This is a genomic window from Pseudarthrobacter sp. CC4 (assembly GCF_048957775.1).
Classification (GTDB): domain Bacteria; phylum Actinomycetota; class Actinomycetes; order Actinomycetales; family Micrococcaceae; genus Arthrobacter.
The window spans coordinates 1-56614 of sequence record NZ_JARCCZ010000028.1 but is presented as its reverse complement, the minus strand read 5'-3'; the positions used below and the strand labels follow the sequence as shown (position 1 = coordinate 56614).

Here is a 56614-nt window from a genome sequence, read left to right as displayed (position 1 = left end):
TGATCCTGAACAGGACACCCACGTTGCTGGCGCCGTCGATCCTGGCTGCTTCCTCAAGTTCCCGGGGAAGCCCGCGCAGGTAGGTCACCATGACCCAGGTGGAGAACGGCATGGCGAACGTCAGGTAGGTGACAAAGAGTCCCCACTGGGTTCCGATGACCTGGATTCCCAAGTAGGTGGCGGCCGAAGAGAACAGGACGAACACGGGCAGCACCATCAGGGTTCCCGGCACAGACTGCAGTGCAAGGAGGCCGCGCAGGATGGTGAGGCGGCCCCGGAAGCTGTAGCGGACCAGGACGAACGCGGTTGAGACGGACAACGCTGCCGAAACAACGGCTGTTGCGCCTGCCACGAGGACGCTGTTGGCAAGTCCGGTAGCCAGTCCCACGCTGGTCCAGATCTTCGAGTAGTTCTCCAGGGTGAAGCTTGACGGCCAGAACTCTCCGTTGGCCACGCCGATGTCCGAGTTAACGGACGCAAGGAAGATGTAGAAAACGGGGATCAGGACGAGGGCACCGAGGAACACGAGAATGATGGTGAGCAAAGGCCCCGGGAGCAGCCGCAGGACTTCGTGCTGTTTCTTCGATCCCGGACGTGGAATGTCCGCGGTGGCCTGACTCCGCCGGGTGGCAGTGGAGATGCTCATTTCTTGGCTCCAGGTGACTCGGCGTCGTCGAGCTTGACGGCGCGCAGGTAGACAAACAGCGGAATGGCGATCAGGACCAGGGAAACGAAAGCCATGGCAGCGCTCAGCCCGAAACGGAAGCTTTGGAAGCTGGTGACGTACGTAAGGATCGGGAGCACTTCCACGTCGGCCGGGGCCGGAACTCCAAAGAGGACATAGGGAAGCGTGAAGTTGTTGATGTGGTGCAGCATGCCGATCAGGAAAGCGAGGGAGAGCGGCCCCTTGAGGTAGGGGAAAATGACGTAGCGCAGTTTGTTCCACCACAGTGCGCCGTCCAGGGCTGAGGCCTCATGGACCTCATGGTCCACGGACTGCAGCCCGGAGAGTGCGAGCAGGTAGATGAAGGGCCAGGAGGCCCAAATCTGGACCAGGACCAGCGTCCAGAAGGTCTGCGGCCCGTTCAGCCACAGGCCGGCCTCGATGCCGACAGTCCCCAAGGCCTTGTCCACGATGCCGTCCGGCTGGAACATGGTGCGCCAGACGGTCGCCACCACGAACGACGGAAGCACGTAGGGGATCAGGAAGATGGACCGGATCACGGCCCGCCCCTTGAACGCGTTCTGTGTGGCGACGGCGGCAGCTATGCCCAGCGGAAGGGTCACGACCATTGCCAGCAGCGAGTAGCTGACGCTCAGCCAGGTGGCGTGGAGGAGGGGTGAAGACGTCAGTGCTTCGACGAAGTTTTCGACGCCGATGAAGGGCGAACTGATCCACTTGCGGAGTGTGTACTGGTCCAGGTTGAGGGTGGACATGAAGATGCCCAGCAACAGCGGCACGACGATGATGATGATCATCAGTACCCCGCCCGGGATCAGCATCCACAGTGGGCGGTTTCGTTCGCTGAGGCCTTTGCGGCGCGGGCTCTTCTGCCCGCCCGGCTCTGCGCCGGCGGTGTCAGCGGCTGAGCGGGCCGCCCGGCTTGCGGCGGACTCCGCCGCAAGCCGGACTTCGTTGGATGCGTCAGTTGACATCACAATTTATCCTTTGGAGGCCCGGTCCAGGGAGGCCTGGCCCTTGCTCTGGGAGTCCTTGATCCGTGCTTCAAGGGCAGAACTGTCCACCTTGCCGGCGGCAAGGTCAGGGACGGACTGGACCGTGACGTTCAGCAGGCCCAGCTGGATGTCGCCCCAGGCTCCGGTGAACGGCGTCGCCTTGGACTTCGCGGCTGCGTCGGTGATGGGCTTGAGCTTCGCATTTCCGCCCAGCTCCTCCAGGGCCTCGGCGTTGGCCGGCAGGTCGCCGAAGATCTTCTGGTAGTTCAGCTGTTCCTCTTTTGAGGTGATGAGTTTGATGTACGCGAAGGCCAGGTCCTTCTGCTTCGAGTAGTCCGCTACCACGAGGTTGTCGCCGGACAGGATGCTCGCTGCGTCCTCGTTCTTGGAGCTGGACTCGCCCGGAGGCGTTGTGGGCATCAGTGCGTACTCGTACTTGCCCGCAACGGCCGACTTCTCAAGGGTGGGAAGGGAGCTTGAGGTGGTCATCATCAGGTAACCGGCCTTGCCGCTGGCAAAGGCCGCGACTGCGTTGCTGTTGCTCCAACCCACGGAAGCCGGGTCAACGATCTTGTCCTCTGTCAGCCAGCCGAAGTAGGTTTCGTAGGCCTTCTTGACGGTGGGGTCGTCGAGCTTGAGCTTGTTGCCGTCCACGATCGGGTTGCCGGCCTGGACGGACATCGCCCAGATGAACTTCCAGGGGTCGTAATTGTCCTTGTAGCCGGTGGCCAGGCCGTAGGTGCCGTCCTTGGTCATCTTCTTCGCCTGCTCCGCAAGCTCATCCCACGAAGTGGCCGGCTTTTCGATTCCGGCGGCGGCCAGCAGTTCCTTGTTGTACGCCATCACGAAGGGGCGGCTGACGAACGGAATGCCGGCCTGGTGCTCCTCGTCCGGCCCGGAGATCCCCAGGGCAGCCTTGTTGAACCGTTCCTTGCCTCCCACCTTCTTCCAGTCGTCGTCGGACAGGGTGACAAATGCCTTGGTGGCGAAGGCAGTCGGCGTGAAGGTGGTGCCCAATCCGTAGATGTCCGGGCCCTGCCCCGATACCACTGAGGTCTGGATGCGGGTCAGTTCATCGTTGGCCGAGGCAAAGGTCTCGAACTTCACGTCGGCGCCGGTTTCAGCCTTGAATTTTGCCGCGATGTCGCTCTGCCACTGCTTCTGCTGTTCCGGGTATTGGCTCAAGACACCGACGAGGACGTTGAGGGTCTTGCCCGTTCCGTCCACCTTTCCGTCCGCGCTGGTGGACGAATCAGTAGTGCCGGAGCCGCCGCCGCAGCCGGTCAATGCCAATGCCGCAGCCGTAACGATAGCCGCGAGCCCGGAAGACGATTTAAACCTCATTGTTTTCTCCTCTTGGACACCCACATGGCCACAACGTCAAGTGGCGCACATCACTGCAGGCGATTCGAAACCCAGTCTAGGGAGCGGCAACACATGCGGCAAGCGGTTGCCAAAAGTTGCCAAAAGATGTTTCCATTGAGGTACGGCCACTCCACCGCGGATGAAGGACCGGGCGCCTTCTCGGCACGAAAGGATTGGGCCAATGACTGCAACAACGCCGGGAGCTCGCACGGAGGGGGCACTGGAGGGCCGCGCGGGCGCGGAAAAACTCCCAACAATCCGGGACGTCGCCCAACTCGCGGGGGTGGCCACATCAACGGTTTCGCGGGCCCTCTCCAAGCCGGACCGGGTCAACCGCCACACCAGGGAACGCATCGAAGCAGCGGCCGCTCAGCTGAACTACGTGCCCAGCTCACAGGCACAGGGACTCAGTTCAGGGCGCACCAACGCCGTCGCCGTCCTGGTGCCGGACATTACCAACCCGTTCTACTTCGACATCATCCGGGGCACCCAGCACCAGCTCAAGGCTGCGGGGTATACGCAGTTACTGGTAGATACCGAGGAGTCCAATGAAATGGAGCTTGAAGCGCTCCACAAAATGCGGCGGTCTGCTGACGGGTTCATCCTTGCAGCCTCCCGTTTGACTGATGCGCAACTGGCCGAGGTCTCCGAGACCCAGCCGCTGGTGACAATCAACCGGGCGTCCACCAGCGCTCCAACGGTTGTCATCGACACGCCCTCCGCGATCATCCAGGCCCTGGAGCACCTGGCGTCCCTGGGCCACCACCGCGTCTGCTACGTCAGCGGCCCGCCAACATCCTGGTCCAACCGGGCACGGTGGACAGTCTTTGAGGAGGAGTCATCCAAACGCGGCATGGAAACCCACCGCATTGGCCCCTACACGCCCAAAACAACCTCGGGCGCAGCCGCGGCAGACGCGGCCGTGCGCACCGGCGCCACGGCGTGCATCGTGTTCAATGACCTCCTTGCCATCGGAATGCTCCAACGGCTTCGCGAGCGCGGAATCCGCGTACCGGAGGACATCAGCATCGTCGGCTCGGATGACATCTTCGGCGCAGATTTTTGCAACCCCCCGCTGACCACCATTTCCAGTCCCATCGAGCAGGCCGGCCGGGTGGCTGTATCCATGCTGCTTTCCCAGCTGAATCCTGTTCCAGGCCGCTCGAGCCGGCAGCTTGCCGTGATGCCCACGCACCTCACGGTGCGGGCATCCACGGGGCCTGCTCGGGCTTGATCCCGGCTGCCTGCTACAGCCGGTCCGTCTTGTCCTCGCCCTTGTGGCCCGCTCCGCGCAGGTTTTCCTGCACCTTGCCGAAAAGGTCCTTGATGGTGGACTCAGCGTTCGTGATGACGTCCACGGGCACATAAACGTCGTGGGTAAGCGGCAGGTCGTATTCATCCTTCAGGTGCGTGCCGTTTCCGACCCCCGTCAGGGACAGGTAGACCATCGCCTCCGTGCGGGCGATTCCCGCGAGCTTTCCAAAGACGATGGTGAACTCGTTGGGCTGGAAGCTGATCGTCTGGCCGATGTGGCTGCGGCCAAGTTCACCAGCGGGAACAACCTTTTCTGACTGGCTTCCGGTGTAGTCCATGAACTTCTCCTCAACATCGCCAACAGTTACGCAGGCAGTCTAACCCGGCCCTGAAGAGGCGGTACATGGCCGCCGCTCAGGGCTGCACCTCCCCTGCCGCCACAGGCGCGGGCAGGCCCCGGATACAATTTGTACGACTGACTTCAGGCCGGAAGGGGACCATCCGTGGATGCGCTTCGTACCCGCGTCCCCTTCCACTTCCTCCGGTCTTCAGCCATGGCGACCGCCATCCTGACCCTTGCCGCCGGAGCACACCTGGCGGGCGGCGGCGCGTTGCCGGCCCCCACCGTCATGCTGGCAGTGCTGGCATTGACTGCACTCGGCAGCACCACAGCCACCCGCCTGCGGTTGGGTTTCCCCGCCGTCATGGCGCTCCTGGGTGCCGGGCAGCTGGCGCTGCATGAGGTCTTTGGTGCCTTCAGCATCCCCGCAGCCGCCGCCGAATCCGGCGCCAAGGCAGCTCACGGCAGCCACCTGGCCGGAACCGCTGCGCTGCCGCTGGACCACATCTCGGGGGCCGGGGCAGCGTCCGGCCCGCTGATGCTTGCGGCCCACATCCTGGCGACGCTGGGGTCCGCGCTCCTTCTCGCCAAGGGCGAGGACGCACTGTGGGCGCTTGCTGCCTGGCTTCGGCCCCTCGCGGCGCTCCCCCGGCCGGCAGCGTGCGACGGCGGCGCCGCGCCTTTGTTTCCTTTCGCACCTTTCGCCGTGCCGCTGCGTCCCTGGCGCAACCTTCGGCAGGACAGCCGGCGCGGCCCGCCTTCCGCCGTCGCGCTTTCCTCCTGACCCCGCCGGATCCTTCCGGCGCGAACCCCGAAAACCTACGCACCCCGGCCGTTCCGGCGTGCGCCAGAAAGGCAACCCATGAACACCCCATTCCTTCGCCGTGCCCTGAAAACTTCCGCCGCAACCGGAGGTGCTGCCATGCTCCTGCTGGCGGCCGCGGGCGGTGCCGCCGCACATGTCGGCGTAACGCCGGACAAGACCTCGGCCAACTCCTACGCCCTGCTCACCTTCGCGGTCCCCCACGGCTGCGACGGATCGGGTACCACCAAGGTGGCCATCACGCTCCCTGCGGAGCTGAATGATGCCCAGCCCACCGTCAACCCCAACTGGACGGCGGAGAAGGTGACCGAGCAGCTCGCCGAGCCCAGGAAGCTCGCCGACGGCTCCTCAATCACCAAGCGGACCAGCCAGGTGGTCTACACAGCCAAAACACCCCTGGAGCACCAGCTCCGGGACACTCTGGTCCTTTCCGTGAAACTCCCCGACGCGGCGGGAACAACGCTGTATTTCCCCACCCTCCAGACCTGCGAGGCGGGGCAGACCGACTGGTCCGAGATCGCGAAGGACGGCCAGGACCCGCACTCCCTGAAGGCTCCCGCGCCGTCGGTCACCATCACCGAGGCGGCCGGCGCCGGCGGCCCCGGGACGGAGCACGCCGCAGCAGTCGCCGACGGCGGCGCAGCGGCAGGTGCAGATGGCGGTGCCGACGCGCGCAGCTGGGCGGGCCTGGCGGCGGGAGTCGGCGGGCTGGTGCTGGGCGGCGCGGCGTTCGTCCGGAGCGCTGCACGGCGCAAGTAGTCCGCCTTGATGCCCGGATCATCACGATCCGGGCATCAAAATGCCGTGCGGCCTCGTGGCGTCGTTGACGCGGGCTCCTGCTGCGGCGAAGGTGGTGCCATGAGGTCTCAGCGAATTTTCCAGGGGTTGGTCATTTCCACGGCTGCCGCGTCGGCGGCATTGATGCTTAGTGCCTGCAGTCCGGGCCAGTCGCAGGCACAGACGACTCCGCCGGCAGGCAGCTCAGCCAGCCCGGACGCAACGTCCGCTGCTCCCACGACGTCGGCACCGCCGTCGTCGTCCGGCACGCCCACCGGCTCAGAGACCGCGGCGCCGGGGGCACCTGCCCGCTGCAAGGCGGCAGGGCTTACGGCTGCTACCGATGCGTCGGGGGGCGGGGCCGCCGGCAGTGTCTACATGAAGCTCAACCTCACCAACACCGGCGCAGAACCGTGCATCCTCCAGGGCTTTGCCGGCGTCTCCCTGGCAGCGGATGGCGCCGGTGCCCCCATCGGCGCGCCCGCCACCCGCGATGAAACCACCGCACCGGCCGACGTCCTCCTGGCACCCGGCCAGACCGGCTCCGCCGTGCTGCGCTACACCCAGGCCGGAAACTACCCGGACTGCGCCATGGTGGACGCCGCCGGCTACCGGATCTACCCGCCCGAGGACACCGAATCCCTGTTCCTGGCCCAGCCCACGCGCGCCTGCAGCAACGCCGAAATCACGCTGCTGACCATCGGGCCGTTCCAGCCGGCCTGACCTTCCCCCCGGAAACAGTCCAAGGAAAACTGCAGGCGGTCCGGCGAGTGCCGGGCCGCCTGCAGCTGTCTGTGCTGTGTTGCTGACATGCGTGGTTGCTGACATGCGTGGTTGCTGACGTGCGTGGTTGCTGACGTGCGTGGTGCTTACCTGGTGGCAGTGGTGGGGCGTCCCGCGCGGGCGGTACCCCGTGACAGGGCGACTCCCAGGCCAACCATGGCCACGCCAAGGACGAAGTGCAGCCAGTCGTCCGCGGTGTTCACCGGGACAAAGTTCGCAGCGGTGTCCTTGCCGATCAGCAGGCCGTAGATCCAGAGGACCAAGTAGATGGCACCGCCTCCCACCAGGTAATTCCTGGACTGCACGGCGCTGCGGGCCATCGCGATGCCGGCCGCGCCGAAGAGCACGTGGACAATGTTGTGCAGCACCGACACCTGGAAAATCCCCAGCAGCAGCGCTTCCGAACCATGTCCGGCGAAACCCAGGGCCTGGTAGTTGGTGGTGACGCCTGGAATGAACCCCAGGAGGCCCACTAAGAAGAAGACTGCACCCACCGCAAGGGCTGTCTTTTGAATGTTGGTCCGGTCCACCGCGCGACCGTCGGAACTCATGCTGGTCATGATCTCTCCTGTTTGCCGTTATGTTCACACCGTGGCTGCCGGGCTGCCGCCTGACCATAGACTTAAACCCCGACATCATAAGTATACTTAGTAAACAGATTGGGATTCATAACAGACCCATCACAAATGGCCCACCAGGACCTGGAGCAAAAGGCAGGCTGAGCAGGCATGACGTCGATTTGGTTGGATCGGGCGGACACTTTCACAACGGACCCGTTCGAACCCGGAAGCAGCTATGACACCGTGGTGGCAGGCGCCGGACTCACCGGCCTCGTCACGGCACTCCTCCTGGCCCGCTCGGGGCAGAAAGTGCTCGTCCTGGAGGCCAGGTACCCCGGCGCAGTCACCACAGGAAACACCACCGCCAAAGTGTCCCTGCTCCAGGGGACCTTCCTGTCACAGCTCGCCCGCCAGTACTCGCGGAAGCAGGTGCAGGCATATGTGGACGGCAACCGCGAAGGCCAGGCCTGGCTCCTGCGCTACCTCGACGAGAACGGAGTGCCGTACCAGCGGAGGGACGCCTACACCTACGCCGCGTCCCCCCAGGGCACGGAAAAGCTCCGCGAAGAGGTCAGTGCCGGCACCACCGCCGGGCTGGACATGGAATACGTGCGCGACGCCGGACTGCCGTTTGCCGTTCACGGCGCCGTGCGCCTGGCGGACCAGGCACAGATCAACCCGATGGAGGTGCTGGACGTCCTGGTGTCCGACCTTCGCAGCCGGGGCGGATCGGTCGTGGGCGGCGTGCGGCTCCGGGATGTCACGGGCGCCGGACCCGCCACGGTCCACACAGCCCAGGGCAACGTCACCGCCAACCAGGTGGTGCTGGCCACCGGCATCCCGGTGCTGGACCGCGGCCTGTACTTCGCCAAGCTCACACCCAGCCGCTCCTACGCGGCGGCGCTGCAGCTGCAGGAGGACCAGGCGCCTCCACCGGGAATGTACCTCTCAGTGGAACAACCCACCCATTCGCTGCGGGACTATGAGGCCGACGGCCGGCGGCTGCTGCTGGTGGGCGGGCACGGACACCATGTGGGCAGGGCCAGGTCCGAGAAACACCACCTGGGCAGCCTCCTCGACTGGGCCGTGCGGCATTACCCCGGCGCGGTTGCCACCCATACCTGGTCCGCGCAGGATTACCTGCCAACCAACCTCATGCCCTTCTTCGGCAAGTTCCCCCGCGGCAAAGGCCATATCTACTTCGGTACCGGCTACAACAAGTGGGGCATGACCAACGCGGTGGCCGCCGCCGTCGGAATTTCCGCTGACATCCTGGGCGGGAACGTGCCATGGGCGAACACCATCCACCACCGCGTTACCGCACCCTCCGGCGCCCTGTCCGCCGTCGCCCTAAATGCGGGAGTAGCAGCCAAGCTGGCCTCCGGCTGGGGACAGGTGGCTGCCCAGGGCCTGCGGAGGGACAAAAGCCAGCCTGCTGAGCCCGCGCCGGTGGTTCCGGCCGAAGGCGAGGGCAAGGTTTACCGCGAGGGACCCAAACCAGTGGCCGTGTCCACCGTTGCCGGCACCACGTGCAGGCTGTCCGCCGTCTGCACCCACCTCGGCGGGATCCTGCACTGGAATGACAGCGAGCTGACGTGGGACTGCCCACTGCACGGCTCCCGTTTCAGCAGCGACGGGAAGCTCCTGGAAGGGCCCGCCACCAAGGACCTTCCGGCCGCAGGAAAGGCTTGAGCCAGGCATCGGGGAGGCCTGCGGCAAGGCCGGAGCACGGCCGGCATCAGTGTCGGTGGCTTGGGGCATGATGGAGGCATGATCCAGGAACAGGGCCCCCAAACTGGAAACACCAATGGCGGGACTGCCGGCGGGAATGCCGGCGGGAATGCCGGCGGCGCCGCCGCCATGGCACAGTTCAGCCGGCCCACCAGGGACTGGTTCCTCGGCGCCTTCCCAGGGCCGACGCCCGCACAGGAGGGCGCGTGGCGGGCGATTTCCTCAGGTTCGCACGCCCTGGTGGTGGCTCCTACCGGTTCGGGTAAGACCCTTGCCGCTTTCCTCTGGGCGCTGGACCGGCTGCTCATCGCCTCCACCGAAGAAACGGAGGCTGCCGAGCGCCATGCCGCCGCATCCGGCGCTGCCGCTGCCACGGGCGAAAAGGCCCCCGCCAAAGGCAAGCGGATACGGGCCCCCAAGCGCAAGACCCGAGTCCTCTACATCTCGCCGCTGAAAGCCCTTGGCGTGGACGTCGAACGGAACCTCCGCTCGCCGCTGATCGGCATCACCCAGACCGCCAAGCGGCTCGGCCTGCCGGCACCGCTGACCACCGTGGGCGTGCGCTCGGGGGATACTACTGCCGCGGACCGCCGGACGCTGCTGACCAGCCCGCCGGACATCCTCATCACCACCCCGGAATCGCTGTTCCTGATGCTGACCTCCAGGGCACGGGAAACGCTGGCCGAAGTGGACACCATCATCATCGATGAAGTCCACGCGGTGGCCGGGACTAAACGCGGCGCCCACCTGGCCGTCTCACTCGAACGGCTGGATGCCTTGCTGCCCAAGCCGGCGCAGCGCATCGGCCTGTCCGCCACGGTGGAACCCAAGGAGCTCGTGGCGCAGTTCCTCGCAGGTTCGGCACCGGTGGAAATCGTGGCCCCGCCCGCCAAGAAGAACTGGGACCTCACAGTCTCGGTTCCCGTGGAGGACATGTCCGACCTCCAGGGCGCTGCCGGCGCTTTTGACTCGGGCCCGGCCTCCGGACTGCAGCCGCAGGCATCCATCTGGCCGCATGTGGAAGAGAAGATCGTGGACCTGGTGCTCGCCAACCAGTCCACGATCGTCTTTGCCAACTCCCGCCGGCTGTCCGAGCGGCTCACGGCACGGCTCAACGAGATTTACGCTGAGCGGCAGCTGGTGGCCGTGGGCGGCGGCTGGGATGATCCGGTCCCCCCACCGGCGGCGTCAGGGATTCCCGCCTCCACGGCCACGCCCGCGCACATGATGGCGCAGGCGGGAAGCTCGGCGGGCGCGGATCCGGTGCTGGCGCGCGCGCACCACGGCTCGGTTTCCAAGGACCAGCGTGCGCTCATTGAGGACGACCTGAAGTCCGGGCGGCTGCGGTGCGTGGTGGCCACCTCGTCCCTGGAACTGGGCATCGACATGGGTGCCGTGGACCTGGTGGTGCAGGTGGAATCGCCGCCGTCCGTTGCCAGCGGCCTGCAGCGGGTGGGCCGCGCCGGCCACCAGGTGGGCGAAGTCTCCCAGGGTGTCCTCTTCCCAAAGCACCGTGCCGACCTCGTCCACACAGCCATCACCGTGGAGCGGATGCTGGCCGGCAAGATCGAGCGCCTCAGCATCCCCGCCAATCCCCTGGACATCCTGGCCCAGCAGACCGTCGCTGCCGCCGCCCTTGGCAGCATCGACGTTGAGGAATGGTTCGCCACCGTGCGGCGCTCCGCCCCTTTCGCGTCCCTCCCCCGCTCCGCCTTCGAAGCCACCCTTGACCTGCTGGCCGGCCGCTACCCGTCGGACGAGTTCGCCGAGCTTCGTCCCAGGATCATCTGGGACCGCAACGCGGGCACCATCGAGGGCAGGCCGGGGGCTCAGCGCCTGGCCGTGACCTCCGGCGGAACCATCCCGGACCGTGGCCTCTTCGGCGTGTACATCATCGGCACCGAAGTGGAAGGTGCCGCATCCCCTTCTGCTGACGGCAAGCCGGCGCCCGCGCCAAAGGGAGGACGGCGCGTTGGAGAGCTGGACGAGGAAATGGTGTACGAGTCCCGGGTGGGGGACGTCTTTGCCCTGGGCGCGACGAGCTGGAAAATCGAGGACATCACGCACGACCGCGTGCTTGTCTCCCCGGCCTTTGGCCAGCCGGGCAAGCTTCCCTTCTGGAAGGGCGATTCCCTGGGCCGGCCTGTGGACCTGGGGCGCGCCCTCGGCGCGTTCGTCCGCGAACTGTCAGCCTCCGACGTCGGCCCTGCCACCGAGCGCTGCGAGGCAAGCGGCCTGGATGCCTTCGCGGCAAACAACCTGATCCAATACCTCAAAGAGCAGAAACTGGCCACCGAGGTTGTACCGAACGACACCACGCTGGTGGTGGAGCGGTTCCACGACGAGCTGGGCGACTGGCGGGTGATCCTGCACAGCCCCTTCGGCATGCCCGTGCACGCGCCCTGGGCCCTCGCCGTCGGGCAGCGGCTCCACCAGCGCTATGGGATGGACGGCTCCGCCATGGCCGCCGACGACGGGATCGTGCTTCGGGTGCCCATGATGGAGGATGAGCCGCCGGGAGCGGAGCTGTTCCTGTTCGACCCCGAGGAGCTGGAACAGATCGTCACCGCCGAGGTGGGCGGCAGCGCGCTCTTCGCGTCGCGGTTCCGGGAGTGTGCTGCCCGTGCCCTGTTGCTGCCGCGGCAGACTCCCGGCAAGCGGCAGCCACTGTGGCAGCAGCGGCAGCGCTCCGCGCAGCTGCTCGATGTTGCACGGAAGTACCCGACTTTCCCCATCGTGCTGGAAACCGTCCGTGAATGCCTGCAGGACGTTTACGACCTTCCCGCTTTGAAGGACATCGCGGCGTCGGTGGAGCGGCGCGAGCTGAGGATTGTCCAAACCACCACCTCCCAGCCCTCGCCGTTCGCCAAGTCCCTCCTGTTCGGGTACGTGGCACAGTTCCTCTACGAGGGCGACTCCCCGCTGGCTGAGCGCCGGGCTGCCGCACTCGCCCTCGACTCCACGCTCCTCAACGAGCTGCTGGGGCGGGTGGAACTGCGCGAACTGCTGGATCCCAAGGTCATCGAGGCCACCGAGCGCGAGCTCCAGCGGCTGGCCCAGGACCGGCGGGTGCGGGGAATGGAGGGCGCCGCCGACCTGCTGCGGCTCCTTGGCCCCCTGGCACCGGAGGAAGTAGCCGCCCGGCTGGAACCGGCCGCGGCGGTGGAATCTGCACCGGTGGTTGAGCCTGCCGGCGTGGTTGATCCTGCCGGCGTGGTTGAGCCTGCCGAAACCGGGCGCACCCACACGGAGCCCACCCACGCAGAGCCCACCAACACAGAGCCCACCAACACAGAGCCCACCAACACAGAGCCCACCAACACAGAGCCCACCAACACAGATCCCACCAACACCGCGCACGCCCAACCCGCAGAAGCCGCTGCCCACCTCACCGCCCTGCAGCGGGCCAACCGCGCCATCAAGGTAAACATCGGCGGCGTGGAACGGTTTGCCGCCGTTGAAGACGCCGCGCGGCTCCGCGACGCCATTGGCGTTCCGCTGCCCATGGGCGTCCCGCTCGCCTTCATCGAGCCCGTGGCGGACCCCCTCGGCGACCTTGTTTCGCGCTACGCCCGCACGCATGGACCCTTCACCGCCGCCGAGGCCGCAGCGCGGCTGGGCCTGGGTGTGGCAGTCGTCAGCACGGCCCTGAAGCGCCTGGCCGCGGACGGGCGCGTGGTGGAGGGCGAGTTCCGGCCGCATGCCGCACAGCCGGAAGCCCCCCGGGAGGGCGGGGTCGGCGGCGAAGCCGCTCCCGCCGATGGCGTGGAACCTGGTGTGGTGGACCCGGGCCCCCCGCCGGCAGGTGACCTGCCCTCGCCGCACCTGCCCCTCCATGCTGCCGTCAGCGAATGGTGCGACGCCGAGGTCCTGCGGAAGCTCCGCCGTCGTTCGCTGGCGGCCCTCCGCGCGGAAGTGGAACCAGTGGACGCGGCAGCCTACGGGCGCTTCCTCCCCGCCTGGCAGCATGTCCGCACGCCAGGCGGTGGCCGCGGCCAGCCCTCGCTGCGGGGCCTGGACGGCATCATCACGGCCGTTGACCAGCTCTCCGGAATTCCTGTTCCGGCATCCGCGTGGGAGCCGCTCATCCTCGCCAGCAGGGTGTCCAACTACCAGCCGGCCATGCTGGACGAGCTCATGGCCGCCGGGGAAATCCTTTGGTCCGGCGCAGGCGCCCTGCCCGGGAATGACGGCTGGATCAGCCTTCACCTCGCCGACTCCGCGGAACTGACCCTGAGCCCCGCAGTCGAGTACGAACCCGGTGATGCCCAGCAGCGGCTGCTGGACCACCTGCGGAACAACGGCGGCGGCTACTTCTTCCGGCAACTGACGGACGTCGCCGGCGGCATGGACTCCGTGCTCAGCGACCAGGAAGTGGTCGCGGCGCTCTGGGACCTGGCCTGGGCAGGCCGGATCACCGGGGACACCTTCGCCCCGGTCCGCGCCCTGATTGCCGGTGGACATACAGCGCATCGGCAGGTGGCACGGGCACCGCGGGCCAGGGCTCCGCGGCTCAGCAGGCTGGGCCGTTCCCACGGAAGCGGGCTCGTGGGCTCGCCGGGACTGGCGGGCGGGCGTTATGGCGCCTTGGCCGGGGCGGCCGCAACTCCCCCGATGGCTGCCGGCCGCTGGTCCGCCCTTCCGCAGCCGGAGCTGGACGCCACCATCCACGCCCGCGCCACTGCCGAACTCCTGCTGGACCGCTACGGGGTGGTCACCAGGGGATCCGTGATGGCGGAACAGATCCTGGGCGGCTTCGGCCTGATGTACAAAGTCCTGGCCAGGCTGGAGGAGGCAGGGCGCTGCCGCCGCGGCTACTTCATTGAGCACCTGGGCGCGGCCCAATTCGCCGTTCCGGCCACTGTTGACCGGCTGCGCTCGTACTCAGAGGACAGCCAGCTCGCCAAGCCCGAGCCGGTTGCCCTTGCCCTGGCCGCCACGGACCCGGCCAACCCGTACGGTGCAGCCCTCCCCTGGCCCGCCCTCCAGGACGACGCCGGCACCGGGCACCGTCCGGGGCGGAAAGCCGGCGCCCTGGTGGTGCTGGTGGATGGGGCGCTGGTCCTGTACGTGGAGAGGGGCGGGAAGACCCTGCTGGCTTTCAGCGGCGATGATGCCGTGCTGGCGGCGGCAGGCGCAGCCCTGGTGGGCGTGGTGACCCGCGGGGCCGTGGACAAACTCATCATGGAGAAGGTCAACGGCCACGGCATCCTGGACACCCCGGTGGCTGCAGCCCTCAGCTCCGCCGGCGCCTACTCCACCCCGAAGGGGCTGAGGATCCGTGCCTGAGGGCGACTCCGTCTGGCGTGCAGCCAACCAGCTGCACCAGGCACTGGCAGGGCAGACACTGCTTGGCTCCGATTTCCGCGTTCCGCGCTTCGCCACGCTGAACCTTGCCGGCTGGACCGTGGCCGAGGTAGTCGCGCGCGGCAAGCACCTGCTGATGCGCGTGGTGGGACCGGACGACAAGAGGCTCACCATCCATTCCCACCTGAAGATGGAAGGGACCTGGCAGGTCTACCCGCCCGGGGGGAAGTGGCGGAAACCAGGCTACACGGCCCGTTGCGTGCTGCGGACCGCGGCTGCGGACGCCGTCGGATTCTCGCTGGGCATCGTGGAAGTGGTGGCCACCGCAAGCGAGGATTCCATCGTGGGATTCCTGGGCCCGGACCTGCTGGGCCCGGACTGGGACCCGGACGAAGCAGAACGGCGGATCCGCTCCGCCCCGGACGTCCCCGTGGGCGTGGCCCTCCTGGACCAGAGGAACCTTGCCGGGATCGGCAACATCTACCGGTGCGAGGCGTGCTTCCTCTCCGGGGTGCACCCCGCCTCGCCGGTGTCCTCGGTGGCGGACCTGCGGACCCTCATGACCGACGCCAAGCAGCTCCTGGAAGTCAACCTGGGCCCCGGCCGCCGGGTCACCATCCTCAACGCCAGGGGCCTGCCGGTGGGCAGGATGGCGGGGCGGCCCGGCTACTGGGTGTACCGCAGGGAACACCAGGCCTGCCTCAAGTGCGGAACACCCATCCGGCGCGGGGTGCTGGGCAAGCTGAACGGCGACGAGGAACGGGACATCTACTTCTGCCCCACATGCCAGCCCCTGTTGGCCTAGGATTCCCCGCCCCCGCCTGCCGCCTCAGTTGGTGCTGGCAAGCGGCTCCGGGGCTGCGCTTCGGGAGTCGCCGCCGCTTCCAGCGTCGGCGTGTGCAGCGGTCACCATGAAGACCGGCAGCAGGAGCTGGACCAGGGGGCCGATGGCAAGGGCGTACACAACAGTCCCCACTCCCACGGAGCCACCAAGGAACCAGCCGACGGCGAGGACAACAATTTCGATCAGCGTGCGGGACACCCGGACAGACCAGCCAGTACGCCTCGCCAGCCCGGTCATCAGTCCGTCCCGTGCGCCGGGACCGAAACGGGCGCCGATGTAGCAGGCCGAAGCGATGCCGTTCAGCAGCACCGCGCCGGCAAGCAGGCCCACCTGTCCGCCCAGGTGGGAGAACGCGGGAATCAGGGCGAGACCGATGTCCGCGAACAAGCCAACCAGGACGGCGTTGCAGAGGGTTCCGAACCCCGGCCACTGCCGCAACGGAATCCACAGCAGCAGCACCAGGAAACTGACGATGATGACCACCACACCGATGCTGAGCCCGGTCCTGCCAGCGACACCCTGGTGAAAGACATCCCACGGGTCCAGGCCCAGCCCGGCGCGGATGAACATGGCGAGGGAGATGCCGTACATGGCAAGGCCGGTAAAGAGCTGAAGAAGTCTGCGGGTCAACATACACACGACCCTGTCAGAAAACTGGCCTTGATTTACATAGCCAGTCTGAAATACTGGCCTGATGTCATCCCTCACCGCCGCCGGCCTTGCCCGTCTCTTGGGCGAGTGGAACGTTGGTGCCGCGGCCGCTTACCGCGAGCTGGCCGACGTCGTACGCCTGCTGGTGCTCGACGGGCGGGTGGCCCTGGACACGGCCCTGCCCAGCGAGCGGGCGCTGTCCGACGTCCTGGGCGTCAGCCGGACCACGGTGACTGCCGCCTACGGCCTGCTCCGTGACCAGGGTTTCCTTACCGGCGGCCAAGGCAGCAGGAGCCGGACACGGATCCCGCCGGTGACCCCGGCAGGCACCACGGTATTCACAGGCCCGGCGCGCAAGGACCCGGCGCTCACCGCCCCCGGACTGGCTGCCCCGGAAGGACTGATCGACCTCGCCTATGCCTCCCTTCCCGCCAGCGGAGAGGTGGTGCACCGCGCGTTCGCGGCCGCCCTCACCGAACTCCCGGCTCTGCTCCCCGGCTTCGGCTACGACGCCATCGGCCTGCTCCCCCTGCGGGAGGCAGTGGCGGCGCGCTACACCGCGGCCGGAGCGCCCACAACCGCGGACCAGATCCTGGTGACGTCGGGCGCGCAGCATGCCCTCAACATCGTCCTTCGCGCCCTTGCCGGCCGGCAGGAACGGGTGCTGGTGGAGCACCCCAGCTACCCGAACGCCCTCGATGCCATCCGGGCGGCCGGGTGCCGCCCCGTTCCGGTGGCATTCTCCGGGGGCCGGCCGGGGTGGGACATGGACAGCATCCAGGCGGCACTGCAGCAGCAGCGGCCCAAGCTGGCGTACGTGGTTCCGGACTTCCACAATCCAACGGGCCAACTGATGCCGGACCTCCAGCGCCGCCGGCTGGTCCGCGCGGCCGCGGCCGCCGGCACCGTCCTGGTGGTGGATGAGACCCTCCGGGAGCTGAACCTTGACGGCGCCGGGACCACTCCCGTCGCGGCTTTCAGCCCGGCAGTGGTAACCATCGGCTCGCTCAGCAAATCCCATTGGGGCGGCCTCCGCACAGGCTGGATCCGGGCTACTCCGGACCTGGTCCAGCGCTTTGCGGCAGCGCGGACCTCGCTGGATCTGGGCGGACCCCTGATGGAGCAACTGGCCGCCGCCCACCTGGTCAGGGCCTTGGACGAGCCCCTGCCGGCCCGTCTAGCCGCGCTCCGGGACAGCCGGGCCGCGCTCCTGGAACTCCTCGCCGGCCACTTGCCCGAATGGGAGGTGGCGTACCCTGCCGGCGGCCTCTCGGCGTGGTGCAGGCTGCCGGCCCCCATCAGCACTGCGCTGACAGTCATAGCCCCCGACTTTGGAATCCGGCTGGCGGCAGGGCCGCGCTTCGGGGTTGGCGGCGCCTTCGAACGCTACCTCCGGGTGCCCTTTACCCTGCCGCCGGAGAAGCTGGAGACCGCAGTCCTGGCCCTGCGTTCAGCGCAGGACCGGCTGGATGCCGCCCCGCAGCTCCGGCGCACCCTCAGGAACGCCCCGGCCGTGGCCATTGCCTGACCCTCGGCTGTCGCCAGCGGTGCGCGTCCCGGCGGCAGCCCTACGCGTACACCTTCGCCAGGAAGTTGCCCCATGCCCTGGCGGTGGCTTCGGAATCCCCTGCACCGCTGAAATCATGGACGGTCATCCCGACGGGTGCGCCCCACGCGTTGCGGCCGAAGAAGCGGTACATGGCCTCGGATGTCCGCAGGCCAAGGAAGTGCTCATTGGAGAAGTCCACTTCCCCTGAAAGCCTCCCCACGCCGTCGAGCTCCACGTCCAGGCGTGAACCCTGCTCCGCGGACGCCAGGCCCAGCGCGCCGCGCAGCCGGGCAAAGCCGTCTGGTGACTGGGACGCCGCCGGCGCCTGGATGTCCGTGAATACCACGGGCCGGCCGTCGAAGTACTGCAGGTACTGGCCCAGGGTGTGGAGGTAAAACTCGGTGTGGCGGGAGGCGCCGTCGTACTGTTCGTCCCAGCTGTCCGCAAAGATCCCGCTGTGGACGTAGTGGAGGCGGGCGCCACCGCCGTCAAGCGGTTCCAGGACGTGCTCCAGCTGGTTGAACCAGCCGTCCGGCCCCTCCATCCTGGACACGAGGTGCGTCGGGTATTCCTTGACGGTCTTGACGTCCGGCCACTGGTCCGTGGGGAACATCCACGCGGGCGTTCCAGTGGTCACAGCCTCCCACACGCGCTCCGGCGTGCCCGGAAGCTCGGTGTCGCAGACGATTTCGAAGTTGCGGTTGTCAGTCATTGTCCTGCTCCTTGCCTGAGGGGGTTTCCGTTGTTTCCTTGAGCGGCTTGAGGACGGGATGAAGGGCCACCACGAGGCGGTGCCGCCGCCCGCGGGGGGCGTCGCCGTCGTGGTATTTGTCCACCAGTCGGGTGACTGCCACGCCGAGCTCCTCGGCGAAGGCTGCGCGGTCGGCCGCGGTGCGGAAGGTGACTTCGCCGTCCACCGCGAACGTGGCCAGCTCCTGGCGGGCCGCGGCCGCGCCGGCAATCAGCTTGCCCAGCTCCTGCACCATCCGGCCCGCAAGCGCCAGCAGCCAGAACGCCGAGAAATGACTGGAAAAGCGGCCCGGATCCGGTGAGATCGAGGCCAGCGCCTGGGGCGAGATCAGGTAGGACGAGGCCGTGGCCTGGACGACGCGCTCGGTCACGTTGCCCTTGCGCCGCTCCTCCACCAGCTCCACCAGCCCGTGCTTCTCCAGGGCCTTCAGGTGGTAGTTGACCTTCTGCCTCGGCAGCGCCAGCCTGACCGCGAGCCGGGTGGCCGATGCCGGCTGGACCAGCTCCCGAAGGATCCGGGTACGGATCGGATCGAGTGACACCTCGGCCGCTGCCGGGTCCTCAATAACCGCTATCTCCAACATGCTTCCAGTATTGCCACCGACAATTTTTATTGTCAAGAACTTTTTTGTCGTCGGTTTTAGTTCGCCGAACGGGCAGGAACGCGCGCCGGTAGAATGGACCGGTGATGCAATCCCCCCTCCCCGTGCGCGACGGCGTGAACGCCACCCGCCTGCGCCTGCCGGAAGAGGGCCCGTGGGACACCGCAATGGACTACATGATGCACCGCTGGGGGCATATCGATCCGCAGGGCATCGAGGACAGGTTCGACGCCGGCGAGATCGTTGGCGAGGGCGGGGTGCCGCTGGACCGGGCTACTCCCCTCCAGGACCACACCTTCATCTGGTACTACCGCAGCCTGCCGCCGGAGACGCGGATCCCGGTGGACATCAGCATCCTCCACCAGGACGAGCACCTGCTGGTGGTGGACAAGCCGCATTTCCTGCCCACCACCCCGGGCGGCACCTACATCCAGGAGTCGGCGCTGGTGCGCCTGCGCAACCAGCTGGAACTGCCGGACCTGATTCCCATGCACCGGCTTGACCGCATGACCGCCGGGGTACTGCTGTTCTCCACCAATCCGCAGACCCGCGGCAAGTACCAGGTGCTCTTCGAGAAGCGCCAGGTGCAGAAGGAGTACGAGTGCGTGGCCGCCGCCCACCCTGCCCCCGGCCATGCCGCCGTCGAATTTCCCGTGGTGGTGCGCAACCGGATGACCAAGTCCCGCAGCTACCTGCTCGCCGAAGTGGTGGACGGTGAACCCAACGCGGAAACCCGGATCGAGCGGCTGGAAACGTTCGACGCCGGCGCTTCCCCGGGTGCCTCCGGCGCCACGGCCGCGGCATCGGGCGGTCCCCGGCGCCTCGCGCGGTACCGGCTGGAGCCGCATACCGGAAAGACCCACCAGCTGCGGGTGCACATGGCTTCACTCGGCCTGGGCATCATCAACGACGCGTTCTATCCGGAGCTGCTGGACAAGGCACCGGACGACTACAGCCGGCCGCTCCAGCTGCTGGCCCGCGGCATCCGGTTTGTTGACCCCATCGCGGGAAAGCCCGTGGAGTACCGCAGCCGGCTTGAACTCAGCACTGCCGGTCCCGCCCGCAGCTGACCGGCCGCGCCTGGCCGCTCCGTCCTCTGGATGGCGGGTGCCGACGGGACTATCCTGAGGGATACCTGGGCCAAGGCAAGGAAGCACAATGGACGCGCTCATCGAAATACCCGGCGATCGGACAGCCGCCCGTTTTGCGTACGCAGCAGCCGGGCTGGGCGCGGTGGGAGTGGCCACCCTGGGCGCCATGTTTGCCGTGGAAGTCCCCCGCAACGGACCCTATGTCTTCGGCACCATCAATGACGCAACGGGCGCCGTATTCAACCTGGTGGCCATCCCCGTAATCCTCCAGGTCCACCGCCGGCTGCCCCGGACGGGCGCCTCCGAGGCCGGCAAGTGGGTGGTCATTGCTTCCTGCGCGGCCGGATCCGCAAGCTCGTTCCTGCTGGTTTCCAGGCAGCTCGATTTCAAGAGCTCCACCGTCATTTCGGTCGCGGCGATGACCGTCCAGGCGGGCTGGTTCCTGCTGGCACACCGGGAGCTCCTGGCCTCCGGGGGGTACCCGCGGAAGCTCGCCAGACTGGGGCAGGCCATTGGAGGTTCGCTGCTGGTGGCGCTGCCCGTGGCCGGCCTCACCGCCGTGGAGCAGCTTCCCCGCTGGATCCGCTACGGGGTTGGCGGTGCCGGCGTCGCGGCGGGAGCAGCCGCCTGGATCGCCTGGCCGTACTGGTACTTCCTGGCCGGCCGGCAGTTGGGCCATGGACTTCGGCAGCGCTGAGAGCTGGGGGACGGCGATCTACTTTTGGATCATCCCCGTGGTTCTCGGTGATGCCATCTTCCCGCCCGTTCCCTCCGAAATGGTGGTGATCACCGCCGGCGCCCTGTCCGCGGACGGACGCGCCAACGTCTTCCTGGTGGTAATACTCTCGGCCGTGGCCTCCTGGATCGGCGACATGGTGGTTTTCCAGCTCTTCCGGCGGCGGCTGAGTCACGTGCTGGACCGGTGGAAGTGGGGCCGGCGGGTCCACCAGGGCATCCACGAAGCCATCGCCAAAGCCGGCCGTTCGTCCACCTACGGGACCATCATCGGTGCCAGGTTTATCCCGGGCGGCCGGCTGGCCACCTCGGCCGCTGCCGGCATAGCCAACGTCTCCGCGCCGGGATTCAGCCTGTGCGCGGGCATCGGGGCAGTGCTGTGGGCATGCTGGCTGGTGGGCCTGGGCTACTTCACGGGCTCGGCAACCAAGCTGCCGTTTTGGGCCAGCTCGCTGATTGGAGTGGCGCTCGGCCTGGTGGTGGGCGCCGCCGTCGGCGTGATCGTGACCCGGCGGCGCGGCAGCCGGTCACCAGTGGAGGAACCGGGCCCTCTGGGCTGAGCGCTGGACGACACCGGGCCCAGTGGCAGCGGGTCCTACACGGGAGCCCAGCGGCCGCGGTTGCGGCGCAGCACCGTGAGCGAACCGGTGAGGGCAACGCGTTCGACGGCGTCCCGCATCATGGCTGCCGATTCCCGCGCCCGCTGGTTCTCACCGCTGTACTCGGTGGCCTCCACGAGGAACCGCAGGTTCAGCTGCGGCACCCCGCCGGCAATCTGCAGCTGGTTCGACTCCACATGGTGGCGGGTTCCCAGCGCTTCCACCGCAGCGTCCATCACGGCTTCAGGCGGGTTACCCGGCCGAAGTCCGGTGATCTTCAGGCGGGTCTGGAAGGAGGGCATGCCTTCAACCCTAATCAATAGCCTGCGAAAAGCCCGTCCGGCAGTGGATCCAAATCACCCATGGCGGTCTCCGGTACGGCGGGGCTACACTAGCCCCGCGGTCTCATCTTCAGTATCAACAACGAGAAAAGAAGACGGAACATGAGACGGAATATCCTTCGCGCTTTTGCCACCACATTTGCGGTCCTCCTGGCCTCGGTTTTGGGCATCAGCGCCGCTTCAGCAGGCTCGGGCCAGAGCGACCTGGCGGCGGTTCGCCAAGCCACGGTCCAGTACCGCAACGTTGACGCAGCCGTAATGGCCGGGTACGAGGCAGTGGGTGAATGTGTTCCAGGCATGGGCTTCCACTACGTCAACTTCAGCCAGTTCGGCCAGATGGACCCGCTGACCCCGGACGCACTGACGTACGCAGCCAACAGCGCGGGCCAACTCAGGCTGGTGGCCGCAGAATGGTTCAAGGTGGACGAGGACCAAGACCTGGGAACCGACAGCGACCGGCCCTCCATGTTTGGCAAGGACTTTGACGGCCCCATGCTGGGCCACGCCCCTGGCATGCCGATCCACTACGACCTCCACGCCTACCTCTGGCAGGGTAACCCGGACGGTGTGCTGGCAACCTACAACCCGAAGGTCCGCTGCCTGTAGGGGCAGCAGCGGCCACTTACGGATGCGCTATCACTTTTAGTTGCTTCCCGGCACGGGAGCAACCAAGAGTGATGGCGCAACGCCAGAACGCCTAGCCCGTGTTCCGGAGCCCGGCTGCCACGCCGTTGACGGTGATCAGCATGGCGCGCTGGAGGCGTTCGTCAATTTCGGCGCCGCTGATGCCATCAGCGGCTTCAGCCGCTTCAGCCCGGACGCGGCGCAGGAGCTCCACCTGCAGGTAGCTGATGGGATCCAGGTATTGGTCCCGGATTTCGAGTGAACGCTTGAGCGTGGGCTGGGCATCCAGGAGCAGGTTCTCGCCTGTCAGCTTCTGCACCTCGGATACTGTCAGCTCATACTCCTCCCGGATGGACCGGAAGATGTGATGCAGTTCCTCGGGGACGAGGGTGGAGACGTAGTAGCCGGCGATGTCCAGGTCCGTCTTGGCGAGGGTCATCTCCACGTTGGAGAGCACGGACCGGAAGAAATGCCAGTTCTCCCACATTTCCACGAGCTGCGCCGCGTTGCCGGCCTCGCGGGCCGCCTTGAGGCCGGAGCCCACGCCGAACCAGCCGGGGACGATCTGGCGGGACTGCGTCCAGCCGAACACCCAAGGGATGGCACGCAGCCCGCCGAGGCCCGCTCCGGAATCCGGCCGCTTGGACGGGCGGGAGCCGATGTTCAGCGAGCCCAGTTGCTCCACCGGGGTGGAGGCCATGAAGTAGGCCGGAAGGTCGGGGTTGTCGATCAGGTTCCGGTAGCGGTCGAAAGCGGCGTCTGAGATGGTCTCCATGACGTGCCCGTAGCGTTCCCGCTGGTCGGCGGAGGTGCGCGGGTCCTTGTGCAGGGCCGAGCCCTGCAGCACGGCGGCCAGGGACAGCTCAAGGTTTTCGCGGGCGAGCTCGGGCAGGGAGTATTTGTCCGAGATGACCTCGCCCTGTTCCGTGAACTTGATCTCGCCTTCGAGCACGCCGTTGGGCTGCGCCAGGATGGCATCGTACGTGGGTCCGCCGCCGCGGCCCACCGACCCGCCGCGGCCATGGAACAGGCGCACGCGCACGCCGTGCTTGGCGGCGACGTCCCGCAGCTTCCGCTGGGTCTTGTGGATTTCCCACTGGCTGGTCATCACGCCGGATTCCTTGTTGGAGTCCGAGTAGCCAAGCATGACTTCCTGGACGTCCCCGCGCAGGCGCACCAGTTCGCGGTAGGAGGGATCGGACAGCAGCTGGTCAACGATCTCCGCGGAGGCCCGCAGCTCCTCAACGGTCTCCAGCAGGGGCGCGAACCCGAGCCTGGCGTAGGGCTTCTCGCCAAAGAGGTTCACCAGGCCGGCCTCACGGGCCAGGACGGCCGCGGCCAGGACGTCGTCGGCGCCGCGGGTCATGGAGATGATGTAGGTCTCGATGACGTCCGGGCCGTACGTGCGCAGGGCGCGGCGGATCTCACGGAAGACGTCGTACGTGCCGTCAGCGGCGCCGTCGAGCTTGATCGGGTGCCCGGACAGCGGCCGGCGCGAGGCGAGCTCGGAACCGAGCACCTCAAAGCGTTCCTCGCGGCTGAGTTCCGCATAGCGCAGGCCGGGTCCGCCCAGGCGGTCCATCAGCTGGCCAACGGCGTCATGGTGGTGGTCGGCGTGCTCGCGGATGTCCAGGGTTGCCAGGTGGAGTCCGAACGAGGCGATGGCGCGGCGCACCCGGGCCAGTGCGCCGTCGGCAGCCAACGACGCCGAGTGGTTGCGGAGAGAGAGCTCCACCAGTTCCAGGTCCGCCAGGAGTTCGCCGGTGCCGCTGTAGTCGCGGCCGTGTTCGTGGTGCGAGCCCGCCGCCACCCGCTTGCCGGTGTTGATCAGCTTGGCCTTGATGCAGGTCAGCTTCAGCCGGTAGGGCTCCTGGGCGTTGAGCTCCAGCACCCGCTTATCCAGGCCGGGCAGTTTCTGCAGGTCGGCCTCGATGGATTCCAGCAACTCCGGGTCCGCCCCCGCGAGCGCGGTGGAGTTGGAAAGGATGGAGATCAGTTCGTCGATCATGCCGATGCTGATGCGGACCGCATGCTGGTTCTGGATCTGCAGGATCTCCCGGGTGACCGCGGCGGTGACGTTGGGGTTGCCGTCCCGGTCGCCGCCGATCCATGAGCCGAAGCGGATGGGGGCGTCCTGGGATGCAAGGGTTACTCCGTGCTCGCCCAGCAGGTCGGAGAATTCGCTCAGCATCTCCGGCATTGCGTCGGTGAGGATGCTGCCCAGGTAATAGATGGCGTTGCGGGCCTCGTCCACCGGCGTGGGCCGAACCTGGCGGAGCTCGTCCGTCTGCCACATCTGGTCGATGATTTCGGCCAGCTGGCGGTCCTGGCGCCGGCGTGCAGTGGTGCCCTCTGCGGTGGGCCGGGCCAGCACGTCGGAGAGCTTGCGGATCTTGTCCAGCACGGACCGGCGCGAGGCTTCGGTGGGGTGGGCGGTGAAGATGGGGCGGACGTCCAGCCCGTTGACCACTTCCTGCAGCACCGCCGGTCCGGCCTGGTCAGCGATGTCGGCAACCGTCTTGGCCAGCCAGCCGTCCTTTTCAGCGCGCGTGCGCAGCCCCCGCACCCGGTGGACCTGTTCGGCGGCGTTGGCGAGGTGGAAGTAGAAAGCGAAGGCGCGGACCAGGTCGGTGGCCTGCCCGATGGGCAGGGAGCCCAGGAGCTCGCGGACCTGGGCCACGACGTCGTGCGCGCTCCAGGGACCGGTGGCGTCCGCACCGCCGCGGGCCGCTTCCTTGGACTCCTTGGTGAGGAGGCGCACCTGCTCCACCAGGTCAAGGAGCTCAGGTCCGTGCTGGCGGACCAGCGATTCTCCCAGCAGGGTGGAGACGCGACGGACGTCTGCCCTCAGTTCGGAGGCAAGATCGGTTTCGGGATTCGTTGCAGTGTGAGCCATGGAAACTATCTTTCGAGGGTTCGGACTTGGCTCGTACACTGCGCTGGATACTGTGAGCCACGTAACTAGCTAAAGATGCTACCCGCACTTCGGCGGCATAGGGGAATCCGTCTCAGATAATGTCGTGCGCTTGGTAACCTACGTGGCGCTTGACGAGTTCGAGCTCCTTCCGGAGTTGCTCAACTTCAGACTTATAGCCTGTGAATTCTGCCTTGAGCCGCTTGGCTGCCCTGGCGGTGACTACCATGGCCACCAGCGCCAGGGGCACCGAAAGCGCGAGCGCCCAGCCCGCGGCAACAAAGAAATCCAGCGCCACCGGCAACGCGGACCGGAAGTCCACGAACTCGTTGATGCCGTCGGTAACGCCGCCCAGCATCCCTTCCAGCGGTTCCAGGAACTGCCCCACCATCGGTGCGTCAGTGAGCGGAGGCGGGCTCAGTTTTGACTGCTGGTCACCGCCCCAGCGGCCGTCGCCCAGGTGGTTCAGGACGTAGATCCCCGCGCCGGCACTGGCTGCCATGAACACCACCAGGGCTGCCAGACCCGCCAGGTCGGGCCGCCGCGGCCGCCACAGGAGGATTGCCACGCCGACTGTTACTGCCGTGATCCAGGTCAGGGCCTTGAGCCATTCGGTGCTTACTCCAGCAAGTATGTCCACGCCACCTATTCAACAGGGCGGACCGTATCAAAGTGGAATGAACGCCGGCGCGGTGCGGTTGTAGGGTATGGCAATCCGACCGTGTGAAAGGAACCATGGGCACCCTCCCCGCAGCCAAGGTGGAGCGCTGGCAGCGCTTCCGCGACAACCGCAACAAAGCCCTCGCCGCCCGCCACGGCTGGCTGACCCTCACCTCGTTCCAGTGGCTTGAGAACTCCCCCGCCGCCGTCGAACTTGCTCCCGGGCTCTGGTCGACGGACGGTACGACCGCGGAACTCACCGCGGTGCCCGCCGACGGCCTGTCCCTGGTGGAGTCAGGGGAACCGGTGTCCGGGACGATTTCCGCGGCCCTCGCCGATGAGGAGTCGCTGATGTGGGTGCAGTTCGGCGGACCTGGCGGGGACCAGGTGGTGGTGGAACTGGCCATGCGGGCCGGGCGCTATGCCATCCGGACCCGGGACTCGGCCTCCCCCGTGCTCACCGGATTCGCTGGCGTGCCAACGTTCGACTACAACCCGGAGTGGGAGGTGGCGGGCAGGTTCGAACCCTATTCCCGGCCCGTGGACGTGCCGATCGCCACGGCCAACCCCCTGGTGGACGGCATCCACCGCACCGTGGGTGAAGTGGTGTTCCGCGTCGGCAGCGCCCACGAGTGCCGGCTGCAGGCGGAGGAGGAAAAACTCGGGGCGCTGTCCGTCACTTTCCATGACGAAACCAACGGCGCCGCCCCGCCGGGACAAACAGCTGACTGGCGCAAGCTGTCCCTGCCGCGGCCCCGAACGGATTCATCCGGAAATGCGACCGTGGTGCTGGATTTCAACCGCGCCATCAACTATCCCAGCGCCTTCACCCCGTACGGCACGTGCCCCATGCCGGTGCGGAACAATTCGCTGGACGTGCGCGTCGAGGCAGGCGAGAAGCTTCCGTACACCCGCGAGGATTAGGCGATGGCCGAAACCCCGGTGATGGCGCGGCCCGCAATCAGGGTGTTGACCTCGAAGGACCCTTCGTAGGTGTAAATGGCCTCGGCGTCGGAGAAGATCTTGGCCATGCGGTAATCGGTCACAATGCCGTTGCCGCCCAGGATGGACCTGCCCATTGCCACAGTTTCCCTCATCCGCGCGCTCAGGTATGACTTCGCGAGCGCCACCTGCGGCATGTCCGCGGCGCCGTCATCCTGCAGCCGCGCGAGGGCGGCCATCATGCCCATGCTCGCCACGGCGTTGCCGAGCATCGTCACGAGCTGCTGCTGGATCAGCTGGAACTGTGCCAGCGGGCGGCCGAACTGCCTGCGCTCCAGGGCGTACTGCCGGGCGACGTCGAAGGCGGCCAGCTGCTGGCCCACGGCCTGCCAGGCGACCATGATCCGCGAGCCCCGCAGCAGCTCCTTGGTGTCCTCGAAGCTGCTGACGGACGCGAACCGGTCCGCCTCGGCCACGCGGACGTCCGCCAGGAGGATGTCCGCGTTCTGCACCGTCCGCAGGGCAATCTTGTTCTCGATCCGGGTCCGCGTGACGCCCGGCAACGTGGCGTCCACGATGAACCCGCGGACCGACCCGTCCGCCTCATCCAGCGCCCACACGAGCATGTAGTCGCAGAACGTCCCGTTGCCGATCCACCGCTTGGCGCCGTTCAGCACCCAGGCATCACCGTCGTCGTCCGCCTCGCCTGTCACAGAGGAGATGCGCCTGGCCCGCGTCTCCATGCCGCCCGCCACGTCCGAACCGTGGTTGGGCTCAGTCAGGGCGAAGGCACCCGTGATGCGCAATTCCGAGGCGTCCGCCAGCAGCCGCTGCTTCTGGTCCGCGGACCCGAAGTCGTACAGGGCCTGGACAAACAGATCGTGGTGGACCAGGAAGAAAGTGGCAATCGAGGTGTCCACGCGCGTCATCTCGGCGATGACCAGGCCGGCGAACAGGTTGCTGTAGCCGCGCTGGGCGGGCGTGCTGAGTTCAAGGGCAGCCAGTTTGGGCAGGATGTGCGCGGGGAACTCGGCCTTGTTCCACCAGTCCCCTGCGTACGGCGCAATCTCGGCGGCCAGGAAATCCCGCAGTTCGGCGAGCTTGTCCCGTTCCTTTTGGCCCAGGAGGGATTCAAAGGCGAAGAAGTCCGCTGAGGGCAGCTCGGGCTGCGTTTCCATGCTCACTTCGGGCCCATCCGGATGGCGCCGTCCAGGCGGATGGTTTCCCCGTTCAGCATGGCGTTGTCCACGATGTGCGCCACCAGGTTCGCGTACTCGCCGGGCCTGCCCAGCCGTGACGGATGCGGCACCTGCGCGCCCAGGGAGTCTTGCGCCTCCTGCGGCAGGCCGGCCATCATGGGCGTCTCAAAAATGCCTGGCGCGATGGTGACCACCCGGACCAGCGAGCGGGCCAGTTCCCGGGCGATTGGCAGCGTCATGGCCGCCACCGCGCCCTTGGAGGCCGCATACGCCGGCTGGCCGATCTGGCCTTCGAAGGCCGCGACCGAGGCGGTGTTGATGATCACCCCGCGCTCGGGCCCGCCCAGCACCGTGGTGGCCGGCTCGGTGGCTGCCATCGCTGCCGCTGCGAGGCGCAGCACGTTGAAGGTGCCGATGAGGTTCACCTGGATGACCCGGTTGAAGGCCTCGAGCGGAAGCACGCCGTCCCGGCCCAGGACCTTTCCGGGGGTGGCGATCCCGGCGCAGTTCACCACGATCCGCAGCGGGCCAAGGCTGCCCGCGGCGGCGACGGCGGCCTGGACCTCGGACTCGCTGGTCACGTCCGCGGGTGAAAAGACGGCGGACCTGCCTGGAGCGCCGGCCGCGTTCAGTTCTTCTGCGAGGGCAGCCCCTGCCGACGACGGGAGGTCAACCAGCACCACGGAAGCGCCGTCGTCGAACAGGCGCCGGGCTGTTGCCGCCCCCAGGCCGGAGGCACCCCCGGCCACCAGCGCCACAGTGCCATTGACGTCCATACATCCTCCTTGATGCGCGTCCCCCATGGCAGGGCGGCCGCGGAGGTTAGTTAGTGAATGTTAACTGAAATACGCGAGGCCTGCATCACCGGGGCCTTCCTGGCCGGCTGGAGGAAGCGGGCTAGGGTGGGATTCATGACGCGTCCGGAGCCCGCCCCTGACCGCCAGGATCTTTCCCACTGGCACGGCAGGGCAAATGAAGCTGCACGATCGGTGACCACGCTCTTCGGCAGGAGGCTCCTGTTCCTGCCGGGCACCCATCTCGGTGCCGTGCAGTGGCCCCCACCTTCCTGGCGCAGGGATCCGAAGGGCGCACTCCCGGGCTCCTGGCATTACTGGTGGCAGGCCCATTACGTTGACTGCCTGGTTGATGCAGGGCGGCGGGAACTCGGCTACGGCGCCACCCCGGCCGCGCGGTTCAACGGCCCGGAACACCCCAGCGCCGGGCGGCTCGCCTCCCGCCTGGTCACCGGCATCCGACTGCGGAACGCTTTCACGTTCGTCAACAGCTATTACGACGACATGGCCTGGCTGGCGCTTGCCACCCACCGGCTCGACAAGCTGGCCGAGGAGACCCGCAGGCCGGGGCGCGGGCGCAACGCGCGCGTCCGGAAGTCCCTCACCCTCCAGTTCGAGGCCGCGTGCACCGCCGACCTGGGCGGCGGCGCTTTCTGGAGCAAGGCGCGGGATTTCAAGAACACCCCGGCCACGGCGCCGGTCGCCCTCTACTTCGCCCGGACGGGCAGCCCCGGGAAGGCACAGGCGCTGCTGGACTGGCTGGGGGCCACCCTCTTCGACCCGGACCAGGGCCTGTACCTTGACGGGGCGCGGCTGAATGCGGCCGGCGAAGTGGTGCTTGAACGGGCGGTCTACACCTATAACCAGGGCCCCGTCCTGGGCGCCCTCCTGGAACAGGGCGGGGAGGCGAACCTTGCCCGGGCAGCAGTCGTGGTGGAGGCGGTGGACCAGCTGCTGACGGTGCCGGCCCCCACCGGCGCACAAACCCCCGGCGAGGGCCGCGTCCTGCGGTGCGAAGGCACGGGCGACGGCGGCCTGTTCACCGGGATCCTCTGCCGCTACCTCGCGCTGGCGGCCGCCGACGCCCGGCTGTCCCCGCAGACCCGCAGCACCGCGGCCACGCTGGTGGCCGATACTGCGGGCGCCTTCTGGGCCGGTCGGCGCCCCGCGGAAACCGGCCAGGCCGCCGGAAGGAACGGCGCAAGCATCTTCTCCGTACATGCCGCCAAGCCGGCACGGGAAACCTGCCCCGCGGGCACCGCCGTCGAACTTTCCACCCAGCTGCAGGCATGGATGGCTTTGGAGGCCGCAGCAACCCTCCCGGAGCGCGGGCAATTAGGGCACGCAACAGTTCCGTAATTGTTGTGATCCTGCTCACATAAGGTCATTGTGGTTTGGTGGCTTAGGTATGGCTAACCTACGCTTTTTCACGTAGGCCTCCCGAATCCCCCGGCCCATGAGGACTCCGGTCCCGTTGACTTTTTCCCAGAAAGCAGCCCCTCAATGAAGATCCGCAACAGCGCCTTGGCCGGCATCGCCCTCGCCGCCACCGCAGCCCTCGGACTGACCGCCTGCGGCGGCGGTTCCACTCCGGCAGCCACCGGCTCGTCCGCCGCCGGCGGGGACTCGGGCGGAATCACCGTCTACAACGCGCAGCACGAAAGCCTGACCAAGGAATGGATCGACGCTTTCACGGCGGAGACCGGCATCAAGGTCACCATGCGCCAGGGATCGGACACCGAGCTGTCCAACCAGATCATCCAGGAAGGCGACGCCTCCCCGGCCGACGTTTTCCTGACGGAGAACTCCCCCGCCATGACCCAGGTTGAGAACGCCGGCCTGTTCGCGGACGTGGACGCGGCAACCGCTGCGCAGGTGCCGGCAGAGTTCCGTCCTTCCACCGGCAAGTGGACCGGCATTGCTGCCCGCTCCACCGTCCTGGTGTACGACAAGAACAAGCTCACGGAAGACAAGCTGCCCAAGTCCATGCTGGACCTTGCGAAGCCGGAGTGGAAGGGTAAATGGGCTGCTTCCCCGTCCGGCGCCGACTTCCAGGCCATCGTTTCCGCGCTGCTGGAACTCAAGGGAGAGGCCGCCACCGAGGAGTGGCTCAAGGGCATGAAGGAAAACTTCAAGGCCTACAAGGGCAACAGCACCGCCATGAAGGCCGTCAACGCCGGTGAAGTGGATGCCGCCCTGATCTACCACTACTACTACTACGGGGACCAGGCCAAGACGGGCGAGAACTCCAAGAACGTCAGCCCGTACTACTTCAAGAACCAGGATCCGGGCGCCTTCCTCTCCGTATCCGGCGGCGGTGTCCTGAAGAGCTCCAAGAAGGCTGCTGACGCCCAGGCGTTCCTGAAGTTCATCACCGGCAAGAAGGGCCAGGAAATCCTGAAGGACGGCACGTCGTTCGAGTACGCCATCGCCTCGGATGTTCCGGCCAACGAGAAGCTGGTTCCGATCGCGGAGCTCCAGGCCCCCATCGTCGATCCCGCCAAGCTCAACTCCGAAAAGGTCACCGACCTGATGACCTCGGCAGGACTCCTCTAAATCCGTGACTCCTGATCTCTCGGCTCCCCCTCGGGGGAGCTCGACGACGGCGGGCCGGGGCAGCAGCCCCCGCCCGCCTTTCGGCGTTTCTGCACTGTCCGCGCTGGCGGTGCTGATTGCCCTGTTTTCGCTCGTTCCGCTGGCCTATGTGGTGTACATGACCGCGGCAACCGGCTGGGACACCGCCGTCGAACTCATCTTCCGGCCGCGCGTGGCCGAACTGCTGCTCAACACCCTCCTGCTGACGGTGATCACCGTCCCGCTGTGCCTGGTCCTCGGTGTCGCCGGGGCCTGGCTCGTGGAACGCACCGCCCTGCGCGGCGCGCGGATCTGGGCTGTGCTCCTGGCCGCGCCGCTGGCCATCCCCGCGTTCGTCAACAGCTACGCCTGGGTCTCGGCGATCCCGTCGCTCGGCGGCCTGGGCTCGGGAGTCCTGATCGCCACGCTCTCCTACTTCCCGCTGGTCTACATTCCCGCCGCTGCCGCGCTCAGCCGGCTGGACCCGGCCATCGAGCAGTCGGCCGCCGCGTTGGGCCTCGGCGCCTGGCGTTCCTTCTTCCGGGTAGTCCTCCCCCAGCTCCGCATTGCCATGACCGGCGGTGCGCTCCTGGTGGCCCTGCACCTGCTCGCCGAGTACGGGGCGTTCGCCATGATCCGCTTCGACACCTTCACCACGGCGATCATGGTGCAGTACCAGTCAACCTTCAACGGTGCTGCCGGAAACATGCTGGCCAGCGTGCTGGTGTTCTTCTGCCTCCTCCTGCTGCTGGCCGAAGTCAGGAGCCGCGGCACCGCCCGCTACGCCCGCATCGGCCCCGGCGCGCAGGCGAAGGCCCTGCGCCTGCCGCTGCACGCGTACCAGTTTCCCGCCCAGCTGTTCCTGGTGGGACTGACCACACTGGCCTTCGGCCTCCCCCTGTTCTTTGTGCTCCGCTGGGTGGCCTCCGGCGGGACCGCCGCCTGGGCCGCGGACGAGTTCCTGCCGGCCCTCCTCGCCACGCTCGGCTATGGCCTGACCGGCGCCGCGGCCACCATCGTGGTGGCATTTCCGATGGCATACCTGGCTGTCCGCCACCCCGGCTGGTTCAGTAAGTCCCTGGAACTCTCCAACTACATCACCAGCTCCCTGCCCGGCATCGTGGTGGGGCTGGCCTTCGTGACGGTGAGCATCCGGATCGTGCCGGGGATCTACCAGACCGCAGGGGTGCTGGTGGCTGCCTACGTCCTCCTGTTCCTGCCCCGCGCCCTGGTCAACCTCAGGGCAGGCCTGGCCCAGGCTCCGAAGGAACTGGACGAGGCCGCCCAGGCCTTGGGCAAGCCTCCGCTCGTCTCCTTCGTCCGGGTCACCCTGCGGCTCACCGCACCCGCCGCCGCGGGAGGCGCGGCTCTCGTCTTCCTGGCCATCGCCAACGAGCTCACCGCCACCCTCCTGCTGTCCCCCAATGGGACGCGCACCCTTGCCACAGAGTTTTGGAGCAAGAGCAGCGAGATCGACTACGCGGGCGCCGCGCCGTACGCCCTGCTGATGATCCTGCTCTCCGCGCCGATGACTTACCTCCTTTTCCAGCAGTCCAAGAAAGTAGCCGGACAGTGACAGAACAAGCCCCCTCGAGGCTGCCGGAGCCGCGGGTCGCACCGTCCGTGGCGCCCACCACCAACAGCCACCTGGAGATCACCGACGTCACCAAGAACTTTGGCAACCAGGCCGTCCTGAAGGGCGTCAACCTCTCCGTCGCCAAAGGCGGAACCACGGCCATTGTGGGCCCGTCCGGGTCAGGCAAGACCACCCTGCTGCGGCTGATCGCCGGGTTCGAGCACCCGGACACGGGCAGCATTGCGCTGAACGGCACCAAAGTAGCCGGCGACGGCGTCTGGGTGCCTGCGCACAAACGGCACATCGGGTACGTGGCCCAGGACGGCGCCCTGTTCCCGCACCTCAGCGTGGGGCAGAACGTCGCCTTCGGGCTCGATCCGGACCGCCTGCCGGGGGGCCGGCGTGCTGTGGCCGGAAGGATCAGCGAACTGCTGGAAATGGTGTCACTGGACCCGGCCATGGCCAAGCGCCGCCCGCACCAGCTCTCCGGCGGGCAGCAGCAGCGCGTAGCGCTGGCCCGGGCCCTGGCACGCGAGCCCGAACTGATGCTCCTTGATGAGCCCTTCTCAGCACTCGACGCGGGGCTCCGGGTAGCCACCCGCAGGGCAGTGGCGAAGGTCCTGAACGAAGCCGGCGTCACCACCATCCTGGTGACCCATGACCAGGCCGAGGCGTTGTCCTTCGCGGACCAGGTGGCTGTAATGCGCGGCGGCAAACTCGCCCAGATCGGCAACCCGTTCGTGGTGTACACCCGCCCCGCGGACCGGGCCACGGCCGAATTCCTGGGGGACGCGGTCATCCTGGACGCCTGGCTGGAGGGTTCGCTGGCAACCTGCTCCCTGGGGGCGATCCCCGTCCGCAGGCCGCCGGTCCAAGGCCGGGTGCAGCTGATGCTGAGGCCTGAGCAGATCAGGATTGCCGAGGACGGGCCCATCCGGGGAGTTGTGGTGGACACCGACTACTTCGGCCCGGAAACCACGGTGCGCCTGAAACTCTCCGTCCCGCCACAGCTGGCCTCCAGCCCGGACCACCGCTACCCCGGAGGCGGCGAGATCATCACCATCCGGCACTGGAACGCCTCCATCGCCCGGCCCGGCATGGAGCTGTGCCTGCGCGTGGTGGGCGAAGGCGTGGCCTTCCCCCTGGACGACTGACCCCAACTGGGTAGCGCCAAGTGTCGTTTTGGGGCCTCAAAACGACACTTGGCGCTACTTAGTTGGGGGCGGGCGGCGTGGTGGGGGCGGGACGCTTCTTCTGCGGGTACGGAGCCTCGCCCCGCGCCAGCACCTCCACGAACCCGGCAATCCGCCGTTCCCGGGTGGCGGCCTGCACAGCGGAGTTGACCCGGTAAATCAGGGCGAACCGATTTGTCTTGGTCAGGACGTCGAACATCGCCTGGGCGGCGGGAACCGCGGCAATGGCGGCGGCCAGGTCCGCGGGAACTTCGGCCACGGCCTGCCCGCCGTATGCGTTTGCCCAGCGCCCGTCAGCCTTCGCTGCATTCACGGCCGCCCACCCGGCGTCGGTCATCTTCCCCGCTGCATCAAGCCGCGCCACGTGGCCGACGTTCCGTGCCGACCACGGGCTCCTCCGGGTCCGGGGCGTCATCCGCTGGAGCGACGAGTGCTCATCACGGCGGCGCGTCTGGCCATCGATCCAGCCAAAGCAGAGTGCCTCGTCCAGTGCGGCGGCGTAGTCCAGTTCCGTCACGTTTCCGCCCTTTTTGTGCAGGACCAGCCACACGCCGGGGCTGGTGCTGTGGTTCGCCTCGAGCCAGTTGCGCCATGCCACCGCGTCCGGCAGCAGCAGTTCCTCAAGTTCAACGGCCATGCCCCCTATTGTGCTCCTGCAGCCCGCCGTGACAAGCGCCGAGACACCCGCCGGCCCACGTGGCAGTATGGGCCCTAAGCGTCCCGTTCCGACCCGAAGGACAAGCCATGCTCCGCGTCCGCCCCCTTCATTTCACCTCCCGGCCCGACTCCTGGGACACGCTCCTCACGGCGTTGGGCATGGTCATTACCGAGAACGACGCCGGGTGGCGGGTTTTTGACGCCGGCTCCGGCCGCCTCGCCCTCCACACCGTCCCCGCAGGCGCCGCGGAGGACGGCACCACAGCACTGGCGGTGGAGGTGGGCGACCTTGCGGAATTCGCCCGCCGGACCAATCTCGCGGCAGAGGAGGACGGCGCCGCCCCCGCGGAACTCGTCACCGCGGACCATGGCGAGGCCTGCAGGATCACGGCCCCCGACGGGTTCACGTTCCTGGCGGACAAGGCGTCCCACTTTGCGCAGTGCGCGGACGCTGACCCGGCGCTGGCCGTCGCCGGGGTCTGGTTCACCGAGGATCCCGCCGCCGCCGCCCGCACGCTGCAGCACATCGGGGCGCGCCCGCGCCCCGTTCCGGACCAGGACGACACTGCCGACTTTTCCACCAAGAACGGCGGTGTCCTGCTGGTGCGCCCGGCTTCAGGACCGGCACGTTCAGGCCTGGGCTTCGAGTACGACGGCGCGCTGGAACCCCTGCGGGAACGCCTCGCCTCGGCAGGTCAGCAGGTCAGCCTCACGGAGGAAGCGTTCGGACGCACCCTCCATGTAGCCAATCCCGACGCGGGCGGGCCGGGCCCCGGGCACGTACCGGCCACCCTCTGGATCGCCGGGCGCCACGGGTGACAGGCCGCGCCGGGACGACAGCCCGTGCCGACGCATTCCGCCGGCAGCTTAGCCTCGCCCTGCCAGCGGGGTCCCATGGGGTAGAACTTAACCATGAACGTGCGCACTCCTGACCCGAACCCCGGCTGGCTTTCCGAAGAAGACCTCTTTGAGGCGCGCGGGCGGCTGCCCATGGTGTACGTGGAAGCAGTGCCGGTGAGACTGGACCCCCTGGGCTTCGTGAATGAAGTGGGAACCCTGCTCCAGGCGGACGAGGACGGAACCATGGTCCGGTCCCTCGTGTCGGGCCGCGTCATCTATCGCGAAACCATCCGCGCCGCCCTGCTGCGGCACATGGAAAAGGACCTGGGACCGCTGGCGTTCCCGCAGCTGCCCATCAGCCCCGTGCCGTTCACGGTGGCCGAATACTTCCCGGCGCCGTCCCAGACCGGCTTCACCGATGAGCGGCAACACGCCGTGTCGCTGGCCTATGTCATCCCCGTGACCGGTGAGTGCGAGCCCCGCCAGGACGCCCTGGAACTGACCTGGATGACCCCCGCGGAAGTCCTCAGCCCGGGCGTCCAGATGGAGTTTTCCGGCGGCCGCGGTGCCCTCATCCGCCAGGCCCTGGCCTTCGCCGGGGTGGGCTTCTGACACCCCGGCAGCAAGCTGGGGGTCCCCGATTTTAAGGGCCCGCCTTTGTAGACTGTAGGGCGGACCGCAAGAGAACTTAAGGACTCCCATGACCGAAACACCAGCCGCCCGTCACCATCTTGAACAGCAGGCTGGATCCCTGACCACCGGCAGCCACATTGTCCTGCCCGACGGCGGGCGGACAGCGGAGATACACCAGGTTGAGCTTGAACGGGACGATTTCGGGGCGCCCGCGATGGTCCTCGCCAGCCTGTCCGGTGGCGGTACCCTCCGCATCGCGGTGGGCACCACGGTCACGGTGCTGGCGCAAGGGTCCCCGGCAGCGGGAGACGTGCCGCAGGAGCAAGCCAAGCAGCCCGGCGAAGAGCCTGCCTCCGCTGCCGCCGTTCCCGCCGTCGTCGTACCTCCCCTCCCGCCGGTCCCGCCCGCGGTGACCGGTCCCAGCGAAGAGGACCTGGCACTGATTCCCGCACCTCAGGGCACTCCGGAATCAGTGGTGGAAGCCGCGGCCGAAACGCACCCCGACGCCCAGGGCGTGTTGCTGCTGGCGGACCGGCTGGCCAAGGGCGTCAACTTCAAGTCCGGCAGCTGCCTGAAGGACCTGAGCGACCTCGCCCACGAACTGTTCATCACCCTCAAGGATGCCGACGGTGCACTTGCCGTTGCCGACCTCCTCAATGTCCTGCCCTTCGACGGGAACCCGGGGCGGTGGGCGTCCGTGGAGGCATCCCTCGCCCTGTCCAGCTACATCTGCCGGCAGGACGGACAGGCGGAGCGGGCCGAGGTTTACGAAAAGCTGATCCGGACCCCGGAAAACCAGGAAACGGATCCGTTCAAGGCCAGGATGGCGGCGAAGGTCCGGCAGCGCTCGCTCAACGAGCCCAACCTGTACGACAAGGAAATCTTCCGCTCCATCGACAACTCCAACCACGACGCCGAGCGCGAATGGCGCCTCCTGCGGCTCGAATCCCTGCTGTTCCTGCGCGCCCACGGGGGCTCGGAAACCATCGGGATGGGCGAACTCGAGCGGCGGATCAGCAACGAGCTGGAAGCCGTCCGCTCCTGACGCTGCCCAACACCCCGGACAGGGTGCCCGGTTAGGTAATTTGCCCCTTCCCGGCATCCGGCCGGAGTTGTACATTCGGGGCTATGACCAACAATCTGAGCGTAGTGATCAACGCCGACGCGCCGCAGGTCTGGACCATGCTGCGGGAACCGTCCAAAGTAGCCCAATGGCATGGCTGGCAGGCTGAAGACCTGGACGCCGAGATCAAGGAGATCTACTTCTCCGGTGACGTTGAGGAGTCGCCGGACCACACCAGTCTCACCGTTCACGGCGGGGACACTTTTGAACTTCACCCCGAGCCCAATGGAACCCGGGTCAGCGTGACCCGGGGAGCGATTGACCACGATTCCGAGTGGGCCGCCTGGGACGAGGACATCACGCAGGGCTGGCTCACGTTCCTCCAGCAGCTCCGCTTCGCCCTGGAACGCCACCCCCACGGCAAGCGCCACACCCTGTTCCTGCACCTGACGGAAGGTCAGGGCTCAGCGATCGAGAAGCTCGGCCTGGCGGATTTGCCGGCACCGGGTGAAAGCTACCAGCTGACATTGGGGACCGGCGAGAAGATCAGCGGAAAGGTCTGGTACCGGACCAGCCACCAGGTGGGTGTCACGGTGCACGACTACGCGGAACACGGCGAGGGACTCCTGGTGGTGGCCGACCATCCCGCCATCAAGGACGTGCGCGAAGAGGGCGAAGGGTCCCTGGTCATCGCCTCCACCTACGACCTTGGCGCCGCAAGGCTGGACGCCATCCGCTCATCCTGGGATGCCTGGCGGGCCGAGCACTACCCCGCATCGGAACCGGTCAGCTGACCGGCCCGGTTGCCGGGACGGGGCTGGTTGCTGGCAGACTTGTACGGTGCCAGCCAACCCTGCCCCAGCTCCACACCCTGCCGACGCCCCGTTTGAACCGGGCCCGCGCACTGCCGGCGATGAAGCACGGTCACGGCAGTCGGAGTTTTCCTTCCGGGTAGGCACGCGCCTGGCCGAGAGCTGCCCGCCGTCCGCCCCGCAGGAGGCATCCAACGGGGGCCGGTTCCTGGGACGTACCGGCACCATCTCCACGCCCCACGGCACGATCCAGACCCCGGCGTTCATTGCCGTGGGAACCAAGGCCACGGTCAAATCCGTGCTGCCCGAGGCCATGGCGGACCTGGGGGCGCAGGCGCTGCTGGCCAACGCCTACCACCTGTACCTGCAGCCCGGTGCGGACATCCTGGACGAGGCCGGCGGCCTGGGCGCGTTCATGAACTGGCCGGGGCCCACGTTCACGGACTCGGGCGGATTCCAGGTGATGAGCCTCGGCTCGGGGTTCAAGAAGGTCATCGACATGAAGACTGTTGCCGCCGTCGGCGCGCCCGGACCGGACGACGCGGTGGCCCCCGGCAAGGAGCGCCTGGCCCATATTGACGACGACGGCGTGTGGTTCAAGAGCCACCTCAACGGCGACCGGCACCGGTTCTCCCCCGAAATCTCCATGCAGGTCCAGCACCGGATCGGAGCGGACATCATGTTCGCCTTCGATGAGCTCACCACCCTGCAGAACTCGCGCGGCTACCAGGAGGAGTCCCTGGAGCGCACCCGGCTGTGGGCGCTGCGCTGCCTTGAGGAGCACTTCCGGCTGACCTCCTCCCGGGCAGGCAAACCGTACCAGGCCCTGTTCGGCGTGATCCAGGGCGCGCAGTACGAGGACCTGCGCCGGAAGGCGTGCCGGGACCTGGGCGCCATGCCGTTCGACGGTTTCGGGATCGGCGGGGCGCTGGAGAAGGAAAACCTGGGCACGATTGTCCGGTGGTGCAACGAGGAGCTGCCCGAGGACAAGCCCCGGCACCTGCTGGGCATCTCCGAACCGGACGACATCTTCACGGCCATCGAGAACGGCGCGGACACCTTCGACTGCGTCTCCCCCACCCGGGTGGCCCGCAACTCCGCGTTCTATACGCCGACCGGCCGGTACAACCTCTCCGGCGCCAAGTACAAGCGGGACTTCGGCCCGCTCCAGGACGGCTGCGACTGCTACGCGTGCACCAACTACTCCCGGGCATACATCCATCACCTGTACAAGGCCAAGGAGATGGTGTCCGCCACGCTGATCTCCATCCACAACGAGCGGTTCGTGGTGAAAATGGTGGACGACGCCCGCCTGGCCATCGAGGACGGCACCTTCTTCGACTTCAAAGCCGACACCCTGGCGCGGTACTACGGGTAGCCAGCACGCCGCCGTCGGAATTGCGTCCGATATCCTGACCCCATGCTCATTGAAATCCCAGCCGCGGAAGGCACCGCGGAAGCCTTGGTGGCCCGTCCGTCCGGCGGCGGCGGGCCGTTCCCCGGCGTGATCCTGTACATGGACGCCTTCGGCCTGCGCCCGCGCATCGAGGACATGGCGCAGCGCGTTGCCGGCTGGGGGTACGTTGTCCTGGCCCCGAACGTCTTCTACCGGGACGGGACTGTTGCCGAGCTTGCCCCGAAGGGGGAGATGACCACCCCGGAGGGCAGGCAGGCAGCCGGCCAGGCGGCGTTCCCGCGGATTGGCCGGCTCACCGCGGACAAGGCGCTGGCGGACATCGATGCCTGGGTTTCGGCGCTCAGGGCGCTCGACGGCGTTGCGCCGGGTCCCATCGGCACCTTCGGCTACTGCATGGGGGCCAGGCTGGCGGTGCGCACCGCAACGTCCCACCCGGAGGCGGTGGCGGCATGCGGCGGCTTCCACGGCGGCGGGCTGGCCACGGATGAGCCGGACAGCCCGCACCTGCGGCTCGGAACGGCCAGAGCCGAGTTCGTGTTCGGCCACGCGGACCACGACCGGAGCATGGACGCCCAGGCCGTGGCCCGGCTGGGGAAAGCCCTGAAGGCTGCAGGACTTAAGGCATCCAACGAGGTCTACCGCGGAGCATCCCACGGCTACTCCATGGCGGACACCTCGGCCTTCCATGAAGGAGCCACGGAACGGCACTTCCGGGAGCTGCGCGCCCTGCTCGACCGGACGCTGAAGGGCTGACGCCACCTCACTGCGCTCACAGCGGCCTCCAACCGGGCCATCAAAACCCGGCGGTCTCACCCGACCAGGAAGCGGGGGGGGGGGGGGGGGGGGGGGGGGGGGGGGGGGGGCCGGCGGGGGGGGGGGGGGGGGCGGGGGCCCCCCCCCCCCCGCCCCCCCCGGGCGCGCCCCCCCCCCCCCCCCCCGCTTCATGACCCGGTGACGGCGGGCTAACCGCAGGTTCCCCAAAACCTTTGGTTTATCGCCACTGGCAGGACCAAGCTAGCTGGCCGCCTGCAGCTCTTCGTCCGCGTTCGAACTCTCAAGGTCGTTGCGCCTCTTCATCAGAACCGCAAAGTAGCCGGCTGCCAGCGCCCCTACCAGACCGATGCCTCCGGTGACGGCAAAGAAGAAGTTGTTGGCGCCTGCCACGTTGTCGCCAAAGGCAGTGTAAATGGCGCTGCTGATCTGCGGAATAACAATGTCTGGAAGATAGCCGACAAATGAGATGATTCCGATCGCGATGCCGGTAGCGGCCACGGGTACGCGGCAATCATCCAGGAGGGACCAATAGATTCCACGAATTACGTACATGAACAGTCCCACCAGTACGACCAGGACGTAGACGGCGCCGACGCCCCAATTGCCGGGGATGAGAGCGAGTCCGATCAACCCCACAGCTGCAACGACCATGGAGATCGAAAGAACACGCGCTTTGCCGAACTTATCGGCAAGGTACCCGCCCCCGAAGCCGCCGATGGGACGCATCCACAAAACGATGACAGTCACCACACCCGCGCTGACCGGGGTGACAGCATGATTGACGTCGAGGTAGCCCGAGAAGTAATAGTGGCCCCAAAACAGGGTGTACCCGCAGAACAAGACCACAGTCATGACCCACACTTCACGGATTTTCAAGATTCGTCTTACTGCGGCGATCGTCGACTCAGCGGGCTCGCTGACCAGGTCCGGCGTCTTACGCTCACTTTCCGACAACGCAAAGAAGACGAGTATCGCAACCACAACCAGAACTGCACAGTACATATACACCACGCCTTGGAACCCGGCTTTGGTGTTTTCGATGTTCGATCCGTTACCCACAAAGAATGCGAACACGCCTACCGCAATGCTGGCCAGAATGGCTTCGACTAAACCTCGCCCGCCGTCCAGGGCTCCAAAGTACTTGCCTTCCTCGCTCTTATCCGCCAGCAGGCTGACGGTCTTGAGAATCGCACTCCAGAAGGTGAAGACCGTGGCGAAGCCCCAGATCAGATACACGTATACGAGCATGGACTTATCGGGGATCTGCGCATAGTACAACCCGGTCGCTGCCGTGAGGAGCAGTGAGAATGTGATCAGGTACCTGACAGGGATCTTATCCGCCAGCCATCCACTGGGAATATAACCCACGACAAATATAATGCCGAGCATTGAGTAAAGCCCCGATAGTTCCGAATTGGACAGGCCAAAGACCTCTAGAATGGTCGACTCAAAGTTCTGGCGAAGGTATACGAGTGGATAAATGGATCCAGCGGCGAGAATAAGCAAAGCTAGCTGAATAATCTTCTTTGATTTGCCTAGCTTAGGCATAAGAGGTGTCTCCTTGGTTGTCTAATAGGATGCGGTGGGTCTTTTCCAGGATGGCGTCTGTTTGGGCCGTGATCTCCGCCGAGACGGAGCGAAGTTGTTGATACAGCGCGACATTGGCGGGATTGGGTTCGAACCGATCCCTGCGCCGAACCATGTGCGAAGAAGCCTCATCAAAAGAGGGGTAGACACGGCAAGCCACCGCGACGCAGATCGCAGCGCCTAGTCCAGCCCCATCACGGACCACGTTTCTTTCAACCGGAATATTGAAAACGTCCGCGAAGATCTGCATGCATAGATCGCTTTTTGAACCGCCGCCCGAAAGAACCAGTGTTTCGATGCTGGCTTCCCGTTCGGACAGCATCGCATCCATGTTCGTTTTCATTGTGAACGCTATTGCTTCAAGGACGGCGCGGTACATATGCGCGTATCCATGACGTTCATCGAATCCGATGAACATCCCTTTCTTGTATGGCTTGTTGGGAGGTGCCAGCCAATCGAGGACACAGAGCAGGCCCTCACTGCCCGCAGGAACGGTTGATGCCAAGCCATTGAGGTATTCCTCGCTGCTCACCCCGGCCTTTCCGGCGGCGTGGGTTATTTCGGCCCCAAGCAAGTTTCGCAACCACGACACCGTCCACATTCCACGACGAATACCGGCACTTTCGTAGATATAGCGGTGTGGCTGGGATGCAAAATTCGAGAAGTAGCTCTTAGGTTCGGCCACAAAATCGTGTCCCAGGATCATGCCTGCAATGTAGGTCCCCAAGGACACCAGACCTGTCCCCTCGTCGCGGAGTCCGGAACCGAGAGCCTCGGCAGCTTTGTCGTTGGCTGTATGGACAACAGGGATACCCTGAGGGATTCCGGTGTCGGCGGCAAAACCGGCGTTGACGTACCCGCCAATTTCGCCAGGCATCTGCAGCCGATACAGCATGTTGTGCGGCACCTTGAACGAGTCGAATCGTCCCTGATCGCTGAACCAGTTCCAGGTTTGACCGTCCATTGGCCACGGGCCGATGTAGTTGGCCGCGGTGTCAGTGAACTCCCCTGTCAGCCGGGCCATGAGGTAGCCGGAGGCCGTGGTGACGTAAGCGACATCGTCGTTGCTGTGCTCATATGCCTCGGACAGTCGACGGTCCATCCAGCTTTGCACTGGTTCGGCAAGGGTGCCGTCGCTGCGAACCAGGGCGCGGCAGCACCGAATGGTGCATAAGCCGACGCCGATAATGTCGGCAGGGTTTCCGGTGAACGCCTTCATTACGCGGCTGGCTGCTGCGACGATCGAATCGTAAAGGTCATCGTTGGGATGTTCGGCGATGCCAGGCCCCGGCGTTGACATCGGTTCCAGGGACTGGCTTGCCTCACACACGATCCGTCCATGTGTATCAAAGATGACTACCTTCGAACTTTGCGATCCCCCGTCGAGTCCGATGATGTACTTGGTGGTCATGGTTCGTGTCCTAATCTGCTGAAGGTGTTAGCGCACCAGGTAGCCGCCGTCGACGCTCAGGATGTGACCATTGACGTAGTCAGATGCTCGGCTGGCAAGAAATACGGTCGCTCCCATGAGGTCTTGCGTCTGCCCCCAGCGGTTGGCGGGGATATGGTCCAGGACTCGCTGGTTGGTCTCCGGGTTTGCCCTGGTTGCCGTGGTCAGTTCGGTGGCGTAGTAGCCGGGCGCTATTCCATTGACCTGGATACCGAATTGCGCGAGTTCATCGCAGTAGGCTTTCGTGAATCCCGCGATGCCGTGCTTCGTTGCTGCGTAGGCTGGCGACCACTGGCCGCCAAGGAAAGTGAATACGGAGCAAATGTTGATGATCTTGCCGCTGCGCTGCGGGACCATGTGTTTGGCGCACTCATGTGACATCTCGAAGGCGGCGGTGAGGTTCAACGCCACCATTGGATCCCACTGTTCACGGGTGTATTCGAGGACGTCAGGCTCGTTGATGCTGCGGCCCGCGCAGTTGACCAGAATGTCGACGCTGCCGAATTCCGATATACAGGCGTCAACCACTTTTTTAGGGTTTCCGGCGACTGTGATATCCGACATGACGTACGCATATTTAGCTCCGGCAGCCTCCACCATGGCTCCCGTTGCGCCGTCGTCAGGCATGATGCTTGCCGCCAGAACATTCGCTCCAGCTTTCGCCAGCGCAAGGCTGAACGCCTGACCGAGCCCTGTGTTTCCTCCGGTGACAATGGCATTCATGCCTTTGAGTGAAAAGAAATCCATCTGGAAATCTGTGATGCTTGCTTCGGACACGTGCACTCCTTTGTGTGTCTTGAACCAGGCCCGGCTCGGCAAGGGTGTGGGCAGGACTGCACCCACCCTTGCCGCGCTGGCCGAGACTGTGCCTATACGTCAGAGCGGAAAAATGGTTCCGCGGTTCATGATGCCGTTCGGATCGAAGGCAGATTTAAGGGTCTCCAGCATGTAGAGCGACGACCCATATTCCTCGGCGAGGAAGTGCGTCCGATGCTTACCGACGCCGTGGTGGTGGCACATGGAACCACCATGTTTGAGCGTTTCCTCAACAATGATGTTTTGGATGGGGTCGTGGTAGGTGGTGCGTTCCTCAGTGGGTTCCACGTCGATCTTGTAGTAGTAGACAAAGTACATGTTGGTGCCATTGAGGTAGCTGTGGCTCGAGTGGCCGCCCAGCAGGCTGAAATCCGCGGACACCTCTTTACGAATCCTGGCAATGGCGCTCTCGTAAATATCGTTAATTACGCTCCAGTTGCCGGAGACTTCTGTTGTGAAACCGTTGTTCAAGGTCTCGCGGATTTCGATTCTTTCCTCTTCGATCTTGGAAACGTCCCAATTCAAATTATTGAACCAATCTTCAATGAGTGAATCCTCGACACGTTCTGCTGAATCGAATGAGGAAACAATCTCTTCAATTGCGGCCCCAGTCGCATCCGCGATGCGCTTTGGCCCCTCGGCCATAAAGATCAATACGCAGCGGCCGTCGGAGAAATGCTTGAAGTGGTAGAGGCCGTCTTCTTTGTCATATAGCCGCGCGACCGAGGGGCGATACCCCTGGGTCACAACTTCCCGAAGGATTTCGAACCCGGTCTTCATATCGTTCAAGAGGTAGCCGTAGAACCTGTTGTTCTCGGGGTAGTAGCGGAAGATCTTGACGCTTACTTCAGTGATGAAGTTGAGTGCGCCTTCATTTCCGATGACCAGGTGTCGGATGTCCGGTCCGGCCGCGCGGCGCGGAACGTTTTTGATGCGGCAGATTTCGCCGTTGGGGAATACGGTCTCTACTCCGATCAACATGTCCTCGATGCCGCCGTAGAGAGTCGAGAACTGGCCGATGGAACGGGTGGCAACGAGTCCGCCGAACTGGGCGAGAGGCTTCGACTGCGGCGAATGTCCCGTGGTATAGCCGATTGCTCGGAGCTCATTTTCGAGGTCCTCCAGGCAGACACCGCACTGGACAGTCGCAATCATGTTGTCGGTATCAATGTTGATGATCTCGTTCATGGTCGACCCATCGAGCACGATGGAGTTTTCGACCACTGTTTCGAGACCGCCTTCTGTTGCCGACCCTCCGGTCTTTGGCACGACGTTCACGCCATATTCGTTGGCGAATTTCAGAACTGCGGAAACTTCCTCAGGGGTGCTGGGTCGTACCACCGCTGCCGGCAAAGGCAGCGAGTATATTCCGAACACGTTCTCGACTTTGTAGTACCTGTCCACACTGTTTTCTTTCAGTGTCTGCTCGTCGGTTATCACTCGCGCACGGCCAAGGATGTCGATGTAGGCATTCACGATTTCTTCGCGCGTTAGGGTTGTCAATTTAGCTGATTCCATTCGTTCTAGCGGTATCGGTTTGCTTTGGCTCTTGCACTGCCTGCCCTGCAGGCGGAAGGCACAAAAAAAGAGAACAGCAATCCCCTGATATTTGGGGTCGCTGTTCTCTAGTGTTTAGCAACTGTCATTGGCTTGCGCCGTGACCGTTATTTAGTTTTTGGTTGTGAGAGAGCGTAGCACAGGGACGCGGACCTGGCCAGAGGGAGGCTGGTGGGCCTGGACACCGCTGACGTGAGGAGTCCTGACTTGAACCAGAATACCGGCAGCCTACATCAGCCATACATCGCGGTTGGACGACGCAACTGCTGTGGCGCCAGCACCCAGGGCACCAATGACGTCTTCCTTGTCGCACACCAGTCCCCCCGCGATAAGGGGGAGATCAGTGTCTTCACGGATCCAGGAGATGACCCGGGGCATGCACCCTGGCAGGATCTCGATGGCGTCCGCTCCGGACAGGCTGACCTGCTTCGGCAGATTGTTGTAGCTGAAGGAATCGATGAGGAAGAGACGATGGATTGCCAGGAGTCCCGCGGTCTTTGCAGCCCGGACTATGACGGCCTTTGAGCTTAGGACTCCGTCCGCCCGCGTGTTCGCCTTGAGGAAATCGACAACAACCGGCTTGCTGGAAAAACCGTCAAGCAGATCAACATCGACGAATACAGTCTTTCCTGCAGCTTTCAGGGTCTCCACGATTCGGCGAATGCTCATAACAGACCCAAAGAGCACAAAAACTACTGGGCAGTGAACGCCCAGGACCGCTCGTAGCCCGTCCTCATCCTTGATGCTTGGGATCACGGGGTGATCTGTCAGCACTGCGGTAATCCGTGCTGAAGCTCCAGTCGCACGGCCGCGCTTCGTCGTTGATTCTGCCACTGCTTTTCTCCTGTGCTAAAAGAACCCATCCATGACGAGCCCCCCTACCGAATGGTACGCCTTTGGACAGGCCTGGCAATGCTCGCCTCTGGCCCGCCCACCGCGGGGTATGGATGGGCGGTTCCCTGGCCGCGGGGCAGCTGCGTTTGCAGTACGGCCTTCGTCGCTGTACAGCGGCACAAAGGTACAGCGGCACAAAGACGCGGCCGACGGCGGATGGCAGGATGGTGCCATGACTTCCGTTTCCGTTGCCGCACCCCGGCCCGTCACAGCTCCCGCAGTCGTCCTGACCATCGCAGGCTCCGAAGCAACCGGCGGCGCCGGCGCCCAGGCGGACCTGAAAACCTTCCAGGAACTCGGCGTCTTTGGCATCGCCAACCTCACGTGCATCGTTTCGTTCAACCCGAACGACAGCTGGAACCACCGGTTCGTACCGGTGGACCAGCAGGTGATCGCGGACCAACTGGAGGCGACGACGGCCGCGTACGGTCCGTCGTCGTCCGCTCCTTCGGAGCCCGGACGTCCGGTGCTGGACACGGTGAAGATCGGCATGCTGGGCAGTCCCGCCACCATCGCCACAGTCGCTGATGCCCTGGCCGCCGGCCGGTTCGAAAACGTGGTCCTGGATCCGGTGCTGATCTGCAAGGGCCAGGAGCCCGGGCACGCCCTGGACACGGACCACGCGCTGAAGGCGCAGATCCTTCCGCTGGCCACCTTTGTCACGCCGAACCACTTCGAGGCCGAGTCGCTGTCCGGCCTGGATATCACGGACGTAGAGTCCCTCAAGGCCGCGGCCATCCGCATCTATGAGCTCAGCGGCGCCGCCGTGCTCGCCAAGGGCGGGGTGCGGCTGGAAGGCCCGGACGCCGTCGACGTCTTCTATGACGGCGAGACCCTTGAGGTCCTCAGCGCGCCCAAGGTGGGTGAGGTGGCGGTTTCCGGTGCCGGCTGCTCGCTGGCCGCGGCTGTGACGGCGGAACTCGCCAAGGGCGCCACACCGCTGGAGGCTGCCCGGACGGCTAAGGAATTCGTCACGGCGGGCATCCGCAACCGCGTGGCGTCAGGCGCCCCGTTCGATGCCCTGTGGCAGGGCGGAGCCCGCTAACCGCCACCCCGGACCCTCTCTCACTTAATGCGCGTTTTTCCGCAACCCTCTTGCACCTAGTGCGAGAGGGTTCAGGATTTTCCCGCATTAGCTGATAGAGCGTCTGAGGTCGGGGACGGTGGAGAGGGCAGGCCCGGGGCGCGCGCTCACCTGGGATCGGCCACTGTTCCCATAAACAGCGGCAGTCCGGTTTCAACGTGGACGATCTGGTAGTGGAACGGCCGGTCGAACTCGATGGTCCGCTCAGGCTGCGGCGGGGCGCTGGTGGCCATTCCGTTGATCTGGGTTACCGCGGCGGCAATGGTGCCCTTTTCGGCCACGGTGATGTTGGCAGCCTGGGCGGCCTGGGTGATCATCATCTGCGGCTGGATGTTGTTGAAGTCCTCCGTGGTGCCGAGCATGTTCTCCAGTCCCAGCGCCCCGAAGACCTTGCGGAGGTCAAAACTGGACCTGTGGTCCCAGCGCGGCAGCTGGATCTGGACTGATTCGGGCCGGGCAATATCGAACGTGTCCGCGATTTCCGTCAGTTTCTCCGCGTCGAAGGCCGCTCGGGCGCGACTGTCACGGGAAGCGGCCGTGCCGTCGGGAGCGGCCGTCTCCGCGGGCAGGACCAGCCGCATGACGAAACCGTCGGCGTAGGGAAGGTCCACACCCTGCCAGCCGGCACCTTCCGCATATTTCATCGTGAGTTCGTTGTGCATGGCAGGCACCGCGATTTCCTCGCCCGCGGCTGTCGTGAACGGCAGGTCGGAGGTGGCGTTCGGATCGAACGGTGCGCTCCAGGCGGCGGCGAAGTACAGCGAGTTGAGCAGGCTGAAGGTATTGTCGGGGTCGTATTCCGCCGGGGCCTCCTTGATCCGGCCGCCGGTGTTCCTGCTCACCCACGCATCTATGGCGGGCTTCGTTGCTTCTTCGTCGCTGAAATCCACGGGATACACCCCCGATCCATAGTGCCGGGCCAGTGTGTCCAGGAAGGACCGCCCGGTAGGCACGTCCTTGTCGACGAAAAGCCCGTTGGCGGAGTGCATGACCGGTTTCCGCGGCGGGTTGTCCTCATCCACTGCGCCGGGGTCGCCATCGAACTTTTCCAGCGAGCGGAGGACCGAGTTCATGGCCTCGTCGCGCTTCTCAAGGGGGAATTGCAGGACGCTGTCCATCTCGGCCGCGGTCCCGCCGGTGGCACCCGCGCGCAGCATGGCGAGGGCAATCAGCAGGCTCCCGGGCGAGGACACGACGTTCCCGTTGGCGCCGTCGCCGCCGTCGGCCAGCAGCGCCTCGCCGAGGACGAACGCGGAAGCCCGGAAGGAGCGCAGCTCAGCGGCGTAGTCCGCGCGGTCCACCGAAACCCGCTCGACGCCGTCGGCCGTGAGGAGTTCCGGGGCCGGCGGCCGGGCCGGCGCCGCACACCCCGCCAGTCCCATCAAGGCACCCAGCGCAATTATCCGCTGAAAACGAAACACCTCTGTTGCCTCCCCTGGCATGCCAAAGGCGGGAATCCGCCTCCTCCCAGTGAAACAGCGACGGCGGCGCGTGACGATGCCGGCAGGGTCACGCTTTGCATTCGTTTTGGTCTCGCTCGGCTCGCGGGACCGCGCCGGACCCTCTCTCACTTAACGGTGGAAAACCCGGGACCCTCTCTCACTTTCCTGAAGAAAGTGAGAGAGGGTCGAAGGAAAATCCACATCAAGTGATAGAGCGTCCTGGCGAGGCGGGCGGACGACGGCGGGCGGGCACCCGCCGTCGTCATCAGTCCTGCCGCGGGTGCGCCTCCGGGAGCTAGACGCCCAGCAGGTCCTTGTCCTTGTCGCCGTCCTTGCGCTCCTGCACCCACGCGTGGCCCTGTTCCTGGTCCAGGTGGGTTGCCTTCTTGTTCTTCAGCGCAAAGATGTACACCAGCAGCGAGAGGGCAATGGCCACGGTGACGTAGGTGAAGAACAGGTCAACCCGCTCGGCCTTCTGGAAGGCTGCGCCGATGAGTGGAACGGTCCCGCCGAACAGCGAGTTGGCGATCGCGTAACCCAGGCCGACGCCAAGGGCACGGATCGAGGCCGGGAACAGCTCGGCTTTCACCAGTGCGTTGATGGAGGTGTAGCCGCCCACGATCACCAGGCCACCCATCATCAGCAGGAAGGCGGTAAAGGGATCCTTGGTGTTGGACAGGGTGGAGAGCAGCGGCCAGGTGAACAGGACGCCGGTGATGCCGAACCACAGGAGCAGCGGCTTGCGGCCCACCTTGTCCGAAATCATGCCGTACACGGGCTGCAGGAGCATGAAGATGAACAGCGCCCAGAAGTTGATCACCGAGGTGTCGGTCTTGGCGATGCCGGAGGTATCGTTCATGAACTTCAGGATGAAGTTGGTGTAGGTGTAGAAGGCCACGGTGCCGCCGAGCGTGACACCGATGCAGATCAGCAGCGGCTTCCAATACTGCGTGAACAGCAGCTTCATGGTGCCGGGCTGGGCAACTCCCGCTTCGGCCGGGGTCTTTGCAGCCTGCACCTGCTCTTCCGAAACAGTCTCTTCCATAGAGCGCCGGAGCCAGAGGACCACGAGCGCCGCGACGCCGCCCAGCGCGAACGGGATCCGCCAGCCCCACTCCGTGAGGTCATCCTTGGGCATGGCATTTTGCAGGATCACCAGGACCAGAAGGGCCAGCATCTGCCCGCCGATCAGGGTGACGTACTGGAAGCTGGAGAAGAAGCCGCGCCGCCTGGACGTGGCAGCCTCGGACATGTAGGTGGCACTGGTGCCGTACTCGCCGCCCACGGAGAAGCCCTGGACCAGGCGGATCAGGATCAGCAGGATCAATGCCCAGACGCCCACCTGCTCGGTGGTGGGCAGGACGGCGATGGCGAATGACCCCGCGGACATCAGGGTCACGCTGAGGGTCAGCGCTGCCTTGCGGCCGTTGCGGTCCGCGTACCGGCCGAAGAACCAGGCGCCGATGGGCCGCATGAGGAACGACGTCGAGAAGACGGCCATCGCTTCCAGGCCCGCCTGGAGGTCGTCCTTCGAGTTGAAGAAGTGGGACTGGAAGTAGGCGGCGAAGACCGTGTAGACGTACAGGTCATACCACTCCACCAGGTTGCCGGCAGAGCCCTTGAGGATGTTGCTGACCGCCCGTCGGGTCTCGGCCGACTCACTCACTGCCGCGGTTTGCTGGGTGCTCATCGCTGAACCTTCCTTGGCTGCGCGGCCCCGGCTATGCGCCCTGGCCCGACTTTCGTGCTGTCCATGGCAGCATTGCTCATGGTTCCTCCTCGACGTTGAACGTCCCCTGGAAGCCCGGGGACCCCACCAAAGCTATTGGTGAGCCAGCGCACAGCCCAAGCGAAAACCGAATTCCTAACACTTCCTTAGGTTTTCCCCGCGGGCAGCGGGTCCAAGGCCGCGGTGCCGGGCAGTGCGACCGCCCCGGGCCGGGCGGAAAACAAGCGAACGGGGTAACCTCCAAAGGCGGGCAGGGGAAATCGCGCCCCTGAAAACGGAAGCCGCCCAACGGAACAGGAACTGGCAATGGATGTGCTGATCGTCGAGGACGACGACGCCATGGCATCCGCCCTCGGGGCGGCCGTGGTTTCCGCCGGGCATGCGTCGGCCAGGGTTTCCCGGGGCGCCGACGCACTCCTGGAGCACCGGCGCTTCGGCGTGATCCTGCTGGACCTGGGACTTCCCGACATGGACGGCCTCGAGGTGCTCCGGAAGCTTCGGCAGGTCACGGACGTTCCCATCCTGATCCTCACTGCGCGCGACGACGAACGGAGCGTGGTCCTTGGCCTCCGTTCCGGGGCTGATGACTACCTCGTCAAGCCCGTAAAGCTCGTGGAGCTCCTGGCCCGGATCGAAGCCGTCACCCGGCGGGCGGGCCGCGCTCCCGGCAACACGCAGCGGCGGATCGTGCTGGGGGAACTCGAGGTGGACCTCGAACGCCGCCTGGCAGTCCTCGGCGCACAGGTACTCCCCCTGACCGCCACGGAATTCGACCTGCTGGCCCTACTGGCCAGCCATGCAGGGTCAGTAGTGACCCGCGAACAGATCCTGGACGCACTGTGGGGCGATGCGTTCCTGGCCTCCTCGCGGTCACTTGACGTGCACCTGACCGGGCTGAGGTCCAAACTGCAGCTGCCGGGGTTCATCATCAACGTCCGCGGGGTCGGCTATAGGGTCGAGGCGGACCCTGCGTGAAGCTCCGTGTCCTCGGGATCCTGAGCATCCTTTCCGTCCTCCTGGTGCTCATCGCGTCCAATGCCCTCCTGGCCTCCGCCAGCCGGGAACTCACGCAGGAACTCCAGATCAACCGGGCCACTGCCCTAAACAGGCTGGCGCAGGTTGCGTTCGACGCCGGCACTGAGGGAGGTGATTCCACCCAGTTGCAGGCCGAAATGGACAGGTACTCGGAGCTCTACGCCGAAGGAGTCCTGGTCCGGCTCCAGCAGGGCACCCTGCGCTCCGGCGGCCTGAGCGAGGACCGGGCAGATGTGCGGAATGCCTTGGCCAGGGCCAGCCTGAACCTCAGTGACACCACACTGGCGCCGCTTCAGCCGTTCGGCACGGGCTCCGAGGTGATTTCCCGCTCGTTTGGAAGCGCCAGCCAGGTACTCGGAGCAGCGGTCCTGGAAGTCAACCAGGACGCTGCCCGGCAGAAACTCCGCGAACGCTGGCTCGGCGTCGGACTGGCCGCGGCGGCGCTCATGGCGATGCTCCTCATCGGCGCGTCCCGGGTGACCCGCTGGGTGCTGCGCCCTGTCCACCGGCTCAATGCCGCCGTCGCCGAACTGGAAACCACCGGCCGCAGCAGCCGGCTACCGGAGGAAGGGCCGCCCGAGCTGAGGGCCCTGAGCCGTTCCTTCACTGCGATGGCACAAAGCGTCAGTGACAGCATCGAAGCGCAGCGCCAACTCATTGCGGACACCTCCCATGAACTGCGCAACCCTGTTGGTGCGCTCCGGCTGCGCGTCGACTTGCTCCAGCTGGAATTGAAGACCGCCCGGGAAAAGGCAGCTGCATCCGCCGTCGAGACTGAGCTCGAGAGGGTCGAGGAGATCCTTGACGGCGTCCTCAAACTCGCCGCCGCCGAACACCGGGCCTTCGAGGATTCCGCCGGCCCACCCGGCGGCGCGCCTTCGCGGCGAGATCGGGGGCCCATTGATCCAGTCCCTGTCCTGCAGGAAGAGGCCGAACGTGCAGGACCTGCCGCGCGACGTGCCGGCGCCTCCATCCATTTCGACAGAACGTCCGGGCAGCCTGCGCTGATTGCCTGCGATGCGGGGGACCTTGCGCAGATGGCCGGGGAACTGCTGAACAACGCGGTCAAATATGCCGGCCGCGCCCGGATATCGGTTGCCGTCCGTAACCTCGGCGCCACCGTGGTGATCGAAGTGTCCGACGACGGGCCCGGGCTCTCGTCCGAGGAAAGGGCATCTGCCACCCAGCGGTTTTGGCGTTCACCGAAGCACCGGGACGTGCGCGGAAACGGCCTGGGCATGACCATCGTCGAAAAGCTGGCCGCGGCCAATGGTGGACGCCTGCTGCTCCGCGAGGCGCACCCGCACGGCCTGGCGGCGTTCCTGGAGTTTCCCCGGGTCCCCAAAAGCGGTCCGGACGCCACGGGGCAGGTGGCTCCGCATGCCTGACTTTCGCTTCAGACCGCCGTCGAGACGCGAAGTCCTCAGGGCCGGTGCTGCCGCAGGGCTCGCGGGACTGCTGCCACCGGCGCTGGCGGCCTGCACCCCGGCGGACAGCCCCGATGCCGTTACCGTTGCGGGCGGCGAACCGGGCGGCTTCTACCTGGAGTTCGCCACCCTGCTTGCCGCGTCCCTGCAGCGCCATGGGGTGGCCCGGCAGGCCACGGCCCTGACCACGGGGGGCAGCCTGGACAACCTCGGACAGCTCATTGCCGGGAAAGCCACGTTCGCCGTCGCCCTCGCTGATGCCGCCGCGCAGAGGGAAGCAGGGAAGAACACGTCCGACGCCGGCATTACGGCTCTCGGGCGGGTGTACGAAAACTACGTCCATTGCGTGGTCCGGAAGGCCAGCGGGATCCGGGGCATCGGGGAGCTGGCCGGCAGGACGGTGGCTGTGGGCGAGCCGGGTTCGGGGACGTCCCTCACCACTCCCCGCCTCCTTGAGGCCGCGGGGCTTGGTTCCGTCGCTGCCGGCGGGGCCGGAGCTGCAGGGCAAGCCGTCACCGTCCTGAACCTGGGCCTCAATGACGGCCTCGCGGCACTGCGTGCGGGGTCAGTGGACGCCCTGTTCTGGTCCGGGGGCGTTCCCACGGCCGCCATCTCTGCTGCCCATGACGACGTGGGTCTCAACTTCCTCGATCTTTCCCTGTTGTTGCCGGCGCTGCGGTCCAGGTACGGCGTCTTTTATGACCGGGTCCTGATCCCGGCGGGCGCCTACGGGGGTGTCCCTGCCGTCTGGACAGTGGGGGTGACCAACCTGCTGCTGTGCCGGAGCGACCTGGACGCCCGCACCGTGAAAAGAACCGTGGAACTGCTGGTGGGCCATGCGGAGGAGCTCATCCCCCGCTCGAGCCTGGGAGTTCAGTTCCTGAGCCCGGATTCCCTGATCAACACGGCCGGCATTCCGTTGCACCCGGCAGCGGCGGACGCTTACCGCGAGCTGCACGGGTGACCCGGTCCTCTCTCACTTAATGCTGGAAAACCCGGGACGCTCGCTCACTTTCCTGAAGAGAGTGATAGAGCGTCCGAGGGAAATCCACATCAAGTGAGAGAGCGTCCGGGTCACGTTCCCGAGTGCGCCTGAAGGAAGCTGTACACCTCGGTTTCGTCGACGCCGGGGAAGGCGCCGGGCGGCATGGCCGCCAGCAGGTGCGAATGGGCCCGGGCGGAGGGCCAGGCGTTGCCGGCCCACTGCGAGGCGAGCTCGGCCGGCGGCCGTTTGCAGCAGTTCGGGTCGGGGCAGGTGGACTTGGCCCGCGCGGTGGTTTCCCGTCCGCGGAACCATTTGACGTGCTGGTACGGCACGCCGATGCTGAGCGAAAACTCGCCGCTGGCTGAACGTTCGGTGCGGGCGGTGCACCAGTACGTCCCGGATGGCGTGTCGGTGTACTGGCTGTAGGCGCTGAACTTGTCCGGAACGTCGAACACTGCGCGGGAAGTCCAGGCCTTGCACGACGGCTGGCCCTCGATGGCGCCGGTGTGGTCCTGCGGGAACGCCACGCCGTCGTTCTCGTATGCCTTGTAGATGATTCCGCTCTGGTGCGTCTTCTGGAAATGGGTGGTGATGCCCAGGTGCTGCGTGGCAAGGTTCGTGAACCGGTGGGCTGCCGTTTCATAGGACACGGCAAAAGCGTCCCTGATGTCCTCGACGGCGATTTCCTTGGCGGCCTTCGCCTTCTGCAGGAATTCCAGGGTTGCCTTTTCCGGCAGCAGGAGCGCTGCGGCAAAATAGTTCGTTGCCACGCGCTGGGCCAGGAAGTCGCCGTAGTTCTTCGGGGTTTCGTGTCCCAGCACGTAGTGGCCCAGGGCCTGCAGCAGGACCGACCGGGGGTCGTGGTCCTGGCGCTGGTTCTGGGTCAGGTAAATTCTGCGGTTCTTCAAATCGGTCACGGAACGGGTGGAATGCGGCAGGTCACCCACGTGGTGCAGGGTGAATCCGAGGTTCTCGGCGATGTCCGCGATGACGTGCTGGCTGAGCGGACCGGTGGTGTAGCCAACGCCTTTGAGGACCCGCTGCGCCTCGGCCTCGTACTCCGGAAAATAGTTGCCGCGCTCGCGCATCATTGCCCGCAGTTCACCGTTCGCCCGGCGCGCTTCCTCGGGGGTGGCCACCTGCTCGTTCATCTTGCGCTCCAGCTCATGCAGCAGCCCCACCTGGGCCTCCAGCACGTCTATCGGAAGCCGCGAGCTGATGCGGATTTTGGGCAAGTCCAGCGTCTCGTAGAGCGGACTGCGCTGGTAGCGTTCGAGCTCGATCTCCAAGGCGGCCCGGCGGCTGGGAGGCTCGGCACCGAGCAGCTGGTCGATGCTGACATTGAGGGCGGACGCCAAGTGCTGCAGCAGCCCGAGCTTCGGTTCCCGCTTGCCGTTCTCGATCAGGCTCAACTGGCTGGGCGCAGTACCGACGGCGGCGCTGAGGTTATCGAGAGTCAGTCCAGCCTGCTTGCGCAGGTGGCGCACGCGGCGGCCAAGGCTGATGACGTCCAGTCCGGCAGACGCGGCGGACGGGGTGGGCGGCGCGGCTTCGCGGTTCCAGCTTCCAGGTGACATTTCTAAAGAATACGTGAAGAAGTGCATTTCTTTCCATCATTTATCTCTAGTAAGCCTCTTGGAAGTGCGGAAAAGTAAGTGTCACGGAAAGAAACACCGCACCGGAAAAGCCGGTGGGAACCTCAACGGCGAGGTTCCCACCTACCCCATCCGGAGCTCAATCAAGGAGATCAACGATGACTGCAGCATTTGAGCCCACCCAGCAGACGCCCGAACAGCAGGCCGCCGCCCTGGAGCTCGAGTGGGCCGCCAACCCCCGCTGGGAAGGTGTGACCCGGGACTACTCAGCTTCCGACGTCGTCCGTCTCCGCGGCCGCGTCTCCGAGGAGCACACGTTGGCCCGCCGCGGTTCGGAGAAGCTGTGGAAGCAGCTCACCGAGGAGCACAAGACCGGCGGATACACCAACGCCCTGGGCGCGTTGACCGGCAACCAGGCCGTGCAGCAGGTCAAGGCCGGGTTGCGGGCCATCTACCTTTCCGGCTGGCAGGTCGCAGCGGACGCGAACAACTCCGGCCACACCTACCCGGACCAGTCGCTTTACCCGGCCAACTCGGTTCCGACGGTGGTGCGCCGGATCAA

Annotated in this window: 49 protein-coding genes and 2 pseudogenes (1 of these 51 cut by a window edge); 28 read left to right on the top strand and 23 right to left on the bottom strand. The window is 66.0% G+C overall.

Going from position 1 to position 56614, the window contains the following annotated elements:
* The 3 genes in view from PV768_RS18220 to PV768_RS18210 are tightly spaced (at most 6 nt apart) and all read right to left on the bottom strand, a layout consistent with a single transcriptional unit that may run on beyond the window.
* Nucleotides 1-646 carry the 5' portion of a carbohydrate ABC transporter permease gene (locus tag PV768_RS18220; protein WP_157239209.1) on the bottom strand. It extends 278 nt beyond the left edge of the window, so the window shows 646 of its 924 coding nt (coding positions 1-646); it begins with the start codon at nt 644-646; the stop codon falls past the left edge of the window.
* Complete coding sequence (locus PV768_RS18215; protein WP_157239211.1) at nt 643-1656, bottom strand: carbohydrate ABC transporter permease; 1014 nt, start codon at nt 1654-1656, stop codon at nt 643-645. The genes PV768_RS18220 and PV768_RS18215 overlap by 4 nt, the downstream gene beginning before the upstream one ends.
* 6 nt (nt 1657-1662) lie before the next feature.
* Entirely contained in the window at nt 1663-3021 is a 1359-nt protein-coding gene (locus PV768_RS18210; protein WP_197432423.1) for an ABC transporter substrate-binding protein, read from the bottom strand.
* Between the two features lie 202 nt (nt 3022-3223).
* Here PV768_RS18210 and PV768_RS18205 point away from each other — a divergent pair, with 202 nt between their 5' ends.
* Nucleotides 3224-4276, top strand: coding sequence for a LacI family DNA-binding transcriptional regulator (locus PV768_RS18205; RefSeq protein ID WP_421093765.1), 1053 nt, complete (start codon nt 3224-3226; stop codon nt 4274-4276).
* Nucleotides 4277-4289: 13 nt separating this feature from the next.
* On the opposite strand, the gene PV768_RS18200 is transcribed toward PV768_RS18205, so the two are convergent.
* A complete protein-coding gene (locus tag PV768_RS18200; protein ID WP_157239215.1) occupies nt 4290-4634 on the bottom strand; it encodes a hypothetical protein in 345 nt (114 codons plus the stop codon).
* A 165-nt stretch (nt 4635-4799) separates the two neighbouring features.
* Between PV768_RS18200 and PV768_RS18195 the strand changes: the two genes are divergently transcribed.
* Nucleotides 4800-5420: a hypothetical protein gene (locus PV768_RS18195; protein WP_421093764.1), complete on the top strand. Its 621-nt coding sequence runs from the start codon at nt 4800-4802 to the stop codon at nt 5418-5420.
* Between the two features lie 78 nt (nt 5421-5498).
* A complete protein-coding gene (locus tag PV768_RS18190; protein ID WP_421093763.1) occupies nt 5499-6218 on the top strand; it encodes a YcnI family protein in 720 nt (239 codons plus the stop codon).
* A 107-nt stretch (nt 6219-6325) separates the two neighbouring features.
* Here the strand turns inward: PV768_RS18190 and PV768_RS18185 are convergent, their stop codons facing one another.
* Nucleotides 6326-6553 carry a hypothetical protein gene (locus PV768_RS18185; RefSeq protein ID WP_421093772.1) on the bottom strand — a complete coding sequence of 76 codons (228 nt, stop codon included), beginning with the start codon at nt 6551-6553 and terminating at the stop codon, nt 6326-6328.
* A 55-nt stretch (nt 6554-6608) separates the two neighbouring features.
* Here PV768_RS18185 and PV768_RS18180 point away from each other — a divergent pair.
* A pseudogene (locus PV768_RS18180) lies at nt 6609-6959 on the top strand (DUF4232 domain-containing protein); the annotation flags it as partial.
* A gap of 146 nt (nt 6960-7105) precedes the next feature.
* On the opposite strand, the gene PV768_RS18175 reads toward PV768_RS18180, so the two are convergent.
* A complete protein-coding gene (locus PV768_RS18175; protein ID WP_197432425.1) occupies nt 7106-7579 on the bottom strand; it encodes a DUF4383 domain-containing protein in 474 nt (157 codons plus the stop codon).
* A 168-nt stretch (nt 7580-7747) separates the two neighbouring features.
* Here PV768_RS18175 and PV768_RS18170 point away from each other — a divergent pair, with 168 nt between their 5' ends.
* The 3 genes from PV768_RS18170 to PV768_RS18160 all read left to right on the top strand — a co-directional run bounded on the left by PV768_RS18170 (nt 7748) and on the right by PV768_RS18160 (nt 15422).
* Nucleotides 7748-9271: an FAD-dependent oxidoreductase gene (locus PV768_RS18170; RefSeq protein ID WP_321215306.1), complete on the top strand. Its 1524-nt coding sequence runs from the start codon at nt 7748-7750 to the stop codon at nt 9269-9271.
* 168 nt (nt 9272-9439) lie between these two features.
* Nucleotides 9440-14599, top strand: coding sequence for an Lhr family ATP-dependent helicase (locus PV768_RS18165; RefSeq protein ID WP_421093771.1), 5160 nt, complete (start codon nt 9440-9442; stop codon nt 14597-14599).
* Complete coding sequence (locus PV768_RS18160) at nt 14592-15422, top strand: Fpg/Nei family DNA glycosylase (RefSeq protein ID WP_321215305.1); 831 nt, start codon at nt 14592-14594, stop codon at nt 15420-15422. Before PV768_RS18165 ends, PV768_RS18160 begins: the two co-directional genes overlap by 8 nt.
* A 24-nt stretch (nt 15423-15446) precedes the next feature.
* Here PV768_RS18160 and PV768_RS18155 read toward each other — a convergent pair whose 3' ends face one another.
* Nucleotides 15447-16094 carry a hypothetical protein gene (locus PV768_RS18155; RefSeq protein WP_321215304.1) on the bottom strand — a complete coding sequence of 216 codons (648 nt, stop codon included), beginning with the start codon at nt 16092-16094 and terminating at the stop codon, nt 15447-15449.
* 61 nt (nt 16095-16155) lie between these two features.
* Between PV768_RS18155 and PV768_RS18150 the strand changes: the two genes are divergently transcribed.
* Nucleotides 16156-17640, top strand: a complete 1485-nt coding sequence (locus PV768_RS18150) for a PLP-dependent aminotransferase family protein (RefSeq protein ID WP_321215303.1) — start codon at nt 16156-16158, stop codon at nt 17638-17640.
* A 40-nt stretch (nt 17641-17680) separates the two neighbouring features.
* Here the strand turns inward: PV768_RS18150 and PV768_RS18145 are convergent, their stop codons facing one another.
* Together PV768_RS18145 and PV768_RS18140 are read right to left on the bottom strand one after the other, a co-directional pair.
* Entirely contained in the window at nt 17681-18373 is a 693-nt protein-coding gene (locus PV768_RS18145; RefSeq protein WP_421093762.1) for an SRPBCC family protein, read from the bottom strand.
* On the bottom strand, nt 18366-18995 hold the full coding sequence (locus PV768_RS18140; protein ID WP_321215301.1) for a helix-turn-helix domain-containing protein: 630 nt from the start codon (nt 18993-18995) through the stop codon (nt 18366-18368). Before PV768_RS18140 ends, PV768_RS18145 begins: the two co-directional genes overlap by 8 nt.
* 104 nt (nt 18996-19099) lie before the next feature.
* Here PV768_RS18140 and PV768_RS18135 point away from each other — a divergent pair, with 104 nt between their 5' ends.
* The 3 genes from PV768_RS18135 to PV768_RS18125 all read left to right on the top strand — a co-directional run bounded on the left by PV768_RS18135 (nt 19100) and on the right by PV768_RS18125 (nt 21399).
* The gene (locus PV768_RS18135; protein ID WP_321216211.1) at nt 19100-20083 is read left to right on the top strand and encodes an RluA family pseudouridine synthase; all 984 of its coding nucleotides are present in this window, start codon (nt 19100-19102) and stop codon (nt 20081-20083) included.
* Between the two features lie 88 nt (nt 20084-20171).
* A complete protein-coding gene (locus PV768_RS18130; protein WP_321215300.1) occupies nt 20172-20801 on the top strand; it encodes a hypothetical protein in 630 nt (209 codons plus the stop codon).
* Complete coding sequence (locus PV768_RS18125; protein ID WP_157239233.1) at nt 20782-21399, top strand: DedA family protein; 618 nt, start codon at nt 20782-20784, stop codon at nt 21397-21399. Before PV768_RS18130 ends, PV768_RS18125 begins: the two co-directional genes overlap by 20 nt.
* 35 nt (nt 21400-21434) lie before the next feature.
* Here PV768_RS18125 and PV768_RS18120 read toward each other — a convergent pair whose 3' ends face one another.
* On the bottom strand, nt 21435-21740 hold the full coding sequence (locus PV768_RS18120; RefSeq protein WP_157239235.1) for a hypothetical protein: 306 nt from the start codon (nt 21738-21740) through the stop codon (nt 21435-21437).
* Between the two features lie 141 nt (nt 21741-21881).
* Between PV768_RS18120 and PV768_RS18115 the strand changes: the two genes are divergently transcribed.
* Complete coding sequence (locus PV768_RS18115; protein ID WP_157239237.1) at nt 21882-22385, top strand: hypothetical protein; 504 nt, start codon at nt 21882-21884, stop codon at nt 22383-22385.
* 91 nt (nt 22386-22476) lie between these two features.
* On the opposite strand, the gene ppc is transcribed toward PV768_RS18115, so the two are convergent.
* Both ppc and PV768_RS18105 read right to left on the bottom strand, forming a co-directional pair.
* Nucleotides 22477-25299 carry a phosphoenolpyruvate carboxylase gene (gene ppc / locus PV768_RS18110; RefSeq protein WP_321215299.1) on the bottom strand — a complete coding sequence of 941 codons (2823 nt, stop codon included), beginning with the start codon at nt 25297-25299 and terminating at the stop codon, nt 22477-22479.
* 112 nt (nt 25300-25411) lie between these two features.
* Complete coding sequence (locus PV768_RS18105; protein ID WP_321215298.1) at nt 25412-25957, bottom strand: hypothetical protein; 546 nt, start codon at nt 25955-25957, stop codon at nt 25412-25414.
* Between the two features lie 95 nt (nt 25958-26052).
* Here PV768_RS18105 and PV768_RS18100 point away from each other — a divergent pair, with 95 nt between their 5' ends.
* Nucleotides 26053-26901 (top strand): DUF1684 domain-containing protein, encoded by an 849-nt coding sequence (locus PV768_RS18100; RefSeq protein WP_421093761.1) that lies wholly within the window; start codon nt 26053-26055, stop codon nt 26899-26901.
* Here the strand turns inward: PV768_RS18100 and PV768_RS18095 are convergent.
* Entirely contained in the window at nt 26898-28097 is a 1200-nt protein-coding gene (locus PV768_RS18095) for an acyl-CoA dehydrogenase family protein (RefSeq protein WP_321215296.1), read from the bottom strand. The genes PV768_RS18100 and PV768_RS18095 overlap by 4 nt on opposite strands.
* A gap of 2 nt (nt 28098-28099) precedes the next feature.
* Nucleotides 28100-28894 carry an SDR family NAD(P)-dependent oxidoreductase gene (locus PV768_RS18090; protein ID WP_323057687.1) on the bottom strand — a complete coding sequence of 265 codons (795 nt, stop codon included), beginning with the start codon at nt 28892-28894 and terminating at the stop codon, nt 28100-28102.
* Nucleotides 28895-29029: 135 nt separating this feature from the next.
* Here PV768_RS18090 and PV768_RS18085 point away from each other — a divergent pair, with 135 nt between their 5' ends.
* From PV768_RS18085 to PV768_RS18070, 4 genes are all read left to right on the top strand, one after another.
* The gene (locus tag PV768_RS18085; protein ID WP_421093760.1) at nt 29030-30271 is read left to right on the top strand and encodes a glycoside hydrolase family 76 protein; all 1242 of its coding nucleotides are present in this window, start codon (nt 29030-29032) and stop codon (nt 30269-30271) included.
* Nucleotides 30272-30415: 144 nt separating this feature from the next.
* Nucleotides 30416-31468, top strand: coding sequence for an iron ABC transporter substrate-binding protein (locus tag PV768_RS18080; protein ID WP_421093759.1), 1053 nt, complete (start codon nt 30416-30418; stop codon nt 31466-31468).
* A gap of 4 nt (nt 31469-31472) precedes the next feature.
* Entirely contained in the window at nt 31473-33062 is a 1590-nt protein-coding gene (locus tag PV768_RS18075) for an ABC transporter permease (protein ID WP_421093758.1), read from the top strand.
* Nucleotides 33059-34216 (top strand): ABC transporter ATP-binding protein, encoded by a 1158-nt coding sequence (locus PV768_RS18070; protein ID WP_321215291.1) that lies wholly within the window; start codon nt 33059-33061, stop codon nt 34214-34216. Before PV768_RS18075 ends, PV768_RS18070 begins: the two co-directional genes overlap by 4 nt.
* A 58-nt stretch (nt 34217-34274) precedes the next feature.
* Here the strand turns inward: PV768_RS18070 and PV768_RS18065 are convergent, their stop codons facing one another.
* On the bottom strand, nt 34275-34892 hold the full coding sequence (locus PV768_RS18065) for a YdeI/OmpD-associated family protein (protein ID WP_421093757.1): 618 nt from the start codon (nt 34890-34892) through the stop codon (nt 34275-34277).
* A 107-nt stretch (nt 34893-34999) separates the two neighbouring features.
* On the opposite strand from PV768_RS18065, the gene PV768_RS18060 reads away from it, so the two are divergent.
* The 6 genes from PV768_RS18060 (at nt 35000) to PV768_RS18035 (ending at nt 40430) form a co-directional block, all read left to right on the top strand.
* Nucleotides 35000-35731, top strand: coding sequence for a VOC family protein (locus PV768_RS18060; RefSeq protein WP_421093756.1), 732 nt, complete (start codon nt 35000-35002; stop codon nt 35729-35731).
* Nucleotides 35732-35824: 93 nt separating this feature from the next.
* On the top strand, nt 35825-36364 hold the full coding sequence (locus PV768_RS18055) for an NUDIX hydrolase family protein (RefSeq protein ID WP_157239255.1): 540 nt from the start codon (nt 35825-35827) through the stop codon (nt 36362-36364).
* Nucleotides 36365-36452: 88 nt separating this feature from the next.
* Nucleotides 36453-37430 carry a DUF6707 family protein gene (locus PV768_RS18050; RefSeq protein ID WP_323057692.1) on the top strand — a complete coding sequence of 326 codons (978 nt, stop codon included), beginning with the start codon at nt 36453-36455 and terminating at the stop codon, nt 37428-37430.
* An 83-nt stretch (nt 37431-37513) separates the two neighbouring features.
* On the top strand, nt 37514-38242 hold the full coding sequence (locus PV768_RS18045; RefSeq protein WP_323057693.1) for an SRPBCC domain-containing protein: 729 nt from the start codon (nt 37514-37516) through the stop codon (nt 38240-38242).
* Nucleotides 38243-38288: 46 nt separating this feature from the next.
* On the top strand, nt 38289-39638 hold the full coding sequence (gene tgt, locus PV768_RS18040) for a tRNA guanosine(34) transglycosylase Tgt (protein ID WP_421093755.1): 1350 nt from the start codon (nt 38289-38291) through the stop codon (nt 39636-39638).
* Between the two features lie 42 nt (nt 39639-39680).
* Nucleotides 39681-40430, top strand: coding sequence for a dienelactone hydrolase family protein (locus PV768_RS18035; protein ID WP_157239260.1), 750 nt, complete (start codon nt 39681-39683; stop codon nt 40428-40430).
* Nucleotides 40431-40691: 261 nt separating this feature from the next.
* On the opposite strand, the gene PV768_RS18030 is transcribed toward PV768_RS18035, so the two are convergent.
* From PV768_RS18030 to PV768_RS18010, 5 genes are all read right to left on the bottom strand, one after another.
* Nucleotides 40692-41999, bottom strand: a complete 1308-nt coding sequence (locus PV768_RS18030; RefSeq protein ID WP_323057695.1) for an MFS transporter — start codon at nt 41997-41999, stop codon at nt 40692-40694.
* Nucleotides 41992-43449 carry an FGGY-family carbohydrate kinase gene (locus PV768_RS18025; protein ID WP_157239263.1) on the bottom strand — a complete coding sequence of 486 codons (1458 nt, stop codon included), beginning with the start codon at nt 43447-43449 and terminating at the stop codon, nt 41992-41994. Before PV768_RS18025 ends, PV768_RS18030 begins: the two co-directional genes overlap by 8 nt.
* Before the next feature lie 27 nt (nt 43450-43476).
* Nucleotides 43477-44265 (bottom strand): SDR family oxidoreductase, encoded by a 789-nt coding sequence (locus PV768_RS18020; protein ID WP_421093754.1) that lies wholly within the window; start codon nt 44263-44265, stop codon nt 43477-43479.
* Between the two features lie 99 nt (nt 44266-44364).
* The gene (locus PV768_RS18015) at nt 44365-45780 is read right to left on the bottom strand and encodes an FAD-binding oxidoreductase (protein ID WP_421093753.1); all 1416 of its coding nucleotides are present in this window, start codon (nt 45778-45780) and stop codon (nt 44365-44367) included.
* A 309-nt stretch (nt 45781-46089) separates the two neighbouring features.
* Complete coding sequence (locus tag PV768_RS18010) at nt 46090-46617, bottom strand: glycerol-3-phosphate responsive antiterminator (RefSeq protein WP_421093770.1); 528 nt, start codon at nt 46615-46617, stop codon at nt 46090-46092.
* A 310-nt stretch (nt 46618-46927) separates the two neighbouring features.
* Here PV768_RS18010 and PV768_RS18005 point away from each other — a divergent pair, with 310 nt between their 5' ends.
* The gene (locus tag PV768_RS18005; protein ID WP_421093752.1) at nt 46928-47800 is read left to right on the top strand and encodes a hydroxymethylpyrimidine/phosphomethylpyrimidine kinase; all 873 of its coding nucleotides are present in this window, start codon (nt 46928-46930) and stop codon (nt 47798-47800) included.
* A 146-nt stretch (nt 47801-47946) separates the two neighbouring features.
* On the opposite strand, the gene PV768_RS18000 is transcribed toward PV768_RS18005, so the two are convergent.
* Nucleotides 47947-49221 (bottom strand): serpin family protein, encoded by a 1275-nt coding sequence (locus PV768_RS18000; RefSeq protein ID WP_321216210.1) that lies wholly within the window; start codon nt 49219-49221, stop codon nt 47947-47949.
* 355 nt (nt 49222-49576) lie between these two features.
* A complete protein-coding gene (locus PV768_RS17995; RefSeq protein ID WP_157239271.1) occupies nt 49577-50971 on the bottom strand; it encodes an MFS transporter in 1395 nt (464 codons plus the stop codon).
* Nucleotides 50972-51316: 345 nt separating this feature from the next.
* On the opposite strand from PV768_RS17995, the gene PV768_RS17990 reads away from it, so the two are divergent.
* Genes PV768_RS17990 through PV768_RS17980 form a run of 3 tightly spaced genes read left to right on the top strand, consistent with a single transcriptional unit; the run spans nt 51317 to nt 54436 of the window.
* Complete coding sequence (locus PV768_RS17990; RefSeq protein WP_157239273.1) at nt 51317-51985, top strand: response regulator transcription factor; 669 nt, start codon at nt 51317-51319, stop codon at nt 51983-51985.
* Complete coding sequence (locus tag PV768_RS17985; RefSeq protein ID WP_323057702.1) at nt 51982-53433, top strand: HAMP domain-containing sensor histidine kinase; 1452 nt, start codon at nt 51982-51984, stop codon at nt 53431-53433. The genes PV768_RS17990 and PV768_RS17985 overlap by 4 nt, the downstream gene beginning before the upstream one ends.
* Nucleotides 53426-54436 carry a TAXI family TRAP transporter solute-binding subunit gene (locus tag PV768_RS17980; RefSeq protein ID WP_421093751.1) on the top strand — a complete coding sequence of 337 codons (1011 nt, stop codon included), beginning with the start codon at nt 53426-53428 and terminating at the stop codon, nt 54434-54436. Before PV768_RS17985 ends, PV768_RS17980 begins: the two co-directional genes overlap by 8 nt.
* Nucleotides 54437-54546: 110 nt before the next feature.
* Here the strand turns inward: PV768_RS17980 and PV768_RS17975 are convergent, their stop codons facing one another.
* The gene (locus PV768_RS17975; RefSeq protein WP_421093750.1) at nt 54547-56061 is read right to left on the bottom strand and encodes a helix-turn-helix domain-containing protein; all 1515 of its coding nucleotides are present in this window, start codon (nt 56059-56061) and stop codon (nt 54547-54549) included.
* 149 nt (nt 56062-56210) lie between these two features.
* On the opposite strand from PV768_RS17975, the pseudogene PV768_RS17970 reads away from it, so the two are divergent.
* Nucleotides 56211-56614: pseudogene (locus PV768_RS17970) on the top strand (isocitrate lyase); the annotation flags it as partial.

What these genes read in the sequence shown, in the direction of transcription:
- PV768_RS18045 (WP_323057693.1), top strand. Translation starts at nt 37,514, where the DNA reads ATGACCAACAATCTGAGCGTAGTGATCAACGCCGACGCGCCGCAGGTC.
- PV768_RS18085 (WP_421093760.1), top strand. Translation starts at nt 29,030, where the DNA reads ATGACGCGTCCGGAGCCCGCCCCTGACCGCCAGGATCTTTCCCACTGG.
- PV768_RS17975 (WP_421093750.1), bottom strand. Translation starts at nt 56,061, where the DNA reads ATGCACTTCTTCACGTATTCTTTAGAAATGTCACCTGGAAGCTGGAAC.
- PV768_RS18130 (WP_321215300.1), top strand. Translation starts at nt 20,172, where the DNA reads ATGGACGCGCTCATCGAAATACCCGGCGATCGGACAGCCGCCCGTTTT.
- PV768_RS18100 (WP_421093761.1), top strand. Translation starts at nt 26,053, where the DNA reads ATGGGCACCCTCCCCGCAGCCAAGGTGGAGCGCTGGCAGCGCTTCCGC.
- PV768_RS18035 (WP_157239260.1), top strand. Translation starts at nt 39,681, where the DNA reads ATGCTCATTGAAATCCCAGCCGCGGAAGGCACCGCGGAAGCCTTGGTG.
- PV768_RS18120 (WP_157239235.1), bottom strand. Translation starts at nt 21,740, where the DNA reads ATGCCCTCCTTCCAGACCCGCCTGAAGATCACCGGACTTCGGCCGGGT.
- PV768_RS18215 (WP_157239211.1), bottom strand. Translation starts at nt 1,656, where the DNA reads ATGTCAACTGACGCATCCAACGAAGTCCGGCTTGCGGCGGAGTCCGCC.
- PV768_RS18145 (WP_421093762.1), bottom strand. Translation starts at nt 18,373, where the DNA reads ATGACTGACAACCGCAACTTCGAAATCGTCTGCGACACCGAGCTTCCG.
- PV768_RS18025 (WP_157239263.1), bottom strand. Translation starts at nt 43,449, where the DNA reads ATGACCACCAAGTACATCATCGGACTCGACGGGGGATCGCAAAGTTCG.
- PV768_RS18055 (WP_157239255.1), top strand. Translation starts at nt 35,825, where the DNA reads ATGAACGTGCGCACTCCTGACCCGAACCCCGGCTGGCTTTCCGAAGAA.
- PV768_RS18210 (WP_197432423.1), bottom strand. Translation starts at nt 3,021, where the DNA reads ATGAGGTTTAAATCGTCTTCCGGGCTCGCGGCTATCGTTACGGCTGCG.
- PV768_RS18050 (WP_323057692.1), top strand. Translation starts at nt 36,453, where the DNA reads ATGACCGAAACACCAGCCGCCCGTCACCATCTTGAACAGCAGGCTGGA.
- PV768_RS18030 (WP_323057695.1), bottom strand. Translation starts at nt 41,999, where the DNA reads ATGCCTAAGCTAGGCAAATCAAAGAAGATTATTCAGCTAGCTTTGCTT.
- PV768_RS18135 (WP_321216211.1), top strand. Translation starts at nt 19,100, where the DNA reads ATGCAATCCCCCCTCCCCGTGCGCGACGGCGTGAACGCCACCCGCCTG.
- PV768_RS17980 (WP_421093751.1), top strand. Translation starts at nt 53,426, where the DNA reads ATGCCTGACTTTCGCTTCAGACCGCCGTCGAGACGCGAAGTCCTCAGG.
- PV768_RS18150 (WP_321215303.1), top strand. Translation starts at nt 16,156, where the DNA reads ATGTCATCCCTCACCGCCGCCGGCCTTGCCCGTCTCTTGGGCGAGTGG.
- PV768_RS17995 (WP_157239271.1), bottom strand. Translation starts at nt 50,971, where the DNA reads ATGAGCACCCAGCAAACCGCGGCAGTGAGTGAGTCGGCCGAGACCCGA.
- PV768_RS18060 (WP_421093756.1), top strand. Translation starts at nt 35,000, where the DNA reads ATGCTCCGCGTCCGCCCCCTTCATTTCACCTCCCGGCCCGACTCCTGG.
- PV768_RS18200 (WP_157239215.1), bottom strand. Translation starts at nt 4,634, where the DNA reads ATGGACTACACCGGAAGCCAGTCAGAAAAGGTTGTTCCCGCTGGTGAA.
- PV768_RS18205 (WP_421093765.1), top strand. Translation starts at nt 3,224, where the DNA reads ATGACTGCAACAACGCCGGGAGCTCGCACGGAGGGGGCACTGGAGGGC.
- PV768_RS18000 (WP_321216210.1), bottom strand. Translation starts at nt 49,221, where the DNA reads ATGGGACTGGCGGGGTGTGCGGCGCCGGCCCGGCCGCCGGCCCCGGAA.
- PV768_RS18065 (WP_421093757.1), bottom strand. Translation starts at nt 34,892, where the DNA reads ATGGCCGTTGAACTTGAGGAACTGCTGCTGCCGGACGCGGTGGCATGG.
- PV768_RS18170 (WP_321215306.1), top strand. Translation starts at nt 7,748, where the DNA reads ATGACGTCGATTTGGTTGGATCGGGCGGACACTTTCACAACGGACCCG.
- PV768_RS18125 (WP_157239233.1), top strand. Translation starts at nt 20,782, where the DNA reads ATGGACTTCGGCAGCGCTGAGAGCTGGGGGACGGCGATCTACTTTTGG.
- ppc (WP_321215299.1), bottom strand. Translation starts at nt 25,299, where the DNA reads ATGGCTCACACTGCAACGAATCCCGAAACCGATCTTGCCTCCGAACTG.
- PV768_RS18175 (WP_197432425.1), bottom strand. Translation starts at nt 7,579, where the DNA reads ATGACCAGCATGAGTTCCGACGGTCGCGCGGTGGACCGGACCAACATT.
- PV768_RS18080 (WP_421093759.1), top strand. Translation starts at nt 30,416, where the DNA reads ATGAAGATCCGCAACAGCGCCTTGGCCGGCATCGCCCTCGCCGCCACC.
- PV768_RS18095 (WP_321215296.1), bottom strand. Translation starts at nt 28,097, where the DNA reads ATGGAAACGCAGCCCGAGCTGCCCTCAGCGGACTTCTTCGCCTTTGAA.
- PV768_RS18165 (WP_421093771.1), top strand. Translation starts at nt 9,440, where the DNA reads ATGGCACAGTTCAGCCGGCCCACCAGGGACTGGTTCCTCGGCGCCTTC.
- PV768_RS18005 (WP_421093752.1), top strand. Translation starts at nt 46,928, where the DNA reads ATGACTTCCGTTTCCGTTGCCGCACCCCGGCCCGTCACAGCTCCCGCA.
- PV768_RS18140 (WP_321215301.1), bottom strand. Translation starts at nt 18,995, where the DNA reads ATGTTGGAGATAGCGGTTATTGAGGACCCGGCAGCGGCCGAGGTGTCA.
- PV768_RS18155 (WP_321215304.1), bottom strand. Translation starts at nt 16,094, where the DNA reads ATGTTGACCCGCAGACTTCTTCAGCTCTTTACCGGCCTTGCCATGTAC.
- PV768_RS18190 (WP_421093763.1), top strand. Translation starts at nt 5,499, where the DNA reads ATGAACACCCCATTCCTTCGCCGTGCCCTGAAAACTTCCGCCGCAACC.
- PV768_RS18115 (WP_157239237.1), top strand. Translation starts at nt 21,882, where the DNA reads ATGAGACGGAATATCCTTCGCGCTTTTGCCACCACATTTGCGGTCCTC.
- PV768_RS17990 (WP_157239273.1), top strand. Translation starts at nt 51,317, where the DNA reads ATGGATGTGCTGATCGTCGAGGACGACGACGCCATGGCATCCGCCCTC.
- PV768_RS18090 (WP_323057687.1), bottom strand. Translation starts at nt 28,894, where the DNA reads ATGGACGTCAATGGCACTGTGGCGCTGGTGGCCGGGGGTGCCTCCGGC.